A 57,671-nucleotide genomic window follows, 5' to 3' on the forward strand; every position below is an offset into this window, starting at 1 on the left:
TGTTATAGAAGAGTTTGGAAAATTATATATGTCTTTTGTAGATTACGAAAAAAGAAATACTTATTTATTAGATTTAATTTTAATCAAAGAACCTAACAAGAACGACAAATTAAAGTTTACTTTATCCAGTATTATCTTAAGGAATGATCCAAAACCAAAAAGATTAGAATATTGGTTAAGTTTGGGTGAAATAAATCCAGGTGAGTCGTTTTTTAGTGTTCCTGACAATATTATAATGACTAAAATGTAAAAAAACGAACCGCAACAATGCCTATAAATAATTGCACGTTCTCGCCTACGTCCGTCACGAGCACAAATCGCAAACTGCCGAAGCAAACCATAGCCCAACCGTTGAGCAAACAAGTTACAATAATGAAATCAAGATAGAATCCACACAATAATCACCTACTAAACTCCTAAAAATAAATATTTGTATGGCACAAGATTGGACTTCATTTACAACAAAAATCGCCGTTAAATCAACCTTGAATACCGTTTATAACGCTTGGACAAAATCCTCTGAAATTGAAAAATGGTTTTTAGAAACCTGCACGTTTAAAGACACCAAAAATAATATTTTAGATAGTAACAAAAATGTTACCACTCACTATAACTATGAGTGGACATGGTACTTGTTTGAAATTTTGGAGAAAGGAAAAATCACTCAAGCAAATGGGAAAGATTTTTTTCAGTTCACTTTTGCAGGAGATTGTTTAGTAGATATTCAACTTAAAGAAATTGGAGAATACATTCTTGTCACCCTTAAACAACATAATATTCCAACGGACGAGAAATCAAAATTTAATATCAGAATTGGATGTTTACAAGGGTGGACTTTCTATCTACTAAACTTAAAATCATTTTATGAAACAGGATACGACTTACGAAATAAAAATCCAGAATTAAAAGGAGTCAACAACTGAATAAATTAAAAAAAAACCTGCACACAATAATGGCTATAAGTAATTGCTCGTTCTCCCCTACGTCCGTCACGAGCACGAAGTGCAAACTGGCGTTAGCAAAATCCTAGCTCATTTCCACGCACCGAGCCATATATAAAAAACGTTACTCTCCCTCGTGATTTTTTGTTGCCAATAGCGCATAGCCGCCCAAAATGGTTGTATATTAGAAGCATTATAGCGCATATAAACAAGTTGTAGCACATTTAACCGAACCAATGAAAATAGGAATTTTAATCATAATTGTAATCTTAATTTTGGTTGTTGCATTTTTAGTTTTGAGAAATAAATCAAAAAATCTTGAAAACACTATGACTGAATTTGTTCGACTTGATTCTCAATCTGAATCTACTCAACATCTTCCTTTATTGCCTGAAAATTGGATATCTGAAATTGAGCAAAAATGGAATGATAAAGAATGGGGAGTTTATGACAATGAACATTATGACATTTGTGAGAAAATTTGCAATGACATTTACTCAACAAATAAATATTGGGAAAAGAATCAAACTCACGCTGATTTTTTAAATGAGCTGACTAAAGAACAGAGGATTTATTTCACTCTAATAAACTTTGAATCTCAAGTCAACAACGGAGGAGTTTACCAATTTTTGTTTAATTACCCAGAATTGTCAATACTTGCATTAGAAGGAATGCAAGTAACTGGAATGGAAAAATTGGCTACGGATTATAAAATAGTTTTGAATGAATATTTTGGTAAGTTCGATACAATTCAAGATTTGTATTCAAAGTTTCAGAATAATAAAAGTGATTGGAATAAACGATTTACAGCATTCGCAGAAGGATACAAAGAACTTCCTTCGGCTGAAAAAATAGAAGATTATTTTTACGAGGAAAGTTTTGTCAAAACATATCAGCAGGACTTGACGAAATACGTAAAAGCGAATAGAGATAAATTTTATAAGACAAAATAAAAAAACGTGCTACAACAATGGCTATAAGTAATTGCTTGTTCTCGTCTACTTCTGAAAATCCTCGCGGATTTTCAGTTTGGTGTGTACTTGCAAAGTTAACCGCTAAACCACGCAACTACTCATAGCCCAAACGTTGGGCATAATTTAACGCAACCAAATCGGAAAAATCTCATCTAATGTGAAAACAAATGTTATGAAAAAACTATTAATCTTTACTTTAATTGGATTTACTTTTTTAGGTTGTGATTCTGACAAAGATGAAGTCCTAAATGATTCTGATTATGCAGAATATATAATTGAAAACTCTATTAATTCAGAAATCAATTTTATGGCAGAAGAAATATATACGACTAACGAAATACAAGAACCCGTTTTAAAACTAAAATTAATTACTTCTGAAATGTTTCCTTGTATTAACTACGGATTGTCAACTACTGAATTTATAAACGGTAATGAATTAATTATAAGATTTGAGCAGATAGTTGAACCCGAATTATGTTTTACTGCAATCGGACCTGCAACATCTTATATCGAATTACCTGAAAACACAAATAAAATAAGCTTTTTAAATGGAAGTGTAATTGATAAGTATTCTATAAATATTAATCAAGAAAAAATATCTTTAACGCTTATCGAAAATAATTTCACAACTTCATTACACGACAAAACTTTTAGGATTCCTGAAAATTCATTTGCATACGTTTGCGGAACTAATACAACTAATACAAACATTTATACAGATTTTTCAGAGATTATAGAGCAAAATGCTGATTTCATAGAATTTGAATTTGAAGGAGAAGGAAGAATTCCTTATCCAGAAACAACTGATGGAAATTGGGTCAATCATCCTTCAAAATATTATAAGTACACAGATTCGGTCGAATTTAACAATTTAGCTAATATAATGAATGAATATTCTTCAGAAAACATCGAAGAAAATTCTGGAGTTACTATTTCAATATATGGTTGGAATAATATCAAATTTTACAGTTGGATTGAAAATTAAAAAACTATGCCCAACACCGTGTATAAAAAATTGCTAGTTTTAGCTAACACAAAGTTGGTTGCCTGTTTGCCGGCTTCCGATTTTCCTTCGGAAAATCCTCGCGGATTTCCCGCAACGAGCCATACACAAGACCGTTGTAAAACATTTACCTAAACCAAATGACCTTTTCACTAAATCGAAATAACTGATTAGGAAATTGAATTTTTATTAAAAAAACTATGGGAATAAATTTGAATAAATACGTGATATGAAATTGAAGACAATTGTACTTCTGACAATTCTTTTAATCAGTAAAACCTTTTACTCTCAAGAAAACAGTAGAGAAAAAATCTATTTTACATCTGACAGTTTACAGTTTATTCATTTATTGCCAAATCAAAAATTTGGTTTTATTTCATATAAAGGTCACTCACCATTGTCCTACCATAATGACAAAAATCAAAAAAAAGGTAGTATAGATGGACCGTATTTTACGATTAATGAATTTGGCTCAGGAACATATTTGATTGAAAACAAAAAAATTCAATTGAATTTCATTAAACCAATACATTCGATTGATAGTATTTCAATTATAGAAACTAATAGCTTAACAGATTCAATAAATGTTAAATTATCTTTCAAATCTTATTCAAATTCTGGAAACGATGACGAAATTGGAATTGGAAGTACTATAAAATCAAAGAATGGCTTAATTAACATAAATACGATGTTTGAAAGTTTTGCATCATTCGCAGTTAAAAAAAGTAACATTCCTTTAAAATTAATAATTAACGAAAAGTATAATTTAGAAATAGCAAGCAACAATAATCAAGACATTACTCTTTTTGTGAATGACTTTAAGAAATTCACGACTGACAATATTGAAAACAAAGTGTTTGAATTTAATACTCTGACTGAACAAAAGAATGAATAAAAACGTTTTACAACAATGCCTATAAGTAATTGCTTGTTCTCGCCTACTCGGAAAATCCTAGCTCATTTCCACGCACCGAGCCATACACAAAACCGTTGGCAACAAGCTAAAAAAACGTCAGAAATCAATAATCCTGCAAAATGACAAAAATAATTTCAAGCCCTAATTGCGGAAATTCACCAAAAATGGAATTTCTAAAAGAATTCAATATTGCCTTTGCAAAAGGAAACGTAAAATTTATTAAGGAAAGTGTCACTGATGAAATTGTTTGGGATATAATTGGCGACAGAAAAATTGAGGGAAAAGAAAAGTTCACAGAAGAATTGGAAAAAATGAAATCCGAAAAAGCGACAGAATTGATAATCCACCAAATCTTATCGCACGGAAAAGAAGGAGCAACAAACGGAATTATTAAAATGCAAAACGGAAAAAAGTATGCCTTTTCAGACTTTTACAAATTTAAAGGAGCAAAAGGTGCAAAAATAAAATCGATGACATCATACATAATTGAAATAAAATAACAATAAAAAGATTTGTTTATATTTAGAACACTATCAACTTAAACTGTTCATAAAATGAGAATTAATCTGTTCACCTGCTTGATATTGCTCGTATCATTAAATTCATTTTCACAAAAAGAAAAATACACGTCAGACCTAGACACCTTATATCTAAAAAATGGTGAGAAAAGAGTCGCATACATAAGCATTACATCAGGTAAAGATTACATCGATAAAATAAAGCTCTGTAAAAAAAGAAAAAAAGATATGTTTGGCCGAGAAGTTGGCAATGGTGATTGTGTAAAGTATAACCCGGAACAATTGGATCCAGATAGACTGGTATATGGTTTTTCGGCTGCAAGAAAAAAAGATGCAGCTAAACAAGAGTATGAATTAACTCCTAAAGTTAGGGTCTTTTTTAAAGTAACTACCAAATCAAAAGAAACGAAGTTTAAAGATTACACCCTCCTGCGTGAAGGTGATAATTATGACTTTTATCACGATATGGTAAGTTACAGTTACATGTCTGGAAACAATTGGAAAACAAAAATCAAGAATTACACTTGCCTCACAAACAAGGGAGAAAGACACATCTTAAAATGTTTTAGAAGTGATAATTATAAATTCTATGACAAGGAAATTGTTGAATACTTTAGCGAATGCGAATCAGAGTTAAAAAATGTTTTAAAAGACATGAAATTGAGAGACCCTTTTCCCTATGAAGTCGTAGACGATTGTACCCATTAACTTAAGAACATGAGAATATGGTCTTGGCCTTTAGCTAATGAAAATAGCCTATGGATGGATTTTCATAAATCCGTATCAGACGGTTATACGTGACCGTTGGCAACCATTTGAGAAACCAATGAATATTGGATATACTTCAGTTTTATTTTTTACAATTTTTCTCATTTCTTGTTCTGATAATAAGCTGATTAGATATGAATTCAAAAACTCTGAAATTGAACAAAAGCAAATGAGCCGTGGCATATAAAACCATTTTTTTGAATGCATCTTATGCGGTTACACCACACGGCAGCATGCCCTAAAAAACAAACTATGCAACTCAAACATAAGCTATTAAGCACTCTTTGTGCGCTTTTGCTCTGCCACTCCTGCTTGGTCCCACCGGCACCCAAAGGTCACACCTACAAACCACAATCAGATGAATATACAGATGCACCCACCCTTGCAGTCTTCAGCACACCAGGAAACAAATTCTATTTCCTTCAAAATGTAAACCTCTCGGATACATTATACATAAAATCAGATATTTTCGAAAACCCAACGGAATATTATCAAATGAATAATTCAGACCATTTTGGAAAAGAAGTAAAGGCTTTCAATTTAAAAATCACAGATGGCAAATATTACACAAATCCCGATTATAAAAGCGTATCAATAAAAATAAAGTCTCAATCAGAAGAAAAAATAATTGATTATACCCTTGAGTAGATTAGGTTTACTTCGTAAATATTGATGTTTAAACCAACAAGTCTTACAATCTAAAAGGTCTAAAAGGTCTAAAAAGTCTAACTGTCTAAAAAGTCTAACTGTCTAACTGTCTAACTGTCTAACTGTCTAACTGTCTAACTGTCTAAAAAGTCTAACTGTCTAAAAAGTCTAACCATCTAACAGGTCTAAAAAAAAACCACAGCTCAATTAATGAGCCATGGCTTTTTTAAATAACTATTTCCGTTCAGGAAAACAAGAAGAAACCTCTATCTTACACTGATCTTTCTAAACACTAATCCCTTCACCTTCGCATACTGCTCACTCTTTCTACCAAAGTTGATCAGCACCACGTTCTTTGCCTTGTTAAACACATCACAAAGTCCAGTAACGGCAGTATTAAAAAACTCATTCCTCGCAGCACGTGCAGCATCAAGTTCCGCCTCGGCCACCAATGCATTAGTGTTTACACTGCGCAGTACCTCAAGCTTCGCCTGTAACGTCACCAATTTGATGGTCTCCGTCGCAGGGTCATAATTCTCATCAGCACCCACCATGGTTAAAAACGTTGCAAAGTTAGACACAATCATATCAAAATCCATCTGGCTCACACTTCTGTAATTTGTATCAGGCTTTTTTGGATCCTTCGGAGTCTTACGTTCGCCTCTCAATAATCGCATGATGGTACGCAATTGTTCCACTGTTACCTCACTCGCACCATCCATCGTCACCTCCGCAATCACCAACGCACACACCGCCTGTAATCCCTCAAACTCATCTTTGCGCACGGCCACAGCATACTTCCAGTTCACAAAAGCCACATCCACAGCCGCCACAAGTGCATAGGCCTCGGTTTCCATCACCTTCAGGTTAGCCAATTGATAAAGTGGCTTGTTCGTAATATACTTCCCGCCTAAAGTGGTGGCATGGGCTATAAAATCTCCACAGTGCGTAAGAACATTGGTGATACTGGTACTTACACGTTTACGCACTTTTTCATCCTCCTCCTCACGCATCGTTATAATGTGTGCATTGGTTGACGTCTGTTCCTCCTGTACCGACGCTTCTGTCGTTGGTTCAGGCTTTCCTTCTTCACTCGCGAAGTCGTGGCTTTGAGCCTCTTCGGTCAGTACTTGTTTAATAGTCTCTGCGAGCGGTGCCGTTTTAGACACCTTTGCTCCGTTCTTGATTGTTTTTCTCATAGGTTAAAAAATTTAAATCATAGAAATGGGTTTAAAAGTTAATGTCAGAAGCCCAACTCGGGGTCATATCGTGTCATAACTAACTGACAGGGGCAATATTACAAATTAGAACAATACCATCCGAAGGCTTTAAATTTTGAAATTCAACTCGTTAAAAAGCAAATTACATCGATAAAGTGAGTAAAAGCCACGCCACCGTTGAAGAATGTAAGAAAATTTACTCTTGCATTTTTATCAGTAAATTTTGAATTAAAAAATCAAAATCGAAAAACAGGTACTTAATTTTTATGAAAAATTCAGTAAGAAAATGATGAAAATAATGAAAATCACTAAAGACTTTTCGTACAAATTTAATGGTGGGACGTCGAGCATTTGTAAATTGTTAGTTTTAGGTGATTTATGAAAATAAAAAAACACGAGCATCATCACTCGTGTTTTCAATCATCTTTAATAAAATTTGCAGTCCCTATCCTGCAGTTTTATCAAAGGTATTCACCTCACCAGAACCCGTATCGGTCACTACGAGCTGGCTTTGCGTAATAGATTGTATAGTGGCCGTTTGCGATTCGGTACCTGCCATTAAAGTAATGTTGATGCTATTTGTTAAGGTGTAAGTTCCTGATACCGCTCCTGTAGAAACGCAAGCCCCAGCGTCATCCTCAAAACTTTCAAGAGTAAAAGTACCGTCATTTCGAAATTGGATATAGCCTGTTTTTTCGCAAGCCGTGTAAGAACCGCCAGACCTTGCTTCAAAATACCATTTTCCCACCAGCAATTCTGCATTGGTCATCTGTTGCGAGCTGTCACCATCATCATCACCACTACAGGCTACAAGACCTAAAGCCAAAATAAGTACCATTAATAATTTGTGTGTGTTCATAATATTCAAGATTTAAAGTTAATTGTTTGTTCGTTCAAGGCTGTCCAGTCGTCGTTCGAGCGCCTCTATTTTCGCGTTTTGTTGCTCAATTATTTTCTGTTGTTCCTTAATGGCATTAATAAGTACAAAATCCATCGCGCCATAATCGACACTTAGATAGTTTTCTTTGGTGCTTCCATCTTCAGATTGGTAGGTCCATTCATTCACCATATAAGGAGCTACTTTTTGAAGTTCTTGCGCAATGGTGCCAACGCCAGTTTCATTGGGCATCCCAGCTTTCCCGTTATATGTAAACCATACAGGATTGATTTTGTCAATCAAATTCAATCCATCCGTAAACTCACGTACATTCGTTTTCAATCGTGCATCAGAAGCCACCGTCCATGCAGAAGAAGTTGGTTTTGCGGCGGAATTTCCTGACAACTGCAACTGATACGGAGTATTTGTAACCCCAATACCCACATTATCAGAAAAGAAATTTCCAATACCTCCAAAACCCCAACTAAAATAGGTGCCATTGTACCAAATAGCCTCACTGCCATTGACTCGCAGTGCTACGCCAGTAGCAATATTTCTATTGAGATTAGCTTCACCTCCTACTTGAAGATTACCATTTACACGCAGCATATTATTATCAAACTCACCATAAATAAGGGCATTGTTTGAATCGGCATTTGAATTTTCTATATAAAGTTTATTGCTTCCCAATTCATTATAAGCGGCATTAGTACCTAAAAAAATATTGCCACTACCAATTATATTACTACGGCCAGATGAATATCCAATAACTGTATTATTTTCCCCGCCAGTATTTTCATAGAGTGCCAAACTACCTATAACAGTGTTCGCTCCACCAGATATCAAATTTCCAATTGCGAGGTATCCAATTCCAATGTTATGATTCCCTGTAGTCTTATCGCTCAGAGTGCCAGGACCTATTCCAATATTATATAAGCCATGAATATTGCTATGCAAGCTTCTTCTACCAATCGCTACATTGGAAGATCCAAGCAAATTTGCGCTCAAAGCTTCCTCTCCTAATGCAACATTATTTCCTCCACCAGTATTATTATACATTGCATTGCTACCAATTGCTATATTGGGTGTTAAACCAGTGGTTTGGTTTAGTGCACCTGTACCAATGGCCACATTATTTCCAACATTATTAGAAGTATTGCTCATAGCATCCACACCAATGGCGATGTTAGAATAACCATTGTTGTTTTGAAGGGTATTGTTACCTATTGCTATTTTGAATTGACCACCTATACTATTAGCAAGTGAGCTGTGACCAATTGCAATGTTATTAGCACCGTAATCATTATTGTTGAGTGCATTATATCCAATTCCAATATTTCTTAGATCATCAGAGGCATCATATGCCCCAGCACCGATACCTAGAAAAATGGAGGAGCCATTGTTGGTGCCATCATTGTCAGACTTACCGTCCAATAGATCATCAATTTTTTCAACGCCTTTAAAAGGAATCCAACTGGTTGTGGGTTGATCCCAATAATAAAAACCTTTGGCAGGCGTACCATTACCAGTTACAAAAACCAACATGCCATCCTGTGCGGCCGTAGGGGGCGTAGCTGGAAAGTTATTAATCTTCGGAATCAAAAGACCATCATTGTTCGATGGAGTTATCTGATTTGAAGATCGTACGTCTAATTTAGCATTGGGGCTCGTGGTTCCAATTCCTATTTGTGCATTTAAATACTGAATGCTTATAAGGAAAAAAGTTGCAATTATGATGGATGATTTCATGACTATTGTCGTTTTAGAAGGAGAGTTCAAATACATTACAGCTTGTTTTCCAAAGCACTCAATCTAGATTCAAGGCTTTGTATCTTATCAAGCTTTTCTTTCAATTCCTTGTTTTCAGATTTCAGCGCATCAATCATTTTCTGTTGTTCCTTAATGGCATTGATAAGGATGAAATCCATAGCGCCATAATCAACCCCTAAATAATTCTCTTTGGTTTTGCCATCTTCAGATTGGTAGGTCCATTCATTCACCATATAAGGAGCTACTTTTTGAAGTTCTTGTGCAATGGTACCAACGCCAGTTTCATTGGGCATCCCAGCTTTACCATTGTAAGTAAACCATACAGGATTGATTTTGTCAATCAAATCAAGGCCATCCTTAAACTCCCTAACATTCGTTTTCAATCGTGCATCAGAAGCCACGGTCCAAGTCGCTGATGTAGGTTTTGCCGCAGAATTTGTTGACAATTGCAATTGATAGGGTGTCCCGGCAACACCAATACCCACATTATCAGAAAAGAAATTACCAATTCCTCCAAAGCCCCAACTGAAATAAGTACCATCATACCAAAGTGCTTCAGCACCGTTAACACGAAGTGCAACGGAAGCACCTGCAATATTCTCATTTAGATTGAGTGGCCCCTGAACAGATAAGGTATAATCTGGTGTAGGCGTATTAATACCTACCCTATTGGCGCTAGCATCCACTCTCAAAGTGCCAGCATCTACTTCCAAATCACCTCCATTGTCTGACTGTAGGTATAAGGCTGAATTGGTATTGGTAATAATTTCATTACCATCAATACGAAGCGTACCTCCTATTTCCAAGGCACCAGTTCCTGCGGTTCCGTTTGCATCATTGGTTGCAGTAATGGCTGTACGTCCATTAATTCTCAAAAAGTTGTTATCGAACTCTCCATAAATCAAAGCGTTGTTCGCATTCGCATTAGAGTTTTCTATATAGAGTTTATTACTTCCTGTTTCATTCGATCCAGCATAATAACCTAAAAAAATGTTCCCACTTCCTAAATTGTTAAGACCGCTTCCAGAACCTAAACCAACATTTTGTTGACCTATCAAATTATTTGAAAATGATGCATATCCTATTGCTATATTATTTCCTCCTGTTTGGTTATCACTTAAACTACTAGCTCCAATGGCTACATTAGACCCTCCACTTATATTATTGGTAAGAGTCCTGTGACCGACAGCGACATTGTAGTATCCAGAATTATTTTCCAATGAAAAACTTCCTATACCAATATTTTGGTCACTATTTGCTCTATTTCTCATAGAATTGACACCTATAGCAACATTATGTTCTCCAGATGTATTCATATTTAAACTTGCGAGCCCAATTCCAATATTCCTATTGTTGCTGGCATCATCATTATCACCGGAACCAATACCAAGAAAAATAGATGCCCCATTGTTCGAACCATCATTATCTGATTTTCCATCCGTCAAATCATTAATACTATGAATCACAGCCGTATTTCCATTAGTCCAAGACACATTGCCAGCGCCGTCGGTTTGCATGATTTGGTTGGCAGTGCCACGAGAAGCTGGCAAAGTATATATATTTCCAGCGCCAGTTCCAATAGCCACATTGCCAAGAAAATATCCAGCGAATGAGCCAGCTTTTGTTGCTTCGGAAAAAACACCATAATGAGTGCCACCTGAAGTAGGATCGATGTAATTATGGATTCCATATTTAATACCAGTACCAGGTCCTCGCAAATTATTGAACATACCATACTGATCACCAGAACCATTTGCAATCATATCACTAACATAACCATGGTGCGGGCCTGTCCCAGACCCAAAGAGCGTACTGTACATCCCAAAATGAAATCCGTTACCACTGTTGTTGTTTCTGGAATATACACCGTATTTATTGGCATCGCCTCCGCCTTCTATATTAGTAAAACTGCCATGATGATATCCACCCGAAGAACTGTTCATATAATTATAGGATATGAATTGTTCTGTAGAAGTGTCATTGCCTAAATTGTTATAAATACCGTATTGGGTGCCCGAGCCTGTTCCCGTAAGGTAATTGTAAGTCCCATAGTGAGTTGCATTGCCGTTATTACTGATTTGATTATAATTTCCATATTGAGGACCTGTGCCATTGCCAGAAACTACAGTATAAGAACCATAGTGCGTCCCACTACCACTACCAGAGATGGTATTCCTTACTCCGTAGTGAGTATTATTGCCTGAATTCTCCATAATATTATAGGTACCTGTTTGAAGACCATTTCCTGCTCCCAACAAGTGATTTACAGTACCTTCGTGCCAGCCATCACCAGTATTATTGATGTAGCTTAAAATTCCACGTTGCAGTCCGCTGCCCGAACCTGACAATTCGTTGTAAACTCCATCGTGCAATCCAGTCCCTGTACCTTCTATGTAGGTCTGTACACCTCTATGTAGCCCATTACCATTTCCCGTAAATGTATTTCTCACTCCGAAATGCGCACCATTCCCTGTATTGCTCATCAAATTTTCAATCCCAAACTGCCATCCAGACCCATCACCTTCTATATTATTAAAAATGCCATGTCTTGGTCCATTTCCAGCACCTCTCATCCTATAATATCCACCAAATTGTGAAGAGTTGTTTTCGACAGATATATCCACGTAAACTCCCCTCTGTAAATTTGTTCCCGTACCAGAAATCGATGCGACATATCCGCGTTGCTCTCCTGTTCCAGCACCAGTGATGGTGATATAAGAGCCAGATTTCCATCCTGAACCGTTACTGCTCAAAATAGCATTCAACCCTCTGTGGTCACCATTCCCATTTCCACTTATTTCTGTATCAGTGCCAATTTGATTTCCGTTTGAATCATTTACAATCAGATTGCGAGTACCTCTTATAAAACTGTTTCCATTACCAGTGAAAGAATTGACAGTCCCTATTTGATTTCCGCCTCCAGTGACACTTATTTGGTTATAAGTTCCGTACTGCGGCCCCGTTCCACCATCAAATAAATAATTGTACATTCCATAATGCGAACCACTTCCATTATTACGAACATTGGATATGAACGCCGTGTGATTTCCATTCCCTGATGAGTTAAGAAGAGACACATGCCCGTATTTGGGAAAATTATCTGTTGAATTAATATTCACGGTAGAACCAGATTGAAGAATATCAGTTGTGCTGGTCATGGTTATTACCGAGCCATAATCTGTTTCTGTTGCAATATCCAACGGATAATCTGCGATATTTTTCCCAATAGCAAGATTGCCTAACGTATATTTATCATCATTGATATTGTCCGGACTAGTTGTGGTACCTTCTTCATAAAAATCATGGTCGTCACCTCCGCTATTTAATACAGGCACCCAATCAGGAATGCTTTGATCCCAATACCAAAAACCTTTGGTAGGCGTTCCATTACCTGTTACATAGACCATCATACCATCTTGTGCAGCGGTGGGTGGTGTGACAGGAAAATTATCAATTTTGGGAATCAAAAGTCCATCATTATTAGAAGGTGTCGTTTGATTCGAAGAGCGAACATCCAAAGTAGCATTCGGACTCGTGGTACCGACACCTACTTGCGCCTGTATGGCGAACGATGCCAAAAGAATAAAGACTAGGGAAAGAGTAGTTTTCATCAGTATAGGGATTGGTTTATATTATGTTTTTTCGACATTAATTTTCTTGACTATTCTATTTTCGTCCACTATAATCAGATTATAAATCCCTTTTTCCAGTTGTTTGATATTAAGGTAAATATCCCTGGAAGGAACTGCCTCTAGTGAACCTTTTAGTGGGGGTTTCTTCATTTGTAATCATTAGGGGTAAATTCTTCTAACTTGCTATATACCAAAGCTAAACATCATGATGCATGACGCTTATAAACATTGTAACAGAAGCTATAAAGATTGTAACATAGTGCTTAAAGCTGTATGCTATAAGCCTCAGGCGGAAAGTAAAAAAGGATTAGCCCGTTAAGTCTTTAGAATGTAAGCTGAACACTGCTGACTGTAGACTGCCAACTGAACACTGAAAACTGACTCATTGATGTTTCTTAACATAGTCCGTAGGCGAACAGCCGTAGGCTTCCTTAAAGCATTTGGTAAAGTAAGAATGGTCATTGAAGCCTACCGTGTAACCTATCTCGCTGATATTAGCATCGGATTTTTTGAGAAGTTCTGCCGCCAATTTCAAGCGTTGCGAACGAATGAATTCGGTGGCGGTCAACCCTGTAAGCGCCTTGAGTTTACGGTGCAGCTGCATGCGACTCATGCCTACCGCCGAACTGAACTCTTGAACATTAAAATCAGGTTCGGTAAGATGGGTCTCCATGATGTCTCGTAGTTTTTGTAGAAAGATTTCATCAAGATTTGTGATGGCCAAATCTTTAGGAACAAGAATTAATTCCTGTGTGTATCGTGACTTTAATTGTTCTCTCGTGGTGATCAAATTGTTGACACGTGCTTTTAGATGATTGGATTTGAAAGGTTTTAAAATATAATCGTCAGCACCTGTTTCAAGACCTTGGTATTTGTCTTTATCTTCAACCTTAGCAGTCAAAAGAATCACGGGAATATGGCTTGTCCGTTCATCAGATTTCAATTTTGACGTCAGTTCAAAACCATCCATTTCGGGCATCATCACATCAGAAATAACGATGTTGGGTACATGTTCTAATGCCAGTTTCAAACCTTGCTGACCATTTTCCGCTTCCAGAAGTTGGTAATGGTCTTTGAATAAGTCTTTCACAAGCATACGAATATCGGAATTGTCATCGATGATAAGCATTAGATTATCATCTGAAATATCTTCTGTAAGCGTATCTGCAACTGTTTCAGTTCGCAAAATCGAGCTATTTTCAACACTCTTCAGTGGCAAGAGCACTTCAAAAACCAACATTCCCTGGAACTGCGATACGCTGATGTCACCGTGATTTAATTCAACCAATTCTTTAACCAAAGAAAGCCCAATTCCCACACCTGTGGCATTCTGGTTGACTTGATAAAACCTATTGAAAATTTGCTGCACCTGCTCTTTTGTCAATTCGTCCGTTGTGTTTTTTACTACCAACCGAACACCTTGTGCTTCAGATTTGGCATCAAACATAATCTTCCCATTTTCTGGGGTATATTTAAAGGCATTCGATAGCAAATTGGTAACAATTTTCTCAATGACATCGGTATCATACATGCGTTGTCCAAGCTGCCCAATGGTCGTATTATAGTCGATAGATTGCTCCGAAGCGTTATGCTGAAAGGAGTTAGCAATTGATTTCAGCAATACTGAAAGTTCTCCTTTTTGATTGTTCAATGTCAAATGACCTGATTCAAGTTTTGCCAAATCGAGCATTTGATTGACCAACTCTTCCAATCGATTGGAACTTCTATAAATAGTTTCCAATTCTTGCTTGTCTTGTGGTTTGATGTCAGGTTGCTCTAATCGCTTTTGGGAATAGCCTGAAATCAGCGTTAATGGTGTACGAAACTCATGGGAAATGTTTGCAAAAAGCTTCGACTTGAAGTCATCCAATTCTTTAAGTTTGCGATTGGTTTTTAGTCTGTTTCTATAGAGCATAAAGAAGAACAATCCTACCAATGCGATAATACCAATTCCCGCCAACAGTAAATTACGCTGATTGGTTTTTTGTTGCTCTATCAAGTCATTTTCTGCTTTGAGTAATTGGATTTCCTTTTCCTTTTTCTCTGATTGGTATTTGGCTTCCAATTCTTTGGCGCTGGCAATATTCTTTCTGGCTTCCAAGGTGTCGCTCACCCTTCTAAACTCTTTGCTATACTGATATGCCTGTTGATAGTTTCCAAGGCTTTCGGCATTAGAATACATGAGTTCATACACGTCTTTCAATTCCTCATAGGCATTCATCCGAAGAGCAATAGTTTCTGCCTCGAGTGCCAATGCGTTGCTCTTCGAAGGATTATTAGCGTCTTGCAAAACATCTGCCTGTTTGACAAGTGCCATCATCAATCCAGCATCATGTTTATGAAGTCGAGTCAATTCTATTGCACGTTCGCCTGCTTCCAAAGCTTTGTCTTTTTGCCCATTCTTATCATAAATATCACTCAACACGACCAAAAAATTGGCTTCTTGTATAGGATATTGATTCTCTCGGTAATAACTAATGGCGTCTTTGACATAGTCAATGGCAACATCATAATTTCCTCTGTCAATCTCTATAATGGCTAGCTTGCCAAGAATAAATTTCTGTTGGGTCTCATTCTTTTCATTCTTAAAAATGGTCATAGCCTGCTGCTGGTAAGAAACGGCCATTTCCAAATTCCCAAAGGACTTGTACACGTCCCCTATAAATGATAAAGTAAAGCCTCGTCTATAGCCTGTAAAATTATGAGCCTCGTAAATACTGTCAGACTTAAGGAGATATTTCAGTGCTAATTCTGTCTTGCTTGAACGCAGGTTGTAAAGTTTTCCCACCTGTCCGTATATAGTAGCGGCCTCCTCCCACAAGTTATATTTGAGTGCTACTTTTTCGCCCTCTTTTGCGAATTCAAGCGCAGCATCTTCTCTACCCAAACGTGCGTTCTCTTGTGTCAGTCGATAATAGACCTCAAATACCAATTTCGGATCTTTGGTTTTTTCAGCATATGAAAGTGCCTTTTGCAATTGGTCATTGATATAACCTGCAGCATTGTCTCCTTCTTTGAGAAACAAACTAAAATAACCAGCCTTTACACGATAATAATCGCTATATGCTCTGGAAGAATTGACGCTTTTTGCATAGTCAAATAGTTTTTGCAAATAAAGTTTACAGCTATCTACATCTTTCTTTTTGTAATAATAGATGAGTTCTGTATAGCTATTGCATTTGGAACTATCTACTACTTTTTCATTTTTAACAATACGCTTTAGTGAATCCACATTCACTTCTGTCTGTGCAAACACTATAAAATGAAAAAAACAGAAAAGTGAAAGTAGTTGTAATCGCATAACAAGAGATTGACCAGATTAAGTTACGCAATTATAATCAATTTACGTTCAAAACCTTAAAGCTATTGTATCACGACGTGTTACATATGTTATAGAATAGGTCAAATCATTATTCAAGTACTTCGAATTCATGCATCAGTCCTTTTTCTTTGGCGTTGGGCACTTCTGAAATCAACACGTATTTGCCTGGTTTAAGATCAACGGAAAAATAGCCCTTACTTCCTTCAGTAGCGTCATTAAAACCACCTAAAAATGTTATACCATCGGGTACAGGAGTGATAAAGCCTTTAGGATCATACCATACCATCCATGCTTCTAGTGCTTTTAAATCAGCACGATCAGATATTTTGGCCAAATGAACATCGCTAGTTGCATAATTTTCATGAAGTTTTTGATTGATGACATTTACCTCAAATACATGTTTTCCAGTAGCGATATTTCGATCAAAATGAAAACCATCTTCTTTAATATCTATCACATCAGTTGATTCTGGGGGTTCGTTTCCACTATCTTTTTCAGAAACACGAACTTCCTTAACCATACCCATGGTAGAATGAAACTTACCATTGGGCATTTTTACGTAACATTCCATTGCGTATAAACCAGGTTCTAAAAACAATGCAGTTTGTGTTGAATGCTTGGGTGCTATTAAACCAGAACCTCCACTTGGAATACATTCGCTGAACCATTTTGGCATTTTCCCAAGAGCTGCAAATCCTTCTTCAACCTTACCTTCGTTTATCAAATCCATGCCTTCTTCAAAGACTGGATCGGCTTCGTTTTTATAATTTTCCAGCGTGATGCCTTCGGGTAATTTTACAAATCTAAAGAAATGAGTTTCACTGGCACGATTGTCATATTCAAAAGTATTCCATCCCGAGGGTATGGTGTCTGCCATTTGAAATTCCATACTCCTGGTGATGATACTGATTGGTAAATCCGTAATTGTAGCCTTTTCTTCATGCTGTTCAGTTGGCAATTCTTTTTTATCGGATTTACAGTTGAATATAAGACATACCAACAATAATGGTAAAAAGATTTTCAAAGTTTTCATATAGATGATTATTAGTTGATGATTAGTTTTTTTAGTACTTGTTTTGATTCCGTAAGCACCTTAAGATAATAAATTCCTGCGGAAATCCCACTGACATCCAATTGATTATTCGAAATTCTATTTTCCAAAACCCTTTTTCCTAAACTATCATAGAGCTGAAGATCGGTAATTTCTAAATGTGTTCGAATATTTATAATGCCGTTGGATGGATTGGGATAAATTATTACTTCTTCATTGAATTCAAATGACTCATATCCCAAGGTTTCTGCCTCTAATTTCACTACCCAATAATCAGACGCCCCACTTCGGTCATCAGGGTCAATGTCAATATTGGAAGAAGTAGTAGTACCAGCTAGGATATAACCACCATCCGTTGTTTGTGTTACGCAAAAACCATCATCATCACCATAACCTCCTAAAGATTTTTCCCAATCAAGGTTACCATCTTCCGTAAGTTTTACCAACCAATAATCCTTTTCACTGTTTGGAATGATACTTCCACTTATATCTCCATCATTAGACCTTGAAAATCCCAAAACGATATAACCATTATCAGAAGTTTGGTCTATGGATGCAGCCTCATCATTTTGAGAACCGCCATAGGCAATATCCCAATCCAAATCACCGTCACTGTCAAGCTTTACTATCCAATAGTCCCTTAATCTACCGCCTCCAGTTATCCCATCAGATCGTGTATAACCTGCAATAATGCATCCTCCATCATTAGTGGTTACGATAGATTTTGCTTCTTCTGAAGCATCACCACCCAAAATGGCTTCCCAAACAATACTTCCATCAAAAGCAAATTTTAGTATCCAATAGTCGTTTTGAGGACTGCCAGAATCTCCTTCTCTTTGTGTAAACCCACAGACCACATAGCCATCAGTTGCGACGTCAACAGAATAGAAACCATCACTATAAAATCTGGGAGTTGTTGATGTACCATAATCGGGGCCTCCAAATATGGTGGTTGCCCAATTAGAATCGATATTGCCAGAAGCATCAAGTTTTGCTGCCCATGCATCGTAATGAGACCCTAACCCTACATAACCTGTCGCAATGTAACCTCCATCTGTTGTCTGTTTTATGGCATAACCATTATCAGTGGTACTCGTACCATAAAACTTTCCCCATTGCATCTGCCCAAGATTGTCTAACTTAAGAATTACGATATCGTCAAAATCATTGTAATTATCAACTCCTGCAAAATCATCTGAATTTGAAGATCCAATCAATATATAGCCTCCATCAGTAGTTTGCTCTATGTTATGTGCTTCATCATGAGCACTTCCTCCGTAATTGTTTTCCCAAACAATGGTTCCATTAGCGTCTAATTTCACCACCCAAATATCACGACCACCATTATTGCCATTAACCTCGCCACCACCAGACAACGAGTAGCCAGCAACAATATAGCCTCCATCAGTTGTTTGCTTTACTGAAAATGCTATTTCTCCACTAGTTCCACCGAGAGACCGCTCCCAACTTATATTTGGTTGAGAAATCATATAGTTTGAGAAGAGAAATGTTATTATGAATAAAAGATTGTATAACTGTTTCATGTTATTGTGTTTTTAAAGATTCTTTAGCTCTTCTAAATTCAATTCCTCTAAAATTCTAGGCAGATCTTCTTTACTCACCTCTTGTGTTTCAATGTCAACGGCAAACCTTTCATCATAAAACATCGATAAACTATATTTCTCATTTCCCTTGAGATACGATTCCTTGACTTTGATGCCATTTATGATTTTAGACTTGGTATAGCCCCAAGTATTTTCTTCGTTGTAGTCCATTTTGCTTGACATTCGGTAGGGACTTACAGAGCCCGCACCTTTTTCACCTGCACCATCAATCACCATCACTCGAATTCTTTTGTTTTTGATACTATATGTATTACCACAGGAACCTAAACCTGGAATCATATTAATCGTTGAAGATGTAAGCGGCATACCTAATAATGTATCAGGTGACCAAGTCTTAAATTCCTCCTCCGTTAAATGGCTTTCTTCTTTAAGAGTATTGATATTATCTACCATCGCCTCTGACTCTTTAGCCAACTCTTGCGCATTTTTAATATCGTTTTTAGCCTTATTCAATTCATCTTTTGCTTGCTTGGCATTGTCTCCGCACGATACGAGCATCATTCCCAGAATACAGATACAGCCTAAATATTTTAATCGTCTAAATATCATAATGTGTGTGTTGTTTTAATAATTAGTGTTAAAAACTAGGCGCGTTATATTCAAATGTGCCATCCACCAAGTGAGGTTCTTCGACCTCATCACCATTTATCGTATGTGTGTACATAGCAGTCCCAGTAAAACTTCCTTTGATGTGTTCTAGGACCACACCATTGAATTCTATTGCGGTGATATTTATTGAAACGGCACTGGCTTGAAGGGAAATATCCTCAAAACCAAATCCTATGTTATAACCATAAGGACTGTTATCGGTGATTTCGTAAGTCCCGACTACTGCAGGAGCAGCAAAGCTTACCGACATCAATTGATTGCCATCGAGATATTCAACGATGACCGCATTTCCATCAGCATTGGGAGCAATCAATCCATAGACATTTTGCCCAGCACTATTTTCATCATCGGTTATGTTAAACGTTCCATTTTTACTATTTCCAGAAACACTATAATTTACAAACACTTCCGTACTCGGTGGTTGTGAATCATTGGAATCATCACTGCCACCACAAGTGAATAGCCATAAAGAGAGTGGCAATACGAATAAGAGTTTAATAATTGTTTTCATAATTAATCAATTTTATTCAGTTAATGTATATTCAAAATCTACTGTTACATTGCAGAAAGAATCGCCGGGAGGTGATGTTGGACCAGTAAAAGTTTTAAATAAAAACTGGTTACCAGACTGCCCGATACTTCCTTTAATATGTGCTACAGTCGTTATGCCCAAACTATTGGTAGTTTCTTCATATTCCGTAATGCTAACAACCACGTTCTTTGACAGTAAATCGGTGAGAATGTCATTGGAACCATTGTTGTCAGCATCATAAAATGCTCTATTGGAATCAAATGATAAGACCATATTATAAGTTGGCTCAAAAGAAATGATTCCTGTAGACGTGGTTTCAAATTCTCCCAAAGTTCGAGAACCTGTAACCGCTGGAAGTTTCATGGTAACATCATAATAATTGTCGTCAGAAGCAAAATAGGAAAATGTCAAATTGACAACTTTTACTGTTCCCTCATTTGTGTCTTCCTCATATACATGCCCTAGAATCATCGAAGCTCCTGTTTCGTCATTATCAGGTACATCTATCCTAAAAACTCCATTCAAATTGCTGGCAGCACTACCAGATATTGTATATTCAATGAAGTTGTCTCCTTGTGGATTATCATCACCTCCATCAGAGTCATCATTATTGGAGCACGAGATGGCTATAATTCCTATTAGAATTATTGATATTATTTTGAGAGCGAAAAAAGGTTTTTTTGTGTTCATAAGTGATATGTGTTTTAAGTTCATTATTATTTAATTTTTGTTCATTCCGAAGAAGTTCATGTTCTTATAATCTTTGGTATGGATGGATGTAGATTGTTTGGTCAACTTTTTCGCAGTGATGCTCACATTGTTTTTGGACTTCTTTTTGTCTTCCATATGCATTTCCATAATCAATCCTTTGGAAAATTGTTCAATGATGCGAGGGTCTATGTCAGGTAAATCGATATTCTTGGCACCACTGAAGTTCATGAAATTGCTTAAAGCAATAGGCGCTTGTGAGGTGTGATAAACTTTAAACACATAACGATCATCTTCCATTTGAAGACCTTTACAGTTATATCCCAACACAGTTTTGGATGGTAACTCGGTTATTTTGTAATCCATCTTTTCCGTTGATTCCTTCACATCAGGAATTGGATACAACTGCATGTAATTGGTGCCATTCGCATCCATAAACATGACCATGGTTTTCAAGTCGGCATCAAAGAGCATGGTAGCATTGCCCATATCTTTTGTTTTTTCGTCTACCATTTGTGTGGCTTGGTAACTGGCGCCATCTTTTATCAAAAAATTCATGCCCATGTTATCTTTTTGGTTTTTGCCCATGTGCATTTCGGTTTCATAAATCCAATCAAAATCATAGGTGCTCGGCAAGTCCGAAGATGATACTTTATGGTTTTTGATACTGTTTCTTACGGATTTGGTCATGCCTTTGCTATCACTGGTATCGTAATCATCCTCATCAATGTCTTTACTACCAGAATTAGCGCTGCCATTGGCATTGCCCATCACCATCTCCATCAATCCTTGCCCTTGCATTCTTACTTCCCGAGCCTTTGGAAGCGTAACATCAACAGGTTGGTAATCATACACCATGACACTCTCTCCTGGTGGTAGCATGTTACCCATTTCTAAAGCATCACGATTTCCTGTATCTGTTTTTTTTGTGTAGATTTCAACTAATCGGCCGTTGTCATCAAACAGGACATAGCTACCTTCATAACCTGGTTCGTTCAAATACTCAAATTTGGTATAGCGTTTACCTCTTAAAGTCTGTTTACTTTCTTTAAAATCCTCATATCTAAAATCATCGGGCTTGTAGATAAAAGCAAACTCCACAATGCCGTTAAATGGATTGGCCGTCATGCCCATATCCTGTTGTTTTTGTAGCTGCGCCATAAATGGCTCTGGTGGGAGTTTATAGGCTTCAAGCATCATGGTTGGCATCATCATTCCTTGGCTCTGTAAGGCTACAATAGAGCTTTTAGTGTACTCACCATCCTTGAAACCATAAATAAATCCCTCGCTATCCACATAGTTAGGCTTTGGCATATCATTTTGTACAGATCGTACTGCTACAGCGTCAGCATCAAAATATTGTGTTTGATTAAGTTTGCCGTTTTCATGAAGTTTGATAACCACATCTTCACGATAAAAGGATTGTTTGGCATTTTTATGTTTTTCTAATGCAGTATTATCCCCTTCAGAAGAAGTGCTTTCTTCAGAGGCATTATCATCAGATGTATCTCTTTTCTTGGTAGCATCGTCAATAGTTTTTTCCGTCTTTTTACTAACGGCTTCATCCGTTTTGCGAAGTATTGTACGTTCGGCGGCTTGTTCGGCTTTCTTTTTTAGTTTCTTAAGGATTTGTGCCTCGGATGAAAATCCTATAAAAAGGCAAACTATCAATGTGAATATGTGTTTCGTTCTCATCTGTCTTAAAATTTGAATTACAGTTATATATGTTACAATTGTTCAAACTTGCTATCAGAGAGATCGCAGAGAATTGCTAACTTCTCTGGTCACCTAACATCACTGCCATTTCCACGACAATAGTATGCTAGACTTTTTGGGGATTCTATTTATTAGTACCTTGAAATAAAAAAGGTAAACATCGAATGCTGATTTTTTTTGTTTATTTGTGTAAACGAAGATTTTAACCTCCTTTATGTTAACCTTTTTCTTCAAAAAATAACTAATGGATAGAGACCAAGTACAGCATACCATTGAGCGCCTCAAAGAAGGTGACAAAACGGTACTTGAACATCTCTATAAAGAACATAGAACACCGTTTTTAAAGTTTGCTTCTAAATACAAACTCTCCAAAGATGAATTGCTGGATATTTATCAAGACAGCATCCTCGCTTTTGTGGACAATGTAAAGAACGGCAAAGTGGAAAACCTCAACAGCTCTATAGGAACTTACCTATTTGCCATTGGGAAATTTATGGTGTTCAAACGCTTGAAACGATTGGAAATGGTTGATGAGTCGCCTATTGATATGGAGAGATTGGAGTATTATCATCGTGAAACCCACGACAATAATGTTTATGATAATGAAGAACTAGCGCTTTTCAAGAAATGTTTTGAACAATTAGGCACACAGTGCAAGGAGTTGTTGCAACTCTTTTATTATAGAGGATTTGATCTAGAGGAAATTCAAGCAGCGCAAGGCTACGATAATTACAATGTGGTGAAAAGCCAAAAATCGAGATGCTTGAAACATTTAAAGACTTTAATTAGCAAACACAAGAATGGATAAGGAACGATTGATAGCAAACTACGTTCTCAACAAATTGTCGGACGAGGAAAAAATTGAGTTTGAACGATTGATGGAGACGGATGCCGACTTTATAGAGCAGGTGGCGTTTGAAACAAAACTCAAAAAGAGCTTGTTTGTATCCGAACATCAAAAACTGAAAGGGCAATTGCAAAACATTGAACGAACCAGTTCACCTAAAAACCGCAACACAGGATGGTATTGGATAGCGGCATCGATTGTTGTTTTATTAAGTATTGGTACCTTTTGGACCTTCAGCTCACCTTCTAATGATGCGCTTTTCGAACGTTATTACCAAACGGCAAGCAACACATCCTACCCTATCGTTAGGTCAAATGATACCGTTTCAGATGTGATGACCAAAGCTTACATCGCTTATGCAAGCCAAGATTACCTAACAGCGCAAAAATTGTTTTCTGAAGCTTTTGATCAAACCGATGCCTCTGAATTATTGTTCTACAAAGGCATAAGCCAACTGGAATCAGGCTATTTTTCTGATGCCATTGAAACATTGAAAAAACATCAAACTTTTAAGGATACATTATTGGAGAAAAGTCAATGGTATTTGGCTCTTGCTTATCTCAAGTCTGATAATCTTACTGACGCTAAAACTATTTTAAATGGTCTTACTGCTGATGCTTCCAATTACAAATACACAGAGGCAAAAGAATTACTATCGGAATTATAACCGTCTGTACACCACAAAACCAATCACAGGGACCAACAACAACAACAACCACCAATAGCCATTGGCACTGGATTTAAAGGCATCCACATTCCCAGAAATCACAAAGCCTGACCAATAGTATGGATGCTTCAACGCTTCATCAATTTCTGAATTGAGATAATCGCGTTTGGCCAATTTCAACGCTCTATGTTTTGGCGCGCCATTGTCAAGGTGTTTGTAAAAGGATGCCATAATACTCGCAGTGGCTTTGTCGTCCACCTTCCAAAGGCTCATTACGGTCGAAGGCACTCCGGCATAGGTAAAGGCTTTTGAAACACTCTGTACACCTTCACCATTATAAATCATACCAAAGCCCGTGTCGCAAGCACTCAAAACCGCCAAGTCTGCATTCAAAGTTTCATTATAGAGTTCGCCGACCAACAAACGTTCACCACTGAAATCGAGATGTGAAAATTCAGGATTTTCCAAATCAATACCAGAATGCATCGCCAAATGAAGAATATTGAATTCTGGAGATTTCTCAATAAATTCGTGCTTGGTGGCATTCTGAAACAATTGCGATGGTACGATATCTCCAATGGCGCTAACCTCTTTCATCACTGCAGGAAGGTAATTGGCTGATATTTGGTTTTCAGATTGCCCTGTAAAAATCCCGACAAGCAGGTCTTTTTGGCTTGGGACTTTTAGTTGTTCAGCATAAAGTTTTAGAGAGGAACTATAACTTATCACTTTATCGCTTTCGAAATAATCATCCATCAACGCTTCAAAAGGCAACATCGCCAATGACTGTCCTGCAATAATGGTGATATCATCAAATTGGCTTTCATTCATTAAGTCGACCAACGGCTTCATAGCTTCAGGAATCACCACCTCCGAATCAAATTTAGACAGCGCATTCACATACGTAGAAATCGAAGTCGCCACATCATCATCCTCATTCAAACGCTTCAACTTACAGTCGGTTTTGCTAATCTGAAATACAAATAAATCGCTCTCCACAAATACAAACTTATACGCTACTTGGTCTGTATCAAGTTGCTTCTTAAAACCCTCCAGGTCAAAAGTCTCCTGACTCCTATGATAATAGGGTTCGTAGGTTTGCTGAATGGCTTGCTGCTGTTTTCGCAATTGTGTTTTTAAATCGGTGATGCGATGGCTCAAAGAATCGGACGACAAGCCTGATTCCTGCTTGGAAGTATAGAGTTTGTTTTGATAATAATTGATGAGCGATTTCAATTCCAACTCCTTGTATAAAATGGAATCAGGAATATTCAACCGTTGCTTTGATTTGCTGTAAACAAACTTTGACCACGTCAATTTGGAAGTATTGTTCTCAAGTGTTTGAAGGATGTCTGAAAGCATTGTAGATTCTTGCTTCAACATTCCGCAGGATATCAATCCCTTTTCGATGTCCTTATAAGATTTATACAGTTTGGAATTATACATATCACCGATATAAATTTGGTTGAACAATTCTGAAGTGAGCATAAAAAGATTATAAGCACTTTTGAAATCGTCCTCTTCTGAAGTCTTTTGATAATGCTTCAAGAAATGCGTACCCATCATCAGCAAACCATCTAGGGTTTCATATGTATAAAACTCTTTGAGTTGCTCTGGTTTCAAACTCGAAAAAGAATAATCAGTGTTCGGTGTTTTTAAAATGCATTGCATTGCTTCGTCAAAACACCGTACAGCGTCCTCACTGCGCATCTGTCGTGATAAAATGGCACCTTCTTCGCACAGCACTTGAAACTTCTGATGGTCGCTTAAGTTCTCTTTGGAAAGAATGACTTCCGAGAGTTTTAAAGCGTCTGTATTCCGTTTTTGCTCGGCCAATAATCGAAACAATGCCAACTGATAAGGCGTTGGGTCGGTGTAAAATTTTGCCTCACTCTCGGTTGCCAAGGTGATGGCTTTGTTCAAATATGTGATGCGTTCAGCGTCTGACAATTCTGGTAATTGCGACTGCAAATAGTACAGATTAATCTCGCCTTCCACATCCCACATATAGTAGCGTGTCGATTCTTTCAGCAAATTTTCAGAAAGTCCAATGTATTTCTTGGCCTTATCTTGTTCGTTGGTTTGGTAATAGATATCTATATAGGCGGCATAGAGTTGCCACAGGTCGCGTCGGTCCAGGGTTTTCTGTTCACTTTTTTTATGCGACAGACTCATAGAATCCAGCAAATGTTCTTGTTTTTGAAGGTAGTTTTCCGCCAACTTATAATCACCATAAAAGCTGTACCAGTCGGCCAACTTCCTATAGGTTACAAACCGCTGGCTGAAGGCATCTTCGTGCGTACTGACTTTTTCCCAATACTGTTCGGCATCGCTTAACAGTCTAAACTCCTCACGACGCAATCCCAACTTTTTGTAGTTCTCCACTACTCTATCATAATTGGCATAAACGTCAAATAGGTTTTCAGGATGATGTGTTTTATAGAGCGCATTTGATCGTTCGTAATAGGCATTGGCTCGCTCTGGGTCGCCCATTTTGGTGTGGATGAATCCAAGGTCATCGATGATGTAAAGTACCTTTTGATGATGCTCTGGAAAGGTATCAAGTACAATTTCCAAATTCTTTTCAGCCTCTACCAAAGCCTTGTCCCACTTGCCCAAATAACCATATTGATGATAGATACGATTCTGAACCAAATGTTTTAAATACAGATGACTTTCTTTCGGAAGTTGCTGGCAATAATCGCGTGCTTTTAAGGAATTTTCCAAAGCACTGCTGTGTCTATCCTGTCCGCCGACGATTTCCGAAGAACAAGACAAGGTATAATAATACTTTGCCCGAATGACCTTCATAAAATCACCACTATGGGTGTTTTCATTTAAGGCAAGCTTTCGAAACTTTAAGGATTGATCGTATTCACCTTCAAGGTCTAGCGAATCTGCGATGTGTGTATTGTCGCTCACTTGCGCTAACAGCAAACAAGGCACCATCAGGCACCAACACATCACAAGAAGCTTTAAGTAATTCATCTACAGAAATAAATCACCTAAATATAAACAAAATGAATGGCTAAAAAAGAGAGGCTATGGCAGTTTTCATTTTCTCTGCACGCTCGTGCACCTGCTCTTCCGTCCAGGACATCTTAATCAAACAGGAAATGTTTCTGCCAATGTAAAGGTCCGATTGGTCAAAGCTTTTGGTTTTGAGGTAACTTAAACCAGCTTCCAATTCTTTGGATAAGGGATGTAAGGTTTTCAGCTGCTTCAAATGATCCCACTTGCGGACGTAATGCCAATTGTTATCATAATAATGAAAGCAGCCATCGATTCCGGCAGATTTCAATGCGGTCATAGCTTGTCTTGCAGCTTCCAAATCGGGTAGGAAGAAATTCAAAAAGGCATAACTTTCTTCGCCACCATCGGGAACGATGCGAAAATGCACTTGCGGAATCGTCTCCAATGCTTCACGTAGGATGGTATAATTCTTCTTTTGTATCTCAAGAAATTCTGGTAGGCGTCTGGCCTGTGCCAAACCCACCGCAGCGTTCAATTCACTGATTCTAAAATTATAACCCAAGAACGGATGTTCTTCAGCACCTCTGTCATACCCGACGTGGTCGTGTCCGTGGTCAGAATAGTGGTCGGCGTTCTTATGATAATCATCATTATTGGTCACCACTGCCCCACCTTCGCCGCAGGTAACGGTCTTTACATAATCAAACGAAAAACAACCCACATCACCATAGGTGCCCAAGGCTTTGCCTTTGTAAGTACCGCCAATGGCTTGACAGGCATCTTCTATCAACAGTAATTTATGTTCGTCACAAATGGCTTTCAATGCATCTAGGTCAGCCATACTGCCGCACATGTGCACTGGCATAATGGCTTTGGTCTTTGAAGTGATGGCTGCTTCCACAGCCTTGATGTCCAAGGTGAGCGTGTCATCAATATCCACCAAAATAGGAATGGCTCCCAGCATCATGATGGCTTCAAAACTCGCCACAAAAGTAAAACAAGGCATGATCACCTCATCTCCTGCTCCCACACCAGCCACGGCAAGAGCCATCGTCACTGCCGATGTGCCACTGTTCACCACCTGCACGTGCTTCACGTTCAATTGCTTCTGCAATTCGCTTTCCAGTTCCTTGGCTTTCCAATGGCCCTGACGCATTCCGTCAAAACCATAGCGCATCAGTACACCTGTATTTAGAACGTCGTTAACTTCTTGGCGCTCCAAATCACCAAACATTTCAAATCCTGGCATGTGCTCGTTTATTTAGTCGTTTTCAGAAAGTCGAAAAATTGCGCCACAGAGGCATCGTCTGTAGCGGTCAAGGGTGTACCCACCTCTTGTTTATTGGTATCTACCACCAGCATTAATGGGAAAGTCATCGTCTTATTGTAGTGCTGCACCAGTCGGCGTTGTTTGATCTCATTGATACCGACATTCTTACTGGTGTTGTTACTGCCTTCCATCATCAACAACACATATTTATCAGCCACGGCTTTAAAATCAGACTGCGCCAATTCTTCTGTATAGAACTCCAGACATTCCTTGCAACCCGGCTTTGTAAAGTAAATCAAAATCGATTTGTTTTCCTGTTTTGCCAATTCGAGGGCCACATTAAAATCTTTGTTCCAAGATAAAGGCACTTCCTGTGCTTTCAGTGATAAACCAAAACAAAGTGTCAGCAGTATGATAAAGTTACGCATGGGTAATAGTTGTTTATGTATGTCACAAATATAATTGAAACTTATCCCTGTTCAAAAGGAAAAGATGCTTTTAACTACAATTCCACCACTGCTTCGTGCACCTCTTTACGCACTTTCTTGAAGCCGGCAAACATATCATCGGGATGCCTAAAGCCTACGGGCAGTAGCAGCACACTCTTTAATCCTTTATCTTTCAGGTTTAAAATGGTGTCAAACTGCGCTGCATCAAAACCCTCCATAGGGCACGAGTCGATGCCCTCTACGGCACAGACGGTCATGAGGTTGCCGAGGGCGATATACACCTGACGGATGGCCCACTCCTCACGTTCCGTTGCGCTCATGTTGCGGATGGTCTGCTTCAGGTCGGCGCGGTATGGTGCGAGGATGGATTTTGGGGTGTTACGGATGTCGGTCACATTGTCAAAATGCGCATCCACATCGGTGTCAGAGATGCTGTCTTGCACACACAGCACCAGCAAGTGCGAGGCATGCAATACCTGTTTTTGCCCAAAGGCGAGCGGCACGAGTTGCTCGCGAATGTCCTTGTCCTCTACCACCACCAACTTGATGGTTTGCAAACCGAAGGAGGTCGCCGTGAGGTTGAACGCCTGCTTTAAGGTATGGAGTTGGCTGTTTGAGAGTGTATGTTGTGGGTCGAACTTCTTGGTGGCATAGCGCCATTCCAATCTTTCTATGATATCCATTTTGTGTTGAACTTTTTGCAAAGATAGGGATTGTGTGGTGACTGCACCACCGCTGTGTGCGTGTATTGATAATGGTGGTATTGAGGGAAGTTATGGATGCTATTTTGGGGACGCGTGCGGATGCTCTTGGCATGCGTGCGGATGCGTTTGGCGTGCGTGCGGTTGCTCTTGGCGCCCGTGCGTTTGCATTTGGCGTGCGTGCGTTTGCATTTGGCGTCCGTACGGATGGGTTTAGCTAGCGTGCGGTTACACTTGGCTTGCGTGCGGATGGGTTTGGCGTGGGTGCGGATGGACTTGGCATGCGTGCGGATGGGTTTGGTATGCGTGCGTTTGCACTTGGCGTCCGTGCGGATGGGTTTGGCGTGTGTGCGGATGGGTTTTGCCATTGTGGGTTGTCTTGAACCTGAGACTCTAAAAGAGCAACTTTATTTTCTAACTAATGAAATCTATTAATTGTAAATGTGTATATTAGCATCTCTCCCTAATAATATTGACAGGTCTTTAATGACTTGTTCAACCCATGTTTTTTTTAAATATAAACACACTAATTCCTTGGTTAAATATGGATATAGAAAAATTCAAAATGGATTTTAAAGTTTTCAAGATTGATGAAAGTTTTTATGAATTGAGAAACAAAGGGTATGATGATGTTATTGAAACCATTAAGAACAATCATATTAAGAAACTGCGTCATAAGTTTAATAATTTGGACATAAAATTGGTTGATCCCAAAATAACTTCACTTGTACAAAATGAGTTTGATTTTAGAGCATACTCATTTCGACAACCTAAAGAAAAATTTTATCTTAAAGTTTTTTTACCAGATGAATTAACTGATGATCAAAACTTCAATATCGTAGAGTTTTCATTTGTTTTATTTATAAAATACCATGGTGAAATATATTGTATAATTAGTGGGAGTGGGATGAATGTCATAAAAAAATATCTTCACCCAACTTTTGGAATTGAAATATATCAACGTTTAGCCAAACCAACAGAAGACAATGTGTTAGAATTATATGTACGCAGTATAGCTAATAATATATCTTCCAAAAAGGAAACATTTAATTTAAATCAAACCATTTTGGAAACTTTGGTTTATTCTGATATACCTACCAAAATTAAGCTAAAAATGAGGAGTGATTTGAAAGCCAATGAATTCAAAGAATTCAAATTAGATAAAAATTTAGCTCTCATGGAGGTAGGATCTTATTTCTACTTAAGAAGTAAAATCAATTTTGAGGAACTGAAACATTTAATCTCCAAATTAGACAATATTTATTTCGATTATAATCCTCAAAAACTGACACTTTTTAGCAAAGTAAATGATTCCAACTTAATTAAAAATCTAGATGACTATTTGATAGAACTTGTCATAGATGATATTCAAGCACATATAAATCCAGAAAAAGTAAAATATGTGATGAATGAGATTATTGAGGTGGTACATCCCAGTAAACTCGAAAGATTTTACGAGTGTGACAAGTTTGTAATCAAATATAAATTTGCCAGAGGAAACAATTATTTAGATGTATATGAAAGAGCCGACCTATATTATAAGGCGACAAAGTATATTTATGACAGTATTGAAAATATAAATGAAAGGTTCGAAATTAAACAAAGTATATATAAATTAAACATTCTAGGTTACGTGAATCAAAGGGAAATCACTTTTGCTAATTTCTTTTCACACGTGACTGCCGAAATTGATTTTTTGGGGTATAAATATTTTAAAATTGATGGACATTGGTACATACTAGAAGATGCTTTTTTGAATTTAATGAACGAGGATGCAAAAAGTTATTATATTAAATACTTATTAAAAGAAAATCTCTTAAAACCATGGAACAAAGATGATGATGAAGATGCTTATAATAAAAGCCATGACAGGCTCCCAAACTATTATGTATTAGATAAAATATTAAAAGACAATATTGAGCTTTGTGATATTTTAACGATACGAGATAATGTAGCATATTTTATACATGTAAAAAATGGTTTCAACACTACAATGAGAGACTTGTACATTCAATTGATTCTATCGGCAAAAAGGCTTTCAAACGATTTAAAAAACACTAAAGGAATAAGTTATCTAAAAAAGACTTTGACAGAATACAATAGAAAAAATCCCAAGAAAAAAATGGATGTTGAATCCTTTTTAAATAAAGTAGCAAAAAAAGAAATTTCTATAAATTTTGTTATGGCCTTTAAAAATAATCATCACAAAACTTATCCAATTTTAGAAAGAATAGACCGATGCAAGTCTAATATTGCCAAATATTCTATAGTACAAGCCGTTAAGGAAATGCAAGCTTTTGATTTTGGAATTAGCTTGATTGATATTTCAGACTTATGAATTAGCCAATCCATGAAAAGTTTTTTGGTTTAATTAAAAATATGGTGGATATTGTTCAAACAAATAATATCAAATAAATGTTTTCATTTCATTTTCAAAATTTTCTAGGAAAGCTCGACATTCAATATCCGAACTATAAAGGCATACCAAATGATAGTCCAGTTTACATATTTTACAAAGAGAATTCTGATTTAAGTAAACATGAAATATTACGACGATTCTATAACCTTTTAAAATTAAATGATATTACTTATCTAAAACCTGAAAAAAACCTAACTAGTGAATGGATTTTTGATTTGTCTGAATTTAAACGCTCCTTTAGATGTCTTAATGATGTTGATTATTTAAAAGGAATAATAACTATAGAACCAGAATATTTCAGAAAATTTAATGAGTCTCTCGAGGAAGAGCAAGATTGTGACATTGAAGAGGAAACATCAATTAAATTTTCAATAAAAAAGGAAGAATTAGACTTGCTAAAATATAATACAAATGTAATAAGCGATGAATTATCTATCTCATTAAAAAGATTTCAGAAAGACCATCCAAATTCCGATAAATGTGGTTTTTTGATGATGAAATTTGAAGACTCGAAATTGCAACAAAATATTATTGGAGTATTAAAGTCTCATTTAGCGAAAAAAGGAATAACGCTTTTAAGGGCTGATGAGAAATGGTATTCTGACGATCTTTTTGAAAATATTAAAACATACATGCAAGGATGCTCTTTCGGAATTGCACTTTTTGATAGAATAAATACAGAAGAATTCAATCCTAATGTTTCTTTAGAAATTGGCTACATGATGGCACTGAATAAGCCTGTACTTTTATTAAAAGATAAAACATTAAAATCCTTACAAACGGATTTGGTTGGAAAACTATATCATCAATTTGATTATCAATATCCCGAAAGCACTATCCCTCTCGCTTTAGATAAGTGGATTTCGGACAAAGACATCAATTAGTTTATTCCGCCATTATTGATGTTTCCAAACACAGCAAAAAAAACCACAACCCTTTTACAAGAGTTGTGGTTTTCCACGTTAAAGACAGCATCTCGGCTTACTTTGGCATCAGGTTGCGAAACTTTAAACCATTTACCGCCTTAAAGATGGGGCTCTTATAGCCAAATAACAACTTAAAGTAGCCTTTGACATCAAGCGCCACAGGTACCAAACCAGTCTTTGGAGCATAGAACACCTCATCGCGTAGAATGCGTGCCAACTTCAGTGCTGCATGGGCTTCTTGTGCAGTGGCATTGGTTGCTTCAAGTTCATCACCAAAGGCTGTTAATCCCGCTATGGTAAATTCAGCCTCGTTGCTTTCAAAGTCGACAAATCCTGCACAGGTGGCTACAATTCCTTTCCAAGCCTGAATGCGATTCCCAAATGACTTATGACTGGCACTGATATGCTTATCAGTACTGTCTGGGTCAATTGGGATGCCTCGCTTCCCATTCAAGATGTTTGCATAAGTACGGAAATCTGAAATCACCTTTGCATCGGCACCACACGCCATGAGCAACCCATATACTTGGGCCGACTTTGGCGATGCCATGTCAAAGGTTGTTGAACGTAGGTTGATGGCCGTTTCGAACTCCTGCTTCTTCAGTTGCACCCCTGCGAGGGCTTCACTGGCAGTGGTTTGAAGCGTTTTCAAATTGGCAAGTGGTAGCCGAGTACCAGGAGGATTGTAAGGCGGTGTGCCAACCTGCACGACGTAGCCGATGAGTTGACCAAAGGTGTTGAAATTAACACCATGACCAGACTCTTGCTTCGCCCGCTTGCGCTTGGCTTTAGCCTCCTCCGGGGTAATTTCGGTTTCTTCCTCTTCAACCGGGGTTATAGACTCCACTGTGTCGGAGGACACAATGTCATTAGCTTCAAGGGTCTCGGTAGGCATTGCCTTCTCCGGAGCGTCCATAAGCTCGCCCATAGTCATTTTTCTGGGCGTACCGTTGATGCGTCTCTTCTTAATCTTTGTAGACATAACGTAGGTATTAAGTTGTCTTCGACAACGCCACTGCATCTATTGCAGCCAACTGCCGAAGTAGTTTAGGGCACGATGCTTTTGTTTTTGGTCTTCACAGATTATAAAACATCGGCATCGCCATCTTTGAAACCCTGCCCTCTTTACAAGGGCTTGTGATAGAGCTCATTGACGGCTGCAATTTGTGTAAAAAAACAATACGTTCATCGATGCCATTTTCGGCATTGAAAATTCAATAATTATAAAATCTTACAAAATTGTAGGAGAAGTGGCGTGGCTGTTACGGAATTTCCTACATTGACAAATGTTAAAATTTGTGAGTTTCGATGAAATACATTAAAAATTTAACATTTATGATAAAAATAATTAAGCTCAATCATTCAAATACCACACATTGGTTACATATCCTATTTAAAAATTGCGATTCTTCATCTTTTTTTCCTTTCATTCCATTTAATTTTTACATTTAGGGCATAATTTCAACATGCAACTTAAATTGAAGCTGCGTTGCTAACTTGGGTATCGCCACTACTTAAGCCAAGACAAGCCTAGAAATAACTTGCTGAATAAATCCATGATACTCATGAATAAAAACATTCAGTTTATAAAAGGCTTTTTAAAAGGAAAATATCGTGGTAACCTGCGTGTGTTTTTAAACAAATCTGCCTTTGTGCGAGGGCTTTTTTATAAAGGTTCTTATGCCGCAAGCAACAGTGATTATTGCTATGGGATATGGATGAAACACCTTAAGCATTTGCATTTGGTGAACAAACCGTTTCCCAAGGCTGTATTAGAAATGGGTTGTGGCAATTCACTAGGTGTGGGATTGGCAGCGCTGATATCTGGTGCCGATCGGTTTTATGGTTTGGAGCGTACGCAGTTTTGGAATCACTCTACCAACTTACGCGTTTTTGATGAATTGGTAGAGATGTTTAAAGCGCGAGAGGTTTCTGTGGATATTGCTTCTACTGATAACGATGAGAAAATTCAAACGAAATCCTTCCCTTCTGACCTATTAACGGATGCACATTTGGAGCTTGCATTATCCAGTGAACGTTTAGCGCGTATAAGAAAAGAGGTGGAAAATCCTTTTGACTCAAATAATAAGTTTATTACATCCATCATTCCATGGACCAGCCAAGACCAAGTGCCGAAGGCTTCTGTAGATCTGATCTGTTCGCATACTGTACTGCAACATGTGATGGATATAGAAATGGCTTACAAATCGATGGCGCATTGGTTGAGAGAAGGTGGTTGTTTATCTCATACCATCGATTTTCAATGTATGAATACTTCTCAATATTGGAATGGTCAATGGACTTACGATGCCAAAGCTTGGAATTTAGTCACTGGTGGTACGGATTTGATCAACCGTGAGCCAGTTTCAAAACACTATGAATTGCTGAACAGGAATGGATTTGAGATACTCTATGAAAATGCCATTATTACCAAGAGTGAGTTGGCTATTGATGACTTGGCTGAAGAATTCAAATGGTTCAGTGAAAAGGACCTAACGACTTCGGGGCTGTATTATTTGGCGACGAAGACCAATTAGGGGATTGCAATGCACATACTCATTATAAGCCTTAAGCTTTTGACGCTGCTCAAGAAAAACGGTTTGGGATTACATGCTGTGATCCCAGATGGTGGTCCTGGGCAAGCATGAAACCCTCATCTAGCTTCGCTTGATTGGTTTTGTGTTTTCATCCGCTTACAAAAGCAAGCTTTTGACGCTGCTCAAGAAAAACGGTTTGGGATTACATGCTGTGATCCCAGATGGTGGTCCTGGGCAAGCATGAAACCCTCATCAAGCTTCGCTTGATTGGTTTTGTGTTTTCATCCGCTTACAAAAGCAAGCTTTTGACGCTCCTGAAAACACAAAACCCGCAACTCTCGTTGCGGGTTTCTTTTGCGGAGAAAGAGGGATTTTGTTCCAACCTCCCTCTTATGGCATTTTGCAAATGCCTAAAGCTTAAAAACAAAAAAACCACACAAGTAAACTTGGTGGTTTTCTATTTTCAAGCTTTGCGCTTGATTGCGGAGAAAGAGGGATTCGAACCCCCGGAGGTGTGACCCTCAACAGTTTTCAAGACTGCCGCATTCGACCACTCTGCCATTTCTCCTTAAGCGGATGCAAATATATGATGATTTTTTTATTGCTACCAATCTTTTTTTAGGATTTTTTATTAAGCACTATCTTTAAAAACAAAAAAACCTCCCTATCAATGAGATAGAAAGGTTTCTTTCCAAGATTTAGGACGGTTTATTTTTTGCCCGGCGCTTTCTTTGGTTTGGATTGAGTGCTAGCAGGCTTTTTAGGAGCTGCTTTTTGCTCTTTCTTCGGATTTTGGTTCTGTGTTGCCATGATGACATTGTTTTAGTTAAACCAATTTTTAAAAACTTAATCTAAAGTAGTTGTAAATAATGGCGTCACATATCGCAATCAAATAAATAAATATCCCAAAAACAAAAAGTTCCCAAAACAATTTGTCTCGGGAACTTTTTTTAAACCGAACCTGGCATTTTACCAGTTGTCGATTTCATCTTTCAATTCTTCTTTACTCTTTCCGTATTTTTCTTGAACTTTTCCGGCTAACTTATCAAAGTTGCCTTCTGCTTCTGTATATTCATCGTTGGTGATTTTACCATATTTCTTTTTAAACTCACCTTTAATCTGTTTCCATTTTCCTTCAAATTGATCTGAATTCATAATATATTGTTTTTAGAGTTAAACTTAATTGTATACTCAAATTTACCCTTAAACTTGCTTCATGGATGACTCAAAAAAGTTCGGTTTTGACTCAAAACATTATTTAAGAACTATTTAACATGGAATCACATTTGGTGAAATACAGACCTAAAATTTTTCGGCGCAATTAATGTTTATAACTTGTATCTTTGAAATCAAATTTTCTGACAATGAGATACTTTTTTACTCTGTTATGTTATGCAGTAGGCTTAGTGGCAACCGCTCAAAATACAGCCATCGGAAATAATGAAAAACTGACCTTTTCTGCCTCCTATAATATGTCTGGCTTGCTTACTGAAATCGCACAGGTAGTTATGGAAACTAGCGAAGTTAAAACGTCGAATAGTACACTTCTCAAATTGAAATGTACGGCTGCCACCTACTCTAGTTTTGATAGTTATTTCAAAATACGTGATTTGTATGAAAGCTATGTGAGCCCAACAACGTTGACGCCTTACCTATATAAGCGAGACATCAATGAAGGTAGTTATTACAAGTTTGAACAATATAAGTTCAATCATAAGTCTAAAAGTGTGAGCAGCACTATGAAGAAACGTAAAAGTGAAGAGAACAAAACCGTTTCCATTGGCTCCAATACACGCGATATTGTATCGACTATTTACCACATTCGTAACTTGGATATCTCGCAAGCGTCTCCTGGTGATGCCCAGAATTTTACTTTTTTGTTTGATAATGAAGAGTTAGTAATCAATGTAAAATATTTAAGAAAAGAAACCATTAATACCAATCTTGGCAAAAAAGAATGTTATAAGTTAGCCGTAAGTCTTAAAAATGATGATGCATTGAAAGGTACCAACGAAAACTTATTGTGGTTGACGGCTGATGGAAACAAATTACCAGTGTATGCAAAATTCAAGATAGCCGTAGGTACTGGAGAATTGAAATTGAAATCTGCCACAGGTTTAAAAAACTAATATTATGAGACGACTTTTTATCATCCTAGGTTTTATTGCCTCTATTTTGGCGGTGATTCTGTCTGTGACACCTTTATCTAAAATAGCCTACATTCCGGCATTATTTGCATTGGTGTTTGGTTTGGCAGCCTTTTACTTTTCGAGACAGAAACAATATCCAAAGAAATCCATTCAATTGATTTTTTTATTGACCATCATTTCCTTGATTCTCACCACGTACAAGGCTATTTTTAGTGTGGCGGAAGTAGGTGATTTGGAAACGCTGGAGCAAAAGGAAAAAGAGTCGGAAGAAAAGGCAATTCAAGAGTTGGATGAATTGAATATTGAGGATATTGAAACCAATGATCCTGATGAGATGCCAAATTTTAACGGAGATAATTCCGATCAGTAATTAAAAGTTTTATGTAAATTATATTAAGGGAATGCTTCGGTTTTCCCTTTTTTTTCACGTTATTTGGCTTGCTATTAAGGGATTATTATGAAAGTATTACTGGTTGTGTCAGTACTTACTATAGTAGGTGCATGTGCTCACAAACGCCATAGTGAGAAGTTAGCCGACTTAAAAGACGGCATTCGGTTTGAGCAAGAAAACCACATTTCTGAATTTGCAAGCACCATAAAAGCCAGTGATCTAAAATCTATTGTCTATGAACTTTCTTCCAATGACAATGAAGGTCGAAAAACAGGTACTTACGGTCATAATAGGGCTTCCAAATTTATAAAGGATTATTACATCAAAAAGCAAATCGCTTCTCCATTGGGAGGTGAGAATTATTATCAAAGCATTCCTAAATCTTTTCTGTCTAAAGACTTCAATAGTTCGCAAAATGTGATAGCCTATATTAAAGGTTCCGAGTTTCCCGAAGAAGTCTTAATCATATCTGCACATTCAGACCATCTCGGTATGGAAAACAATATTGTCAATCCAGGAGCTGATGATAATGCTTCCGGCACTGCAGCAATTATGGAAATTGCCGAGGCATTCAAGACAGCACAATTGAATGGATTTACACCAAAACGAAGCATCGTTTTTTTACATCTAACTGGTGAAGAAGAAGGACTTTATGGCTCTCGATACTATATTGAGCATCCTGTTTTTTCATTGAACAATACTGTTGCCAATCTTAACATTGATATGATAGGACGTATTGATGACAGACACAAAGACAATCCTAATTATATATATCTCATTGGGTCTGATCGTATCAGCACTGAACTCCATTATATATCGGAAGAGGCAAATGCTGAATTCACCCAGCTCGACCTCGATTACAGGTACAATGCCGAGAATGACCCTAATAGATACTATTACAGATCCGATCATTATAATTTTGCACAAATGGGTATCCCTGTCATTTTTTACTTCAATGGCGAACACGAAGATTATCACCAGCCCAGCGACACAGCCGACAAACTGAATTATGACCTGCTCGAAAAGCGCACCAAGCTCATATTCGCTACGGCATGGTATGTTGCCAACAACACTCAAAGGCTGGTGCCAGAAACATTATAATTTTAGTTAAAATGTGTTAAAGAGAAGAGTGCAAAAAGTTCATATTTCGTATTTTGCAAGCTTATAATAAATAATCCCCTTTTATGAAAAAATCTCTCCTATTGGTTAGCATCGCTTTTATCGTATTGAGTTGCGGCAGCCAGCAAAAAAATGGCAATGCAGATGCAACTGCTACAAAAAAGGAAGCCGACCCGACAGCTTATGGCACCACTATCACTTCAGCCGAACTCCAAGAAATGCTCTACACTTATGCTTCTGATGAGTTTGAGGGACGTAATACTGGCGATAAAGGACAAAAAATTGCAGTAGAGTATCTAAAAGATAAGTACGTTGCTATGGGTATCTCTTCTGCATTACCAAATGGTAATTATTTTCAAAATGTACCATTGGAGAAACAGAAATCTCCGGATGTGAAACTCACATTAAATGGAAAATCCTTTGAGAAGAATGAGGATTTCGTGGTGTATGGCTCTTCAAGTTCCCAAAGTTTTTCAGCAAATGAAATAGTCTATGTTGGTTACGGAATAGACAGTGATACTTATTCAGATTATAACAATTTAGACGTTAAGGGTAAAATTGTAATAGCACGTGAGGGAGAACCTAAAAATAAGGCTGGAGTCTATACTGTTTCTGGCACTACGGAAGGCTCAAAATGGTCTAATGGCAGACAAGGGCTTTCTTCCAAAAGAGATGCTGCAAAAGAACGCGGCGCCAAAGCATTGTTCTTAATGGATTCTGAAATGTTTGATAGATACCTACCTTATTATAAAGCTCAAGACGATTCAGGAACGGCTGGGAGAATTTCATTGAAAAACACAGAACAGGAAATGATAACATTTTTGATCAGTGCCGAATTGGGCTCTGAATTTATAAAAGACATCAATGAAAATACGACTCCTCGAGTGGTTGCCAATAAAGTTTCTGCAGAAGTAACAAGTAACTCTGAAGAATTGTATTCGGAAAATGTAGCAGCCTTTATTAAAGGTTCAGAAAAACCAAATGAAATTATCGTCATTTCGGCCCATTTAGATCATGAAGGCATCAAAGGTGGAGAAATCTATAATGGTGCAGATGATGATGGCTCTGGCACAGTGGCAATATTGGAAATAGCCCAGGCGTTCAAAAAAGCTGTTGATGATGGCTACAAACCAAAAAGATCGATCTTATTTTTACATGTTACTGGAGAAGAAAAAGGTCTATTGGGTTCTCGCTACTACACAGATTTTGATCCTATTTTTCCTTTGGAAAACACTGTAGCCGACTTGAATATTGATATGATAGGCAGAGTTGATGCGAAACACAATGAAAACAGAAATTATGTATATCTAATTGGTTCAGATAAGTTGAGTTCAGAACTGCATAAGTTGTCAGAAGAGGTTAACAATAAATATTCAAAAATGACCTTGGATTATACTTATAATGATGAAAATGATCCAAATCGCTATTATTATCGCTCTGACCATTACAACTTTGCAAAAAACAATATTCCGGTGATTTTCTATTTTAATGGAACACATGATGATTATCACAAACCTACAGATACACCAGATAAAATTCAATATGATTTATTAGAGTCAAGAACTCGCCTGGTATTTTATACCGCTTGGGAATTGGCAAACAGACCAAATAGAATAGTGGTTGATAAAGCAACCGAAAAGTCTGCTAATTAATTCTCATATTTAATCAAAAGTTACGAGCCTTTCAATTATAAGAAAGGCTTTTTTATTTGTTAAAACATTCTAAAAGATATTTTTTGCATTCCTCTTTTTTGTATCTTTATGATGTATTGGGGTGCTGATCATTGTGGCTGAGATTATACCCATTGTACTGCCTCTGATAATGCAGAGCATAGGAATACAACAAGCAAAGGGAACGAGCAATTTAATAATTGTTGTTCCCTTTGTTATTTTCTGAAAACGCTTGGAATAAAAAAAGCCCTCACTCTCGTGAAGGCTTTTGAAACTGGGTGGAAGATGGGGCTCGAACCCACGACCCTCGGTACCACAAACCGATGCTCTAACCAACTGAGCTACAACCACCATTTTCAATTGGACTGCAAATGTATATTATTTCCGTTTTTCTACAAAACTTTTTATTCAAATTAAGAATAAAAAAATAAATGTTCATTCTATATTAAATCGAACAAGCTTTCAACACCTGCATAACGTTCCACAGTGAAACCCTCGCCATACTCTACTCCTATCAATCTACCCAAATCTCTTGCTCTGTATTTTACGCTATCTGTAAAGTTTTTACTGGATATTGGCGTTTCGGGCAGTTTACTTTTTGGATCATAAAATTGCGTTTGGTATGCCAAAACAGCTTTCATTTTGACATCAATAAATCCTGAAACATCGACCACTATATCTGGCTCGATATTCTTCCATTGAATATAATGATAGACCTGTTTAGGACGCCAATGTTCTTGTGACTTTCCATCCATTTCAGTTTCAATCTTCATCAATCCACTCAAAAAACAGGCATCGCTTACCAATTGACTTCCCCTTCCGTGATCGATATGTCGATCTTCAACAGCATTGCACAAAACAATTTCAGGTTGATACTTACGAATCATTTTGATGACTTCCAACTGATGCTGTTTGTCATTCACGAAAAACCCATCTGCAAATGCTAGGTTTTCTCTAACAGCAACTCCCAATATTTCTGAAGCTGCAGCGGCTTCAACACTTCTGGTTTGCTCTGTGCCTCTAGTACCTAGTTCTCCACGAGTCAAGTCAACAATGCCAACTTTTTTCCCTCTTTGAACTTCTTTTGCTATTGTTGCACCACAACCCAATTCTACGTCATCGGGATGGGAACCAAAAGCGAGTATATCTAATTTCATATTATTTATGTTCATTTTTTAGTGCATTCTCAATACGTGTATCTGGCAACAGCCACATAATGGCCACCAAAATATACATTGCACCACTAATCCAAATATTCAGGAAGGCTCCAAAGATTCCAATGATATATAACACAGGTGAAATCTTCCCTTTCAAATCTTTACCCAATGCTTTTGCCAATAAAAATTCTTTTCCGTGACTGGAAATAATTAGGCTTTGCAAGATGAAATAGGCGATAGCTGCAAATAAAAGGACGACACCATACAAAAAAACGGATGCCGTTGTAAAGTGATTTTCGCCCATCCAACCCGTAACGAAAGGTACCAGAGACAACCAAAACAATAAATGCATATTAGCCCAAAGTATTTTGCCCGTTACGTGTTTCACCGTTTGCATCATATGATGGTGGTTGTTCCAATAAATGGCGAGATAGATAAAGCTTAAAACATAACTTCCAAAAACAGGAAGCAATCCTTTTAAATCTTCAAACTCCCCACCGTGAGGCACTTTCAACTCCAGTACCATAATGGTTATGACAATTGCCAAAACACCATCTGTAAACGCTTCTAACCTTCCTTTCGTCATAAAAATGTTTATTCTTGAGTTTGCAGTTTTGTTGCCTTTACTTTAGCAACGGCTTGCTCGATATCCTCAATCAAATCTGGTTTAGATTCAATACCAACTGAAAATCGAATTAAATTATCACTGATCCCAATAGCTTTTCTTTCTTCGGAAGATAACAATGCGTGGGATGTTTTATGAGGCGATAGCATTGTGCTTTCAACACCTGCCAAACTGCCTGAAGGTTTGATGAGTTTTAATGCTTTTTGGAATTGAGAAGCATCCAAACCTTCAGTCAATTCAAAAGATAGCATTCCTCCAAAACCTTTCATTTGAGATTTGGCTAGATCATATTGTGGATGCGACTTCAAGCCTGGATAAAAAACCTTATTGACATCTTCATGCTCCGAAAGATATTTAGCCAATTTCTTCGCGTTCCTGTTTTGAGCCTTCACTCGCAATGCCAAGGTTTTCATACTGCGTTCTAACATCCACACCGTGAAATCACTCAAGCTTCCACCCAAATTTTTTGCGACGTTCCAAATAATCTCCTTATGAGCGTTGCTACAAGCAACAGCGCCTGCAAGTATATCAGAATGCCCAGCCAAATATTTAGTGGCAGAATGTATGACGATATCGATACCAAAATCGATAGGGTTTTGATTCACAGGACTCGCAAAGGTATTATCGATGGTTGTGAGAATACCTTTTGATTTGGCCAAATCTGCCACACCTTTGATGTCGGTAATAGTCAACAATGGATTCGATGGAGTTTCGATATGAATAAGTTTCGTATTTGCTTGAATCGCTGCTTCAAAATCAGCCACTTCATAGCCATCTGTGAAGGTGTATTCAATTCCATATTTATGAAATTCTTCCTTAATAAAATTACTTGTGCCGCCGTAAAGCGTATTCTGTACCACGATATGGTCGCCTTTCTTAAGAAACGCCAAAAATGTTGTACTGATAGCTGCCATTCCACTGCCAAAAATCATAGCTGCTTCGGAATGCTCCAAAGCTGCAATTTTCTTGGAAAGATATTCTTGGTTAGGCGTATTAAAATAGCGAGGGTATCTTTTGACATCAACTTCATCAAATTGATACGAGGTGGAAAGATAGATTGGTGACACAGCACCCTTGAATTGTTCGTCCTTTATTTCACCAACGTGGGTGCAAATAGTATTTAAACCGTACTTGGATTTTGACATTGCTTTACAGATTATTTGGTGTTTAAAATTACAAATTATCTACTAGACTTGGGTGGTTTTCCAAGTTCCTTTTTTAAACCAAATATAGCCTACAATCGTAACCAAAACCTCTGCTGCAGTGATAGCACAAAACACTCCGATAGGTCCAGCATTGAAGGTAATAGCTATCAAATACGCTATCGGCAACTGGAATAGCCAAAAACAAATCAAATTGATATAGGTTGGTGTTTTGGTATCTCCTGCTCCATTGAACGATTGAATAATCACCATACCATATCCAAAGAAAATGTAGCCTGATGCCAATATTCTTAAGCATAAACTGCCATATTTTACGACTTCAGGGGTTGTGTTGAACCACGATATGATTTGTGGCGCAAACAGCAAATACACGATGGATACCATTCCCATAAAAAAGGCATTGTATTTTGAAGTGATGTGCACAGAACGTTCGGCTCTATCTGGCTGCCCTGCACCAAGATTTTGTCCCACGAGCGTTGCGGCGGCATTGCTCATTCCCCAAGCTGGCATAATGGTAAACATCATCACACGAATGGCGATGGTGTAACCTGCCAATACTTCGCTACCAAATTCACTCATAATTCGCATTAAAAACACCCAACTCGAAGTACCAATAATGAATTGACCTATTCCTCCGAGCGATACTTTTATCAAATTGAGCATCACAGCAGAACGTACGACCAAGTCTTTAATTCTTATTTTTATTTTACTATAGCCATAAAATAAAATCATCAATTGAAAAATAACAGCTGTTCCTCTTCCAATGGTGGTGGCAATGGCAGCTCCTTCGACTCCATACGCAGGAATTGGTCCAAAACCAAATATGAACATTGGGTCCAAAATAATGTTCAATCCATTCGAAAGAATAAGTGTCCACATCGCAACTGATGCATTGCCGGCACCTCTAAAAATAGCGTTGATAAGGAACAATAGCATAATGGTGACATTACCACCCAATAACCATTGGGTGTAGCCATAACCTTCGGCTATCAAATCAGGTTCGGCTCCCATCAGACCCAAAATCTCTTTAGCATAAATAATTCCAACAGCGCTGACTATGATGGACACTAAAACTCCAAGAATGATAACCTGTACGGCAGCTCTCGAGGCACCATCCAAATCTTTTTCGCCTACTCGCCTGGCAACAATTGCGGTTGCTGCCATACTCAATCCAATGGCAACTGCATAAACCAGTGTTATGACTGACTCCGTAAGACCAATAGTCGCGACGGCATTGACACTTACTTTTGAAACGTAAAGAATATCAACCAACGCAAAAATCGACTCCATAAGCATTTCCAATATCATCGGAATGGATAACATAAAAATAGCTCGTCGGATACTGATGGCTGTTAAATCTTGTTCTTTACCTCTAACTGCTACGATAAAGAATCCTATAAATTGTTTGAAAGATATTTTATTTGATTGCATAAAAGTTTATTGAAAGTGAACATTGCTGAAGGCAAAATGCATTCAACCTAAAAGTGTCGATTTCAAGAAGTTCGACAAACGGCATATTTTATCTATACAATCATAGGCATCGCAAATATCTTAAAAATTAACCGAAAGTTCAAAACGATTTTTAGGGATTGTAAGTCATTTCCATTATATTCGTAATTGCTATTAATAAATTACTAACCAATGATTAAAGCCGCTATTTTTGATATGGATGGGGTGGTTGTCAATACCGAACCCCTACATCACAAAGCCTACTACAGAATGTTTGATGATGTTAACATCAATGTATCTGATGCTATGTATGCCTCTTTTACTGGGCAGTCTACTCTAGAAATCTGTAAAAAACTGTGCAAACATTTTAAGTTGCAACTTGGACCACAAACTCTCGTGGAACTGAAGCGTGACCATTTTAGAGTACTATTTGAAACCGACTCTTCACTGTCTCTGATTGATGGTGTATTGGATTTGATAAAAGATTACCACAGCCAAGGTTTAACACTTGTTTTGGCATCCTCTGCTTCAATGGAAAACATCAATAATGTGTTTACCAGATTTGATTTGGACCAGTATTTTGAAGCCAAATTGAGTGGAGCCGATTTAAAAGCTTCAAAACCGCACCCGGAAATATTCGAAAAAGCAGTTGAAGCTTCTGGTTGCAAACCTGACGAATGTTTTGTTATTGAAGATTCTACAAACGGAATTGAAGCTGCAAAGGCTGCTGGTCTGTTTTGTGTAGGTTTTGACAGTTACCACTCTCACGACCAAGATTATTCACTGGCTGACATGGTGGTTAGTGATTTTGAAGACATTGTGCTTTCTAAAATCTCATCAATGGTTCCTGTTGATTGTTAATTGAATATTTATCTTCTGATGATACTAAAACCCTTCATTTTATGGAGGGTTTTTATTTTAATTTCGATTCTTTCATACTAAAGTTGTAAGCTTTTAGAAACTAGAAAATTAAATCAAAATGAGGTAGGTTAATAATTGAATAACACTATAAAATCGCTTTTTTAACAGTCATTCCAACGGACATTTTTTAATTTTATCGAAAATTTAAAAACTACTCTTTTATGAAAAAACTACTACTCAATTTATTCTTTACGTTTGGTGTTTTGGGCATCATCTCCGCACAAGACTTTACTACACCAGATACTGGAATAACCTATAGCCTTGATGATCTGGTCACAGCAAGTCCATCAACGATCTCTGTATCAGGAACTACATATACGTTGGTGGGAAATCTTACCATTTCAGCTACAGATGCCTTATTGATAGATTCAGACATTACTTTGGAAATAGGGGCAGATCTATTGATTACAGTTTTTGGAGACTTTAGCGTGGATGCCGACAATGTTTTGTTTACGGCAATCGATACAGCAGCGCCTTATGATGGTTTTCGTTTTGAAGAATTCTCAACTATCAGTATCCAAAATTCAACAATCCAATATGGTGGCGGAATGCGAGTGCTGACCGAAACTTTCAGTATCAATAATTGTGTACTTACCAATAATGTTTCTGGTGTATCTACTGGAAGTGTTTTGTCGTTTTCTCGTGGAACACCTCAAATCACTAACAATGCTTTCACATTTAATGAAACTCCAGCTATTAGTTCTGGGGCCAACACACAGGTTTCGGCTTATATCTTCAATAATTATATAGAAGGCAATAACCAAGCAAACAACAATCGTCCGCAAATAAATATGGGAACCACGATGACTTCAGAGCCATTGCGAATCATTGAAAATACGATTATTGGTGATCGAAATTTAACAATGGTTGGAGGAATTGCAGTAGCCAATTTAGTTGGAGGTAGCATCAACGCCATTATTGATGATAACGTTATTAGAGATAACCGATATGGATTGACGATTGTCGGGAACAATTCTTTTGCTTATGTAAGAAACAACGTCATCGAAGACAATGATTCACAGGGCAGTCCAAACGTTGGTGGTAGTGGTATATCATTGAGTACTTCTGCAGCTGGAATGGAAGTTATTGCGAGTGGTAATCAATTTCGCCGTAATCTTTGGGGAATCACTGTGATTGGTCAGGCGTCTATCAATCTGGGTGATGGAGCAGGCAACCCAGGACAGAATGTCTTTTCACAAAATGGAAATGGAGGTACAACCTATGCACTTTACAATAACACTGCAAATACGTTGATGGCAATGAACAACTGCTGGATTGAAGAAAGCGTTCCTAACACACTTGCAGATGCCGAATCTGTAATTGTTCATCAAAATGATATGGCTTCCTTAGGTCTTGTGAATTTTGACCCTGTGAATTGTGATTTTTTAAGTGTTGAAGATGTATTGACCGAAGAAGTTAGCATCTATCCAAACCCTACAGATGGAAGATTATTTGTATCAAACAATCAGATATTTAATCAAATGAATGTTTACAGCATTGATGGTAAATTAGTAATGGAAAAAACGCTTCAAATAGGAGAAAATGAATTGTTCTTCAATCTGAATTCTGGAATTTATCTTTTGGAATTGAATGGAGAGACTTCCAGAGCAATCAAAAAACTAATTATCAAATAAATAGTCAGTTTTAATAAATGAGAAAGCCCTAATCAATTGTTAGGGCTTTTTTTATGTCAATCCACGATTGTAACAAAATACTTCTTCCGTAGCCAAAAAGAAACTCTTACCAATAAGATGAGCGCTGGCACCTCCACCAAAGGCCCAATCACACCTGCAAAAGCTTGACCAGAATTCAATCCAAAAACCGCAATTGCAACAGCTATTGCCAATTCAAAATTATTTCCAGCAGCCGTAAATGCCACAGCTGCAGTTTTATCATAATTCGCTCCCATTGCTTTTGTCAACATGAACCCAATGATAAACATCAAAGCGAAGTAAATCAATAATGGCAATGCGATTATCAATACATCCATCGGGATTTCAATAATCAATTCCCCTTTTAAAGAAAACATCACTACAATGGTAAACAACAAGGCAATTAATGTTAGTGGAGAAATCATCGGAATAAATTTAGATGTGTACCATTCTTCACCTTTCAATGTCACAAGAATTAGTCTGCTTAAAATTCCCAAAACAAAAGGAATACCAAGATAAATGGCCACACTTTCCGCAATAGTGGCAATGGAAATATCCACAATTGCACCTTCAAACCCAAAATATGGTGGAAGCACTGTAATGAAAAGCCAAGCGTAAAAACTGTATCCAAACACCTGAAATATACTATTGAGAGCCACCAGCCCAGCACCATATTCGCTACTGCCCTCGGCAAGGTCATTCCATACCAACACCATTGCGATGCATCTTGCCAGCCCTATCAAAATGAGACCTACCATATATTCGGGATGGTCTCCAAGAAATAGAATGGCGAGGATAAACATCAAAATCGGTCCGATAATCCAATTTAAAAACAAGGAAATAGACAGGATTTTTATATTTCTGAACACTTTTGGCAATAAAGAATAATTCACCTTTGCCAAAGGTGGATACATCATCAAAATCAGACCAATGGCAATCGGAATATTGGTAGTTCCACTATTAAAAGAATTAATGGTGTCTGGTAATGAAGGTATACAATAACCTAGACCAACGCCTATAGCCATTGCAGTAAAAATCCACAACGTTAAATATTTATCGAGAAAACTTAACTCTTTATTCGATGCCATACCTACGCTTTGATATTTGAAAACACATAAAAAAGCTCTGTTGCAATCTGGATGCTTCGCTCGTTATACTTTTCCAATTGTTCAGGTGTGTTATCGAACAGTTTTGGGTCTTCGAAAGTAATTGGAATGCGCTTTTCTGCACCAGCAATAAACGGGCAGCCTCCATCTGCTTGAGAGCAAGTCATCACTGCCGCGAAGCCAGAAACGGGATTGAAGTCATCATCATAGGTTTTTGAAAACCCAATGATTGGATGCTCATTTTGAGAATATTTGATGCTGTAAATAGGATTGCTTCCTTCGGAAAGCTTTTGTATCTCAAATCCAGAATTTTCAAGTGTCAAGACGACAGCAGGAAATAATGCCGTGGCTTCCGTACCTCCTGAATAACAAAAAACCTTGTCTATTTCAAAATAAGACGCCATAGTTTGTGCCCAAACCTGTGACAGATGGCTTCTTCTCGAGTTATGCGTACATATAAAGTTAATTCTAACCTCATCATTGCTATTGACTTTGGCCTGAATGAACTCTATCAATGGCTGAAGCGTTTCTTTTCGTTCTTCTGAAATGGTTTCGACATTCAAACCTTTAATGATTTGATTGATTTTTGGATTCATATTCAATTCTTTAGCTGTTTGATGCTTTAATTTGATTAGCAACAATTACCATCAGACGAACAACAAGGTTCGGGACTCAAATCTGCCAGTTTTACTTTTTCTTTCTTTGTAGATATACCGCATTTATCTTTCGCTAAACAATCGGTCTGTTTTGTGGTCAATAGAAAATTGGTTCCATCAAAGTCGAGACCAAATTTTCCGATGGTTTCACCTTGATATTCCACTTCTATTGGTAAATCTCCGAGCCCTAAAACCTGTTCTGACAGTTCGATGATTTTGAGCAATTTTTCAGGATGCAAGCGATGATTGTAATCATTTGCGCTCCATAGTTGGAAGTTGGCAACTTCTTCTTTTCTTACAGTTCCACCGCAATCGATGAAATGTTTTGACACTTTACCGACTTCTGTAACGTGGAAGTGGCTTGGTACCAGCTCACCGTTGGGTAATTGGAAAGCTATTCGTTTAAGTTTTAATAATTCGGATTTAATTTCTGATAGTTTCATAATTAATTGTTTTATTGCGATTATACGATTAATATTAACAAATTTTTTAGCAGCAGCCTTCTTTGAGGTCTAAATCTTGGTTTAAAAAGTCACTCATCAGGTTTTTCATCTTCGCCCAATTATCTGTGTCAATACAATAGCAAACACTTGTTCCCTCGACATTACCTTTGATAAGGCCCAAAAGCTTCAACTCCTTTAAATGTTGAGAAATTGTCGGTTGTGCTAAACCTATTTCATTAACCAAATCACCACAAACACACGTATTGATTTTGAACAGATGTTGCAAAATAGCAACCCTTGCAGGATGACCAAAAGCTTTCGCTATCAAAGCGATCTCATTCTGTTGGTCGGTGAACATCTCTGTTTTGGCTAATCCCATTCTTAAACATTTATATATTGCAATATTACGATTAATATTGTTTTCAGCCAAAGAAACGACAAGAAAAAACCATTACTCTTTCAAAAGCAATGGTTTTCCTTAATACTCAACTAATTGTTTTATTTATTGTCTTGTAGGATCAAAAGGAAAATTATCTTGATTATCCGGAGTACCATCAAGGTCACTGTCTCTTACTCCATTATCTATCACCAATAATTGAAAGCTAATTGGTAAAAATGTATTGAAAACTTGGGAATCAAATTCGGCAGTTGGCGCAACCGAAACTGATACTGAAGTAAAGGTAACATTCAAAGTCGTATCATACATATTTCTTGCCCAAATGCATGCCGTCATATTTCCAAACCTCAACAATCTTGCTCCAAAAAATATTGTAAATACACTCATATTTTGTTGTGATGTAGTCGTGCACACTACTTCAGGCGTTCCGTTAAAACCATAAAAAGCAAACATTGAGTTGATTTCAGAAGCAAGGATGTCGTTAATGCCTACCTGTCCTTGAAATGAAGATGATGGCACATATCGCCAAACGACATTATTATCATTTCTTATGACATTAACGCCTATACTTTGGGTTTGTGGCACATAAATTTCTTGCGCAGAAAAACCAGCTGGCATTTGGAATCCGAGAGCTGGATACTGACTATGAATGAATTGACCACCAGGATTTGCAATGGTTGGTATTTGTGTTAAAGGAACTGCCAATCCGTGAGAATAGTCCCAATAGATGGCTTGCGCTCCCGAAACATTGCTACAAATTGAGGATTGAAAATTTTGAATTTCTTGTTGGTCATTGTTATCATCCTTACTACAAGAAGTTGAAAAAATCAAAGCAAAGATAATTACTAGGGCATTTAAGTGTTTCATTTGTGATTGTTTTTCCTCTCCATCGGAACATCACAAATATGTCATCACTTTTTTTCTTTTAGCAGTTTATTTTGTTCTTCCATCAAATCGGAAAGTTTGGCAAGAAGCTCAATATCTTTAGGTGTTTTGACGGTTTTATCATTTGGGTCGTGAGCTTTATTTTTCAGACTGTTTAAAAATTTGACAACCACAAACACAGTAAATCCTATGATTAAAAAATCCAAGCCAGCTTCCAAAAATGCACCATATCCAATAGCCACTTCATCCGAAACAATCTCGCCATTCGTATTGGTAACCAGCTCTCTTAAAACCAGCTTTTTATCTTGATAATTGAGTCCATCCGTCATCAGCGATAATGGCGGAAGCAAAATTTTCTTCACCAAAACGTCAATTACCTGATTGAAAGAAGCACCAATGATGATACCGATAGCCATATCCATCATACTTCCTTTGACCGCAAATTCTTTAAACTCTTTAAAAATCCTCATAGATATTTAAATTTTGGATAGACTCTGTAGTTTATTTTTTATAAAAGACTTTGTATTTTCTGTAGGCGAAAAATCCTAAAATAGCCACTATCGCAGCAGTTAAAGCAATAAATTGAAAACTGATGATTTGATCACCACTCGCATACGCGTGCAATCCTGATAGGTAGAAATTCACTCCAAAATACGTCATCAAAATACTGGCAAAAGCAATAATGGATGCCAAATTGAATCCATATCGACCACGAAGACCTGGAACCAATCGCATATGTATCACAAAGGCATAGACCATAATACTGATGAGCGCCCAAGTTTCTTTCGGATCCCAACCCCAATAACGTCCCCAACTTTCATTTGCCCACATTCCTCCAAGGAAATTTCCAATCGTCAATAGCACCAATCCGACCGTTAAAGCCATTTCGTTGATGATGGTCAATTCTTTGATGTTGAGAAGCATCTTATCCTTATTATTTTTTGTGGTGAAAGCCATTAAAAACAGTGACACAACTCCAAGAATCATCCCAAGTGTAAACGGTCCATAACTCATCACAATCACGGCCACGTGAATCATCAACCAATAACTATCTAAAACAGGTTGCAGATTGGCGATGGCAGGATCCATCCAGTTCCAGTGTGCGACCATTAGAATAGTAGAAGTTACAAATGCGCCTGATGCGATTGTCAAATCTGAATTTTTACTTTTTCCTAAAATTGCCAAAACAATTCCAGATATATCGTCCTTATCAATTTTTTCGCTTTTTCTACTAATTCCCACAAGTAACCCGAACAACATTGTCGACCAAGCCACATAAATCATCGATTCATAAGCATCGCTCCAAGGTGCGTGACCCGAAATATACCACCGTACACTTAATCCAATGGTATGTAATAAGAAAAGCCCAACAACAACCCAGCGAAAGAACTTTACAGTAGAATTAACGAATTTATTTTGATCATAAAATATCTGCAATATGACAAAAATCAGCATCAATACTCCAGCATACATATACCAACTGAACAGTTTTTTAAAGATGTCGTACTTATTATATTTAATTTCTGTATCGATCTTCTTATCAGACAGCATCACTTCGCTTCCATATTTCTGTTGCGACTTCTTGATACCTGTCAAGATATTTTCGGCTTTTGAAAAATCACCTGTTTGCTTTGCATTATTAAGTGTCAACATATAGGCACTAAAACCATTGTTGATGAAGTTACCATAAAGTGTGTCTTCAATTTTTTCGCGATAGCCTTCTTCTCTGAATTCCTTTGGCGAAATCCATTTGTTGTTATCATCATTCGGTACAGGAAAGATTTTGATGGCCCTACCTTCAATAACATTGTAAAGCAAATTAACACGCTGGTCGGCTTCTTTAAACTCTTTTTGTGAGCCATTAGGAATTTGGGCTTTATAAGCTTCGTCCAAATAAGGAGACAATTTATAACCTCCACTTTCATCAAAGAAATCAACTAAAGTCACATATTTTTGATCCTTCGAAACTCCAATAATGCTTCTGATGGTATCGGCCTTTTTCGGTTTTAAATAAATAATTGGCACATTATACCACAACAAAGGACTTTCATTGATGGACAAAAACACTTGGTTGGCATCGAAATCTTCATAAGTATCGTGTTTGCTCAACTTACGCAACATTTCAGAAGCGTAGGTATTCATTGGCATCATTCGTCCACTATAATCCTGAACAACCATATGGCCAAATTTATCCGCGTGCCCCTTCGGTGTGATATTAGCCGTTAAAATAGAATCAATTTGTGCTTTTAATGGCTTGCTGAAATTGTGTCCATCTTCTGAATGTACTTGAGCAAATCCAAGGGTTGATATGAAGAGCAGCAATACGGTAACGACCTTGTGCTTTTGTTTTTTTACTTTTTCCAGCATTCGCTTTAAATCGGCAAAACGTGTGTTCTTATCAAATAAAATAGCGAGTAACGAAAGATAAAGTAAAAAATAACCAACATAGGTAATCCAGGTTCCCCAAAAATCGTGGTTCACAGAGAGAATTGTTCCTTTTTCATCTGGGTCAAAACTTGCCTGAAAAAAGCGATACCCACGATGATCCAAAATATGGTTCATATAAATGTGATAATCAAAATCTCCTTCTTTTTCGTCCAGAACAGTCACTTTACTTTCATAAGATGAATAACTCTTTTCGGTTCCTGGATATTTTTGACCAATAAAATCATTGAGTTTGATGCTAAAAGGCAACTCCATAATTTTTGAACCATATTTCATCGAAATGTCCAAATCTCCCATCTCGATTTGCTCAAATGGATTGTTCATTCCTGTTGCACCCAACAACTTAAAACGTTCTGTTTTACCATTGGCAGTAACTTTCATCACCACACCATCTTCATCGCCTTTTAAAATTTGAGGTTTCTTGACAATATCGAACGTTCCTTTAACCACTGGCTTTGGAAACACTATTGCCATATTCCCGATAATATAACGAGAACGCAGCATCAAAGGTTGAACGCTATCTTTGACCAAAAGACCTTGCGCACGCGTGGCCATCGTCATATATTCACCTTCAAATGGCGATTCAATGGTCAATCCGTCTGGTGTGTTGGTAATATTGATAGCTCCTTCGGTATGCTTATCAAGCGAAATCAGAACATTGTGAATACTTTGTACCTGACCTGCTTTCAAAAAATGATTGTGCGATTGTCCGTCGCCAGCTTCTACAAGTTTCAGATATTCCTCTCCACTTTCATCAGGAACGATGTCTTTTTCTGCTCCTTTGATAAACTTTTCAAGTTCTATGATAATAGGCTTTCCGTTGTATTCTGTTTCAATCTTAAAATCATTATCCAATCTTGGCGAAAAATCCACCTCTTTCTCAACACGACGTCGCTGTGCCACGCCATTTACCGCATAATCGCCATCAATATAGGCCGTAATGTATGTTTTTTGAGATAGAAATTGATTCTCGGTCGCTCCTTCCCTAATGGCCATCATTCCTTCATAACTAATATATCGCGTCACAAAAGCTCCAACAATGATGAAAATAAAAGACAAGTGAATTAATAACGTTGCCCACTTTTCTTTTCTCCATAGACGATATCTAGAAATATTGCCAATAAAATTGATCACGAAAAAGACCATAATCGACTCGAACCACCAAGCATTGTAAATCAATGTACGTGTATAAGGCGTTGGAGACGTATCCATATTTCTGTCCATAATGGTTCCTGTTGCCATAGCGACAGCAAAAACAACAAACAAAATGGCGGTTAGACGGGTTGAAAAAAGAATGTTAGCAAGTTTTTTTTGCATGATAGAAGAACTATAATTTGAAGCCAAAATTTTAGCTGTGCAAATTTAGTGCTTTTAGTTGAGTTGGATTGGGTAAAAAGGTGTTAAAATTCTGATGTTTCTATGATTCACTTTATCCTTGCCTGAAAGATATTCAAGTAGAGAAATGTACCCATTTTTCTGGCGCGACGTTTGGCATTTTCAGCGATGTCACCTTCAAACAATTCATCAATAGTCGCAAACCAAAGATTCAACCATATTCCAAAATGAAGTTCTATAATGCTATGATTGTTTTCTTTATCGACCTTTACATGTACTTCCAAAGGATTGCCATAATATTTATGCTCAAGTTTTTTAGTGAGAAACAAACTCGTTTCCCAAAAGCTTGTCAAACGATTGATGTGCTCATCCCAATCCTTGATGATCGGATTGAAAAATGGTCCTAAAACGGCATCTTTCCTTACTTTTTTGTAAAATTCAGAAACAAGCAAATGTACATCGTCCCTATTTTGAATATCGTGCTTTTGCATTGTTCACAAAGATAAACCACAAGGCTTTTATTTCATAGTTAACTTATTTATTTTAGCAGAATGATTTCAGTAGTACTTCTTGGCGCTGGAAATGTTGCCACACATTTATTCAAAGCATTTCAAAAATCTGAAGACGTTGTTGTAAAACAATGGTTCAACAGACATTTGGAAGCCATTCAAACCTATAAAAATGAGGTAGAAGTCACAGATGCGCTATCTGATTTAAAAGAAGCTGACGTTTACATTATTGCGGTAAGCGATGATGCCATTTCAGATTTGTCATCAGAGCTTCCTTTCAGGGGACGACTGGTAGTTCATACTTCTGGCAGTGTTGGCATTCACGATCTGGACAAAAAGAACGAACGTGGTGTTTTTTATCCGCTTCAAACTTTTAGCAAGGATGCAGATGTTGACTTTAAAAATGTGCCGATTTGTATTGAAGTGATTGACAAGGAACATTTAAAAGTCTTGAAATCATTGGCTGATGCGCTCAATAGTAAAAGCCAACGTGTCAATACAAACCAACGTCGTGCATTGCACTTGGCTGCTGTGTATGTAAATAATTTTACGAATCAATTGTACCGGGTAGCACACGAAATTACAGAATCGGAAGGTGTGGATTTTGACATTCTCAAACCTTTGATATTGGAAACAGCCAAAAAGGTTCAGAACTTGTCACCATATATGGCACAAACTGGTCCAGCAAAACGCAATGACAAACGCACCATCAAAAAACATTTAAAACTCTTGGAAAACGAGCATCACAAAGCTATTTATGAGCTCCTCACCTCCTCTATTCAACACACGCATGGAAGAAAAAAGTTATAAAGAATATCTCAATCACATTACCACATTTTTGTTTGACGTCGATGGCGTTTTGACAGATGGAACCATTGCATTGACCACTTCGGGTGAAATGTTACGGACAATGCATACAAAAGATGGATATGCGATGAAAACAGCATTGCAGGCAGGTTATAACATTTGTATCATTTCAGGTGGTTCAAACGAAGGTGTTAGAATGCGCTTGAAAGGTCTCGGAGTAACCGATGTGTATCTCGGAGCACACAATAAGATTGAGCAATTCAAGGAATATCTTGAAGCTAATAACATCAAGGCTGAAAACGTGCTGTATATGGGCGACGATATTCCTGATTTTCCTGTGATGAAGTTGGTAGGGTTGCCAACCTGTCCGCAAGATGCAGTTCCTGAAATCAAAGCGATTTCAAAATATGTATCGCATAAAAATGGAGGAAAAGGCTGCGTAAGGGATGTGATTGAACAGGTTTTGAAAGTTCAAGGTAAATGGAACAGTGATTTTAGTGCGAAATATGATTAGTCGACAGTCGCAGCATTCAGTCATCAGTCTAAAAAATAAAATATGAAAACATTCAAATATGTTTTAATTGCAGTTTTGATATTTGTAGTAACAGTCACTGGGTATTACACTATTAAAAGATACATTATCAACGACGGATTAAAAGGCATCAGTCCAGATAACATTTTAAATATCTGCTTGTTCTTGATTTTGCCAATCATCATTGGTTTGTTCATAATAAAACGTCTTGAAAAGAAACGTTAGAAGACATAAAACAGGTTTTGGATATATTGGGTCTGGAAATAGCCTTAATGTATTCAACAGAAAACCTCATCGTCCATTTTCTGAATTGAAGTATAAATTGAATTCTGAAAGTTTAAAACTTCTTCAAACTGAATTTGATTCCGAAGAGCTAACAGATGCTCAAAGAGCGCAGATAAAAGAAAATGTCAGAAAATCAACTAAAGGCAAATCCATTAAAATTGCAATCGTAACCTTTATTTTTATTCTGCTATTCATTATTATTGCCATCGAAATGCTAAATGGTGTTTTAAATATAGATTAATCTTAATTACGTATCAAATATGAATTTTATGACTTCAAAAATTTTATTTTTCTTCTTGTTTTTTACATGTATATCATATTCTCAATCATTTACAGGTGAAGACATTTTAGGAGC

The 57,671-nt window shown here is 37.3% G+C and carries 54 protein-coding genes, 2 tRNA genes and 1 riboswitch (2 of these 57 only partly in view); of the genes, 24 read left to right on the forward strand and 32 right to left on the reverse strand.

Annotated features, from left to right (window positions below):
* The 8 genes from M0G43_RS09210 to M0G43_RS09245 all read left to right on the forward strand — a co-directional run.
* Positions 1-250, forward strand: partial view of a DUF6705 family protein gene (locus M0G43_RS09210; RefSeq protein WP_248025297.1) — the end only. Its footprint begins 338 nt before the window's first position; only the last 250 of its 588 coding nucleotides appear in the window; its start codon lies beyond the left edge, outside the window; the stop codon is at positions 248-250.
* A gap of 184 nt (positions 251-434) precedes the next feature.
* Positions 435-923 (forward strand): SRPBCC family protein, encoded by a 489-nt coding sequence (locus M0G43_RS09215; protein WP_248025299.1) that lies wholly within the window; start codon positions 435-437, stop codon positions 921-923.
* Between the two features lie 254 nt (positions 924-1,177).
* Positions 1,178-1,894, forward strand: coding sequence for a DUF4375 domain-containing protein (locus M0G43_RS09220; protein ID WP_076614824.1), 717 nt, complete (start codon positions 1,178-1,180; stop codon positions 1,892-1,894).
* Positions 1,895-2,087: 193 nt separating this feature from the next.
* Positions 2,088-2,900 (forward strand): hypothetical protein, encoded by an 813-nt coding sequence (locus M0G43_RS09225; protein WP_248025301.1) that lies wholly within the window; start codon positions 2,088-2,090, stop codon positions 2,898-2,900.
* Between the two features lie 247 nt (positions 2,901-3,147).
* On the forward strand, positions 3,148-3,813 hold the full coding sequence (locus tag M0G43_RS09230) for a hypothetical protein (protein ID WP_248025303.1): 666 nt from the start codon (positions 3,148-3,150) through the stop codon (positions 3,811-3,813).
* A 140-nt stretch (positions 3,814-3,953) separates the two neighbouring features.
* On the forward strand, positions 3,954-4,334 hold the full coding sequence (locus tag M0G43_RS09235; protein ID WP_248025306.1) for a nuclear transport factor 2 family protein: 381 nt from the start codon (positions 3,954-3,956) through the stop codon (positions 4,332-4,334).
* Between the two features lie 54 nt (positions 4,335-4,388).
* On the forward strand, positions 4,389-5,060 hold the full coding sequence (locus M0G43_RS09240; protein WP_248025308.1) for a hypothetical protein: 672 nt from the start codon (positions 4,389-4,391) through the stop codon (positions 5,058-5,060).
* Positions 5,061-5,372: 312 nt separating this feature from the next.
* Positions 5,373-5,768: a hypothetical protein gene (locus M0G43_RS09245; protein ID WP_248025311.1), complete on the forward strand. Its 396-nt coding sequence runs from the start codon at positions 5,373-5,375 to the stop codon at positions 5,766-5,768.
* A gap of 266 nt (positions 5,769-6,034) precedes the next feature.
* Here the strand turns inward: M0G43_RS09245 and M0G43_RS09250 are convergent, their stop codons facing one another.
* From M0G43_RS09250 to M0G43_RS09300, 11 genes are all read right to left on the reverse strand, one after another.
* Positions 6,035-6,781, reverse strand: a complete 747-nt coding sequence (locus tag M0G43_RS09250) for a hypothetical protein (protein ID WP_248025314.1) — start codon at positions 6,779-6,781, stop codon at positions 6,035-6,037.
* 652 nt (positions 6,782-7,433) lie between these two features.
* Positions 7,434-7,847 (reverse strand): lipocalin family protein, encoded by a 414-nt coding sequence (locus M0G43_RS09255; RefSeq protein ID WP_248025317.1) that lies wholly within the window; start codon positions 7,845-7,847, stop codon positions 7,434-7,436.
* Between the two features lie 18 nt (positions 7,848-7,865).
* Positions 7,866-9,614 (reverse strand): tail fiber domain-containing protein, encoded by a 1,749-nt coding sequence (locus M0G43_RS09260; RefSeq protein ID WP_248025319.1) that lies wholly within the window; start codon positions 9,612-9,614, stop codon positions 7,866-7,868.
* 35 nt (positions 9,615-9,649) lie between these two features.
* The gene (locus M0G43_RS09265; protein WP_248025325.1) at positions 9,650-13,246 is read right to left on the reverse strand and encodes a tail fiber domain-containing protein; all 3,597 of its coding nucleotides are present in this window, start codon (positions 13,244-13,246) and stop codon (positions 9,650-9,652) included.
* Between the two features lie 403 nt (positions 13,247-13,649).
* Entirely contained in the window at positions 13,650-16,568 is a 2,919-nt protein-coding gene (locus M0G43_RS09270) for a response regulator (protein WP_248025329.1), read from the reverse strand.
* 109 nt (positions 16,569-16,677) lie between these two features.
* Positions 16,678-17,622: a hypothetical protein gene (locus tag M0G43_RS09275; protein ID WP_248025331.1), complete on the reverse strand. Its 945-nt coding sequence runs from the start codon at positions 17,620-17,622 to the stop codon at positions 16,678-16,680.
* An 11-nt stretch (positions 17,623-17,633) separates the two neighbouring features.
* Positions 17,634-19,184, reverse strand: coding sequence for a T9SS type A sorting domain-containing protein (locus M0G43_RS09280; protein WP_248025333.1), 1,551 nt, complete (start codon positions 19,182-19,184; stop codon positions 17,634-17,636).
* A 12-nt stretch (positions 19,185-19,196) separates the two neighbouring features.
* Positions 19,197-19,814, reverse strand: coding sequence for a hypothetical protein (locus tag M0G43_RS09285; RefSeq protein ID WP_248025335.1), 618 nt, complete (start codon positions 19,812-19,814; stop codon positions 19,197-19,199).
* Between the two features lie 28 nt (positions 19,815-19,842).
* Complete coding sequence (locus M0G43_RS09290; protein WP_248025337.1) at positions 19,843-20,385, reverse strand: hypothetical protein; 543 nt, start codon at positions 20,383-20,385, stop codon at positions 19,843-19,845.
* Between the two features lie 12 nt (positions 20,386-20,397).
* Positions 20,398-21,096, reverse strand: coding sequence for a hypothetical protein (locus M0G43_RS09295; protein ID WP_248025339.1), 699 nt, complete (start codon positions 21,094-21,096; stop codon positions 20,398-20,400).
* A gap of 30 nt (positions 21,097-21,126) precedes the next feature.
* On the reverse strand, positions 21,127-22,809 hold the full coding sequence (locus M0G43_RS09300) for a hypothetical protein (protein WP_248025341.1): 1,683 nt from the start codon (positions 22,807-22,809) through the stop codon (positions 21,127-21,129).
* A gap of 265 nt (positions 22,810-23,074) precedes the next feature.
* On the opposite strand from M0G43_RS09300, the gene M0G43_RS09305 reads away from it, so the two are divergent.
* Complete coding sequence (locus M0G43_RS09305) at positions 23,075-23,638, forward strand: RNA polymerase sigma factor (protein WP_248025343.1); 564 nt, start codon at positions 23,075-23,077, stop codon at positions 23,636-23,638.
* Entirely contained in the window at positions 23,631-24,344 is a 714-nt protein-coding gene (locus tag M0G43_RS09310) for a hypothetical protein (protein WP_248025345.1), read from the forward strand. The genes M0G43_RS09305 and M0G43_RS09310 overlap by 8 nt, the downstream gene beginning before the upstream one ends.
* Here M0G43_RS09310 and M0G43_RS09315 read toward each other — a convergent pair.
* From M0G43_RS09315 to M0G43_RS09335, 5 genes are all read right to left on the reverse strand, one after another.
* Positions 24,339-27,332 carry a CHAT domain-containing protein gene (locus M0G43_RS09315; RefSeq protein ID WP_248025346.1) on the reverse strand — a complete coding sequence of 998 codons (2,994 nt, stop codon included), beginning with the start codon at positions 27,330-27,332 and terminating at the stop codon, positions 24,339-24,341. The genes M0G43_RS09310 and M0G43_RS09315 overlap by 6 nt on opposite strands.
* Positions 27,333-27,372: 40 nt before the next feature.
* Positions 27,373-28,566, reverse strand: coding sequence for a DegT/DnrJ/EryC1/StrS family aminotransferase (locus M0G43_RS09320; RefSeq protein WP_248025348.1), 1,194 nt, complete (start codon positions 28,564-28,566; stop codon positions 27,373-27,375).
* Positions 28,567-28,574: 8 nt separating this feature from the next.
* Complete coding sequence (locus tag M0G43_RS09325; RefSeq protein ID WP_248025350.1) at positions 28,575-29,015, reverse strand: thioredoxin family protein; 441 nt, start codon at positions 29,013-29,015, stop codon at positions 28,575-28,577.
* A gap of 74 nt (positions 29,016-29,089) precedes the next feature.
* Positions 29,090-29,719, reverse strand: coding sequence for an NAD(P)H-dependent oxidoreductase (locus M0G43_RS09330; RefSeq protein ID WP_248025352.1), 630 nt, complete (start codon positions 29,717-29,719; stop codon positions 29,090-29,092).
* A complete protein-coding gene (locus tag M0G43_RS09335; protein WP_248025354.1) occupies positions 29,707-30,105 on the reverse strand; it encodes a hypothetical protein in 399 nt (132 codons plus the stop codon). The genes M0G43_RS09330 and M0G43_RS09335 overlap by 13 nt, the downstream gene beginning before the upstream one ends.
* A gap of 176 nt (positions 30,106-30,281) precedes the next feature.
* On the opposite strand from M0G43_RS09335, the gene M0G43_RS09340 reads away from it, so the two are divergent.
* On the forward strand, positions 30,282-32,075 hold the full coding sequence (locus M0G43_RS09340) for a DUF6119 family protein (protein ID WP_248025357.1): 1,794 nt from the start codon (positions 30,282-30,284) through the stop codon (positions 32,073-32,075).
* 77 nt (positions 32,076-32,152) lie between these two features.
* Positions 32,153-33,040 carry a hypothetical protein gene (locus M0G43_RS09345; RefSeq protein ID WP_248025360.1) on the forward strand — a complete coding sequence of 296 codons (888 nt, stop codon included), beginning with the start codon at positions 32,153-32,155 and terminating at the stop codon, positions 33,038-33,040.
* A gap of 97 nt (positions 33,041-33,137) precedes the next feature.
* On the opposite strand, the gene M0G43_RS09350 is transcribed toward M0G43_RS09345, so the two are convergent.
* Positions 33,138-34,064: a hypothetical protein gene (locus M0G43_RS09350; RefSeq protein ID WP_248025363.1), complete on the reverse strand. Its 927-nt coding sequence runs from the start codon at positions 34,062-34,064 to the stop codon at positions 33,138-33,140.
* Between the two features lie 583 nt (positions 34,065-34,647).
* Between M0G43_RS09350 and M0G43_RS09355 the strand changes: the two genes are divergently transcribed.
* Positions 34,648-35,619 (forward strand): class I SAM-dependent methyltransferase, encoded by a 972-nt coding sequence (locus tag M0G43_RS09355; RefSeq protein ID WP_248025365.1) that lies wholly within the window; start codon positions 34,648-34,650, stop codon positions 35,617-35,619.
* A gap of 483 nt (positions 35,620-36,102) precedes the next feature.
* On the opposite strand, the gene M0G43_RS09360 is transcribed toward M0G43_RS09355, so the two are convergent.
* Together M0G43_RS09360 and M0G43_RS09365 are read right to left on the reverse strand one after the other, a co-directional pair.
* Positions 36,103-36,187: transfer RNA gene (locus M0G43_RS09360), tRNA-Ser, on the reverse strand.
* 401 nt (positions 36,188-36,588) lie between these two features.
* Positions 36,589-36,774, reverse strand: a complete 186-nt coding sequence (locus tag M0G43_RS09365; protein ID WP_248025367.1) for a CsbD family protein — start codon at positions 36,772-36,774, stop codon at positions 36,589-36,591.
* Positions 36,775-36,983: 209 nt separating this feature from the next.
* Here M0G43_RS09365 and M0G43_RS09370 point away from each other — a divergent pair, with 209 nt between their 5' ends.
* The 4 genes from M0G43_RS09370 (at position 36,984) to M0G43_RS09385 (ending at position 40,931) form a co-directional block, all read left to right on the forward strand.
* On the forward strand, positions 36,984-37,748 hold the full coding sequence (locus M0G43_RS09370; protein WP_248025369.1) for a DUF3108 domain-containing protein: 765 nt from the start codon (positions 36,984-36,986) through the stop codon (positions 37,746-37,748).
* A 4-nt stretch (positions 37,749-37,752) separates the two neighbouring features.
* Positions 37,753-38,139 carry an FUSC family protein gene (locus tag M0G43_RS09375; RefSeq protein ID WP_248025370.1) on the forward strand — a complete coding sequence of 129 codons (387 nt, stop codon included), beginning with the start codon at positions 37,753-37,755 and terminating at the stop codon, positions 38,137-38,139.
* Between the two features lie 87 nt (positions 38,140-38,226).
* Positions 38,227-39,261: a M28 family metallopeptidase gene (locus tag M0G43_RS09380; RefSeq protein ID WP_248025371.1), complete on the forward strand. Its 1,035-nt coding sequence runs from the start codon at positions 38,227-38,229 to the stop codon at positions 39,259-39,261.
* Between the two features lie 83 nt (positions 39,262-39,344).
* Positions 39,345-40,931, forward strand: coding sequence for a M28 family peptidase (locus M0G43_RS09385; RefSeq protein ID WP_248025372.1), 1,587 nt, complete (start codon positions 39,345-39,347; stop codon positions 40,929-40,931).
* A gap of 107 nt (positions 40,932-41,038) precedes the next feature.
* Positions 41,039-41,132: riboswitch (TPP riboswitch) on the forward strand.
* A gap of 93 nt (positions 41,133-41,225) precedes the next feature.
* On the opposite strand, the gene M0G43_RS09390 is transcribed toward M0G43_RS09385, so the two are convergent.
* The 5 genes from M0G43_RS09390 to M0G43_RS09410 all read right to left on the reverse strand — a co-directional run bounded on the left by M0G43_RS09390 (position 41,226) and on the right by M0G43_RS09410 (position 45,325).
* Positions 41,226-41,301, reverse strand: a tRNA-His gene (locus M0G43_RS09390).
* An 88-nt stretch (positions 41,302-41,389) separates the two neighbouring features.
* The gene (gene bshB1 / locus M0G43_RS09395; protein ID WP_248025383.1) at positions 41,390-42,106 is read right to left on the reverse strand and encodes a bacillithiol biosynthesis deacetylase BshB1; all 717 of its coding nucleotides are present in this window, start codon (positions 42,104-42,106) and stop codon (positions 41,390-41,392) included.
* Position 42,107: 1 nt separating this feature from the next.
* Positions 42,108-42,692, reverse strand: coding sequence for a TMEM175 family protein (locus M0G43_RS09400; RefSeq protein ID WP_248025388.1), 585 nt, complete (start codon positions 42,690-42,692; stop codon positions 42,108-42,110).
* A gap of 8 nt (positions 42,693-42,700) precedes the next feature.
* The gene (locus M0G43_RS09405; RefSeq protein ID WP_248025391.1) at positions 42,701-43,876 is read right to left on the reverse strand and encodes a trans-sulfuration enzyme family protein; all 1,176 of its coding nucleotides are present in this window, start codon (positions 43,874-43,876) and stop codon (positions 42,701-42,703) included.
* Between the two features lie 42 nt (positions 43,877-43,918).
* Positions 43,919-45,325: an MATE family efflux transporter gene (locus tag M0G43_RS09410; protein ID WP_248025393.1), complete on the reverse strand. Its 1,407-nt coding sequence runs from the start codon at positions 45,323-45,325 to the stop codon at positions 43,919-43,921.
* Positions 45,326-45,535: 210 nt separating this feature from the next.
* Here M0G43_RS09410 and M0G43_RS09415 point away from each other — a divergent pair, with 210 nt between their 5' ends.
* Entirely contained in the window at positions 45,536-46,204 is a 669-nt protein-coding gene (locus tag M0G43_RS09415; RefSeq protein WP_248025394.1) for an HAD family hydrolase, read from the forward strand.
* Positions 46,205-46,425: 221 nt separating this feature from the next.
* Positions 46,426-47,898: a T9SS type A sorting domain-containing protein gene (locus M0G43_RS09420; RefSeq protein WP_248025397.1), complete on the forward strand. Its 1,473-nt coding sequence runs from the start codon at positions 46,426-46,428 to the stop codon at positions 47,896-47,898.
* 56 nt (positions 47,899-47,954) lie between these two features.
* Here the strand turns inward: M0G43_RS09420 and arsB are convergent, their stop codons facing one another.
* From arsB to M0G43_RS09460, 8 genes are all read right to left on the reverse strand, one after another.
* The gene (arsB, locus tag M0G43_RS09425; protein ID WP_248025400.1) at positions 47,955-49,004 is read right to left on the reverse strand and encodes an ACR3 family arsenite efflux transporter; all 1,050 of its coding nucleotides are present in this window, start codon (positions 49,002-49,004) and stop codon (positions 47,955-47,957) included.
* 2 nt (positions 49,005-49,006) lie between these two features.
* A complete protein-coding gene (locus tag M0G43_RS09430; RefSeq protein WP_248025402.1) occupies positions 49,007-49,618 on the reverse strand; it encodes a protein-tyrosine-phosphatase in 612 nt (203 codons plus the stop codon).
* Positions 49,619-49,653: 35 nt separating this feature from the next.
* Complete coding sequence (locus M0G43_RS09435) at positions 49,654-50,121, reverse strand: DUF6428 family protein (protein ID WP_248025404.1); 468 nt, start codon at positions 50,119-50,121, stop codon at positions 49,654-49,656.
* 46 nt (positions 50,122-50,167) lie between these two features.
* Positions 50,168-50,500, reverse strand: a complete 333-nt coding sequence (locus M0G43_RS09440) for an ArsR/SmtB family transcription factor (protein ID WP_248025411.1) — start codon at positions 50,498-50,500, stop codon at positions 50,168-50,170.
* A 123-nt stretch (positions 50,501-50,623) separates the two neighbouring features.
* On the reverse strand, positions 50,624-51,385 hold the full coding sequence (locus tag M0G43_RS09445; protein ID WP_248025417.1) for a hypothetical protein: 762 nt from the start codon (positions 51,383-51,385) through the stop codon (positions 50,624-50,626).
* Between the two features lie 44 nt (positions 51,386-51,429).
* Positions 51,430-51,873 (reverse strand): large conductance mechanosensitive channel protein MscL, encoded by a 444-nt coding sequence (gene mscL / locus M0G43_RS09450; protein ID WP_248025422.1) that lies wholly within the window; start codon positions 51,871-51,873, stop codon positions 51,430-51,432.
* Positions 51,874-51,904: 31 nt separating this feature from the next.
* The gene (gene ccsA, locus M0G43_RS09455) at positions 51,905-55,165 is read right to left on the reverse strand and encodes a cytochrome c biogenesis protein CcsA (protein ID WP_248025427.1); all 3,261 of its coding nucleotides are present in this window, start codon (positions 55,163-55,165) and stop codon (positions 51,905-51,907) included.
* 107 nt (positions 55,166-55,272) lie between these two features.
* Positions 55,273-55,674 carry a group III truncated hemoglobin gene (locus M0G43_RS09460; RefSeq protein WP_248025429.1) on the reverse strand — a complete coding sequence of 134 codons (402 nt, stop codon included), beginning with the start codon at positions 55,672-55,674 and terminating at the stop codon, positions 55,273-55,275.
* A gap of 60 nt (positions 55,675-55,734) precedes the next feature.
* Here M0G43_RS09460 and M0G43_RS09465 point away from each other — a divergent pair, with 60 nt between their 5' ends.
* The 5 genes in view from M0G43_RS09465 to M0G43_RS09485 are tightly spaced (at most 42 nt apart) and all read left to right on the forward strand, a layout consistent with a single transcriptional unit that may run on beyond the window.
* Positions 55,735-56,502 (forward strand): Rossmann-like and DUF2520 domain-containing protein, encoded by a 768-nt coding sequence (locus tag M0G43_RS09465; RefSeq protein WP_248025431.1) that lies wholly within the window; start codon positions 55,735-55,737, stop codon positions 56,500-56,502.
* Complete coding sequence (locus M0G43_RS09470) at positions 56,483-57,013, forward strand: KdsC family phosphatase (RefSeq protein ID WP_248025433.1); 531 nt, start codon at positions 56,483-56,485, stop codon at positions 57,011-57,013. The genes M0G43_RS09465 and M0G43_RS09470 overlap by 20 nt, the downstream gene beginning before the upstream one ends.
* Positions 57,014-57,055: 42 nt before the next feature.
* A complete protein-coding gene (locus M0G43_RS09475) occupies positions 57,056-57,256 on the forward strand; it encodes a hypothetical protein (protein ID WP_248025437.1) in 201 nt (66 codons plus the stop codon).
* Positions 57,240-57,557 (forward strand): hypothetical protein, encoded by a 318-nt coding sequence (locus M0G43_RS09480; protein WP_248025441.1) that lies wholly within the window; start codon positions 57,240-57,242, stop codon positions 57,555-57,557. Before M0G43_RS09475 ends, M0G43_RS09480 begins: the two co-directional genes overlap by 17 nt.
* A 28-nt stretch (positions 57,558-57,585) precedes the next feature.
* Positions 57,586-57,671, forward strand: the start of a protein-coding gene (locus tag M0G43_RS09485) for an energy transducer TonB (RefSeq protein ID WP_248025444.1). The gene runs 787 nt beyond the window's last position; 86 of the gene's 873 nt are visible here — the first part of the coding sequence; its start codon is at positions 57,586-57,588; its stop codon lies beyond the right edge, outside the window.

The organism is Subsaxibacter sp. CAU 1640 (assembly GCF_023156585.1).
GTDB lineage: Bacteria > Bacteroidota > Bacteroidia > Flavobacteriales > Flavobacteriaceae > JBPOFM01.

Coding starts and splice junctions, on each gene's coding strand:
- M0G43_RS09385 (WP_248025372.1), top strand. CDS start 39,345: ATGAAAAAATCTCTCCTATTGGTTAGCATCGCTTTTATCGTATTGAGT.
- M0G43_RS09305 (WP_248025343.1), top strand. CDS start 23,075: ATGGATAGAGACCAAGTACAGCATACCATTGAGCGCCTCAAAGAAGGT.
- M0G43_RS09435 (WP_248025404.1), bottom strand. CDS start 50,121: ATGAAACTATCAGAAATTAAATCCGAATTATTAAAACTTAAACGAATA.
- M0G43_RS09430 (WP_248025402.1), bottom strand. CDS start 49,618: ATGAATCCAAAAATCAATCAAATCATTAAAGGTTTGAATGTCGAAACC.
- M0G43_RS09290 (WP_248025337.1), bottom strand. CDS start 20,385: ATGAAAACAATTATTAAACTCTTATTCGTATTGCCACTCTCTTTATGG.
- M0G43_RS09460 (WP_248025429.1), bottom strand. CDS start 55,674: ATGCAAAAGCACGATATTCAAAATAGGGACGATGTACATTTGCTTGTT.
- M0G43_RS09235 (WP_248025306.1), top strand. CDS start 3,954: ATGACAAAAATAATTTCAAGCCCTAATTGCGGAAATTCACCAAAAATG.
- M0G43_RS09380 (WP_248025371.1), top strand. CDS start 38,227: ATGAAAGTATTACTGGTTGTGTCAGTACTTACTATAGTAGGTGCATGT.
- M0G43_RS09260 (WP_248025319.1), bottom strand. CDS start 9,614: ATGAAATCATCCATCATAATTGCAACTTTTTTCCTTATAAGCATTCAG.
- M0G43_RS09405 (WP_248025391.1), bottom strand. CDS start 43,876: ATGTCAAAATCCAAGTACGGTTTAAATACTATTTGCACCCACGTTGGT.
- M0G43_RS09255 (WP_248025317.1), bottom strand. CDS start 7,847: ATGAACACACACAAATTATTAATGGTACTTATTTTGGCTTTAGGTCTT.
- M0G43_RS09220 (WP_076614824.1), top strand. CDS start 1,178: ATGAAAATAGGAATTTTAATCATAATTGTAATCTTAATTTTGGTTGTT.
- M0G43_RS09215 (WP_248025299.1), top strand. CDS start 435: ATGGCACAAGATTGGACTTCATTTACAACAAAAATCGCCGTTAAATCA.
- M0G43_RS09230 (WP_248025303.1), top strand. CDS start 3,148: ATGAAATTGAAGACAATTGTACTTCTGACAATTCTTTTAATCAGTAAA.
- bshB1 (WP_248025383.1), bottom strand. CDS start 42,106: ATGAAATTAGATATACTCGCTTTTGGTTCCCATCCCGATGACGTAGAA.
- M0G43_RS09365 (WP_248025367.1), bottom strand. CDS start 36,774: ATGAATTCAGATCAATTTGAAGGAAAATGGAAACAGATTAAAGGTGAG.
- M0G43_RS09240 (WP_248025308.1), top strand. CDS start 4,389: ATGAGAATTAATCTGTTCACCTGCTTGATATTGCTCGTATCATTAAAT.
- M0G43_RS09445 (WP_248025417.1), bottom strand. CDS start 51,385: ATGAAACACTTAAATGCCCTAGTAATTATCTTTGCTTTGATTTTTTCA.
- M0G43_RS09340 (WP_248025357.1), top strand. CDS start 30,282: ATGGATATAGAAAAATTCAAAATGGATTTTAAAGTTTTCAAGATTGAT.
- ccsA (WP_248025427.1), bottom strand. CDS start 55,165: ATGCAAAAAAAACTTGCTAACATTCTTTTTTCAACCCGTCTAACCGCC.
- M0G43_RS09470 (WP_248025433.1), top strand. CDS start 56,483: ATGGAAGAAAAAAGTTATAAAGAATATCTCAATCACATTACCACATTT.
- M0G43_RS09465 (WP_248025431.1), top strand. CDS start 55,735: ATGATTTCAGTAGTACTTCTTGGCGCTGGAAATGTTGCCACACATTTA.
- M0G43_RS09410 (WP_248025393.1), bottom strand. CDS start 45,325: ATGCAATCAAATAAAATATCTTTCAAACAATTTATAGGATTCTTTATC.
- M0G43_RS09420 (WP_248025397.1), top strand. CDS start 46,426: ATGAAAAAACTACTACTCAATTTATTCTTTACGTTTGGTGTTTTGGGC.
- M0G43_RS09400 (WP_248025388.1), bottom strand. CDS start 42,692: ATGACGAAAGGAAGGTTAGAAGCGTTTACAGATGGTGTTTTGGCAATT.
- M0G43_RS09300 (WP_248025341.1), bottom strand. CDS start 22,809: ATGAGAACGAAACACATATTCACATTGATAGTTTGCCTTTTTATAGGA.
- M0G43_RS09270 (WP_248025329.1), bottom strand. CDS start 16,568: ATGCGATTACAACTACTTTCACTTTTCTGTTTTTTTCATTTTATAGTG.
- M0G43_RS09440 (WP_248025411.1), bottom strand. CDS start 50,500: ATGGGATTAGCCAAAACAGAGATGTTCACCGACCAACAGAATGAGATC.
- M0G43_RS09295 (WP_248025339.1), bottom strand. CDS start 21,096: ATGAACACAAAAAAACCTTTTTTCGCTCTCAAAATAATATCAATAATT.
- M0G43_RS09280 (WP_248025333.1), bottom strand. CDS start 19,184: ATGAAACAGTTATACAATCTTTTATTCATAATAACATTTCTCTTCTCA.
- arsB (WP_248025400.1), bottom strand. CDS start 49,004: ATGGCATCGAATAAAGAGTTAAGTTTTCTCGATAAATATTTAACGTTG.
- M0G43_RS09335 (WP_248025354.1), bottom strand. CDS start 30,105: ATGGCAAAACCCATCCGCACACACGCCAAACCCATCCGCACGGACGCC.
- M0G43_RS09325 (WP_248025350.1), bottom strand. CDS start 29,015: ATGCGTAACTTTATCATACTGCTGACACTTTGTTTTGGTTTATCACTG.
- M0G43_RS09330 (WP_248025352.1), bottom strand. CDS start 29,719: ATGGATATCATAGAAAGATTGGAATGGCGCTATGCCACCAAGAAGTTC.
- M0G43_RS09245 (WP_248025311.1), top strand. CDS start 5,373: ATGCAACTCAAACATAAGCTATTAAGCACTCTTTGTGCGCTTTTGCTC.
- M0G43_RS09375 (WP_248025370.1), top strand. CDS start 37,753: ATGAGACGACTTTTTATCATCCTAGGTTTTATTGCCTCTATTTTGGCG.
- mscL (WP_248025422.1), bottom strand. CDS start 51,873: ATGAGGATTTTTAAAGAGTTTAAAGAATTTGCGGTCAAAGGAAGTATG.
- M0G43_RS09315 (WP_248025346.1), bottom strand. CDS start 27,332: ATGAATTACTTAAAGCTTCTTGTGATGTGTTGGTGCCTGATGGTGCCT.
- M0G43_RS09225 (WP_248025301.1), top strand. CDS start 2,088: ATGAAAAAACTATTAATCTTTACTTTAATTGGATTTACTTTTTTAGGT.
- M0G43_RS09475 (WP_248025437.1), top strand. CDS start 57,056: ATGAAAACATTCAAATATGTTTTAATTGCAGTTTTGATATTTGTAGTA.
- M0G43_RS09285 (WP_248025335.1), bottom strand. CDS start 19,814: ATGATATTTAGACGATTAAAATATTTAGGCTGTATCTGTATTCTGGGA.
- M0G43_RS09265 (WP_248025325.1), bottom strand. CDS start 13,246: ATGAAAACTACTCTTTCCCTAGTCTTTATTCTTTTGGCATCGTTCGCC.
- M0G43_RS09350 (WP_248025363.1), bottom strand. CDS start 34,064: ATGTCTACAAAGATTAAGAAGAGACGCATCAACGGTACGCCCAGAAAA.
- M0G43_RS09275 (WP_248025331.1), bottom strand. CDS start 17,622: ATGAAAACTTTGAAAATCTTTTTACCATTATTGTTGGTATGTCTTATA.
- M0G43_RS09250 (WP_248025314.1), bottom strand. CDS start 6,781: ATGCGTGAGGAGGAGGATGAAAAAGTGCGTAAACGTGTAAGTACCAGT.
- M0G43_RS09310 (WP_248025345.1), top strand. CDS start 23,631: ATGGATAAGGAACGATTGATAGCAAACTACGTTCTCAACAAATTGTCG.
- M0G43_RS09415 (WP_248025394.1), top strand. CDS start 45,536: ATGATTAAAGCCGCTATTTTTGATATGGATGGGGTGGTTGTCAATACC.
- M0G43_RS09355 (WP_248025365.1), top strand. CDS start 34,648: ATGAATAAAAACATTCAGTTTATAAAAGGCTTTTTAAAAGGAAAATAT.
- M0G43_RS09345 (WP_248025360.1), top strand. CDS start 32,153: ATGTTTTCATTTCATTTTCAAAATTTTCTAGGAAAGCTCGACATTCAA.
- M0G43_RS09370 (WP_248025369.1), top strand. CDS start 36,984: ATGAGATACTTTTTTACTCTGTTATGTTATGCAGTAGGCTTAGTGGCA.
- M0G43_RS09320 (WP_248025348.1), bottom strand. CDS start 28,566: ATGCCAGGATTTGAAATGTTTGGTGATTTGGAGCGCCAAGAAGTTAAC.